Origin of the sequence: Sphingomonas sp. 4RDLI-65, from assembly GCF_049472435.1 — a bacterium.
Lineage (GTDB): Bacteria > Pseudomonadota > Alphaproteobacteria > Sphingomonadales > Sphingomonadaceae > Sphingomonas.
Map to the genome: position 1 here is coordinate 1 of NZ_JBCEBT010000003.1, position 57,671 is coordinate 57,671.

The window sequence follows — 57,671 nt, forward strand, 5'->3', positions numbered from 1 at the left end:
CTCACACCATCAATGACAACACTGGGTTCGCCCAGTTAGCCAACGATAGTGCGGATGATTAAGACGACGCCAGATTGCCAATCCCCTCGCCGTCGAGGGATTGGTCGAATACACTACAAACCTTGCACGGTATCGATTTTAAAACCCTGTCTCAGCGAAAGCTCCGACGGGGTACCCAAAGCATTCCCCAACGTATCGTCGCACCGGCTCCATTGCCTGGTGGCTATAGCGTCGGTGTCCCACCCGATCCCATTCCGAACTCGGCCGTGAAACCCGACTGCGCCAATGGTACTATCGCTCAAGCGATGGAAGAGTAGGTCGTCGCCAGGCATTGAAGCCCGTGCGGCGGTACGTAACAGGAAAGCTAAAACCCATTCACCATGTCTCATACCCCCTTCGCTAACGCGAATGTCGCGGGGTGGAGCAGCCCGGTAGCTCGTCAGGCTCATAACCTGAAGGTCACAGGTTCAAATCCTGTCCCCGCAACCAATCCCAACGACACTCCTAGCCCCGTAGCGCAAGCCACGGGGCTGTCGTCGTTTCTGGCCTCTTTCCTCTCCCGCGCGCCCAGCCATTCGAGGATGGCGCCGAACTCGCCGTATAGTGTGACGTGGACCTCGCCGCGCTTTGCGCCGGGCGTCAGTGTCACGCGATCTATAAGCCCACGAATGGCGTCTGCGGCTTCGTCACGGTCTTCCGGGCGGTTCAGCGCCTCTGCCAGCCGCTCGACCTTCTTTGCGTAGATCCCGGCGATGTTGGGGTGAATGTCCGGTGTGTCGGCAGGGGCTTCCGCCATTGCCGCCTTCAGTACCTTCTCCTCGGCTTCGAAGTCTAGCAGGCGGTCCATGAGTGTCTCGCTGTAGCGGCCGTTCTCGATGGCATCGACGATGTCCGCCTTGCCTTTCTTGATCTTGGCCAGCTTGGATTCCGTTGCGGAGCGATCGGCACGCTCCGCGTGATTGAGCCGGTTGGTCTCTTCGACGAAGCTGCGGATGGCCTCATCGACCATGTCCGGCGCCATCAGCCGGTCCTTCAACCCGGCCAGCACGCGGTCCTCGAGACTGACGCGCGTGATGGTGCGGCTATTGTTGCAGGCACCGGTGTCGTTGTGCGTTGAGCACGCGAAACGGCCCTGACCGCGTAGAGAGCAGGGGCCACCACAGGTGCCGCAGTGAACGAGGCCGGACAGCAGCGATTTCGGGCGGACCGTGCCGCGCATGCCGATCGCCTTGCGGGTCGCTTCGATGGGACCTGCATACTGAATGGATAGGCTCGCCTGCCGTGCCTTGACCGCCTCCCAGAGAGAGTCATCGATGATGCGGAGGTCAGACACCTCTGTGATGATCCAGTCGCTTGGTGAGTTGATACGACTGACGCGCTTCCCGGTCCGCGGGTCCTTCACATAGCGCTGCCGGTTCCAGACAAGGCGACCGATATAGAGTTCGTTGTTGAGGAAGCCCGTGCCGCGCTTGGCGTGGCCGCGCAGCGTGCCATGTGCCCAGAGCTTATCCTCGGGTCCGGGAACGCCGTCGGCGTTGAGGCGCCGGGCAATGGTCTGCGGGCTGACGTCGTTGGCGAATTCGCGGAACACCCGGCGGATGACTTCGGCTTGCGCGACATTGATGGTGCGCTCGCCGCGGATCGGCTCGCCATCTGCATCGTACCGCTTCACGACGTCATAGCCGTAGCACAGCCCGCCGCCGGCTTTGCCCTTCTCGACCCGGCCGCGCATGCCGCGGTGCGTCTTCTTGGCGAGGTCCTTCAGGAACAGCGCGTTCATCGTGCCCTTCAGGCCAACATGGAGTTCGCTGATCTCGCCTTCGGCCAGCGTCACCAGCGTGATGCCGGCGAACTGAAGATGTTTGTAAAGCGTGGCGACGTCGGCCTGATCACGGCTGACCCGATCGAGCGCTTCGGCGAGGATGATGCTGAAGCGGCCTGCCTGCGCATCCTGGATCAGCTGCTGGATGCCGGGGCGCAGCGTTATGCTCGAGCCCGAGATCGCGGCGTCCTTGTAGGTGCCAATGATCTGCCAGCCCTCGCGCGCCGCCTGTTCGCGACAGATCCGGAACTGATCGTCGATGGACGACGCGCTCTGTTGATCGGAGGAATAGCGGGCGTATAGCGCAACGCGGGTCATGGCTCGTCTCCAAACACGGTTGCCTGAAGCCCCGGTTGTGAAGGCTAAGCGAGGCCTGTCCGCTTCCCAGTTTCGAACTTCATTTACCGGCTCTGATCGATTGCCTGAGACGCGGGGCGCTCGTGCTGAACGGCGACAAGTGGGACTAAGCGGTCTTTCCTGACAGCGAGGGTGAACGACAGCTTCCGCCGGCAGCAGACGTTCAGACGTTCTCCGACCACACTGATCCGAACGGCGAAAGTTGGGCCGGTTGCAAACTGGCAGCTTTGAACGATCAACTGGGAAAAGCGGACGAAAGGCGAATCGGAACTGCTTGAAGGTATCGCCCGATCGTCGTGTTTTGGTTATGTTCCAGAACATGCCGAAGCGACATCATTATGTGCCGGTCACCTATCTGCGAAATTTCGCGGATGCGTCGGGGCATCTGCAGGTCTTTCGCAAGGACGATCCGGCCCGGCCCTTCCGGCAGCGTCCGGAATCAACAGGGTTCGAGCGCTATTATTATTCTCAGTTCGACGATGACGGTGCTAGCGACGACGATCGGCTCGAGGCGATCTTCAGCGAAATCGAGACCGACTGGCCGGCGGTCGTCGCCGCGCTCGCCAACCGTGAAGCGATGTTCGCGGCGGCGCCGCATATCATCACCTTCCTCAGTCTGACGGGCGTGCGGGTCCCGGCGTTCCGCGATTCTGCCGAGCTGTATCTTGGCCATTCGGTGCAGAACAGGCGCTGCTCCTGCACGCGGCCGGGGAGCTGCCGCCGCTACCCGACGGCTTTCCGGACCTGATGGACAAGATCCAGGTCACGATCGATCCGCAAAAGTCGCTCGAGATGATGGCGCGGGCGCTGGATGACATGGGCAAGCTGTTCGCCACGCTGAGCTTCGATGTTCTTCACAACGCGACCGACCAGGCATTTCTGACCAGCGACAATCCGGTGATCTACTACGACCCGCGCGTCCCGCCGTTGGCGATGCGGCCTTACACCATCCCGCAGGACGCAAGCCGTATCGAGCTGCTGTTTCCGGTTTCCGCGACGATGGTGCTGTGGGGGCGCACTCGCCCGCGGCGCAGCGACATCGGTCATCGGACGATCAGCGATCGCCGGACCATTTTCCGGATCAACCGCCTAATCTGCCGCTTCGGCTATCGCACGATTTTCGCGACGGATACGCGCGAAGCCTTGCTGATCGCGAGCACCGCCACGCTGTCGCCGATGGCCCGGCTCGACCGCATGCCGGCGCAAGGCGGCTATTACTCCTTCGGTCAGTTTATCTTCGGGCCGCGTCCCGACAAGCCGAAATGGGATGGACCCCGCAAACGCCCGCGGATGTCGCCGGCCAGCGCGGAAGCCGCTGACGAACCGGAGATCGCACCATGACGATCTCGAAGCGGCACCACTACACGCCACGCTATTATCTCAAGCGGTTCGAGACCGAGGGGGGCGCATTGTGGCGGCTCGACAGCGAGACCGGCGCCGTGATCAAAGGCAATAATGAGCGGTTCGGCTTTAAGAAGCGCTGGAACAGCTTGCGCAATCCGCCGCCAGGCTACGCGCCCGATTGGGCTGAGAAGCAGATAGCGGTGATCGATGGCTTGGCCTCGAAGGTCATCACCGAGATTCTCGAGGGTCAGTTCCCGGCCGATATCCGCAAGCTCGCCATGGCGATTTCGTTCATGCACCACAATCAGCCGCGGCTGCGGCGCGAACTAGAGACCGTTCATCCCGATAAGGTCGGGCAATGGAGCGAGGACTATTGGCTGGTGGTGCGGCTGAAGACTGCCCTCGACAATTGGGAGAGCTATGTTCCGCTTTACTATGCGCTCAACGTGATCCCGCCCGGCAGCAACCAACGCTTCCTCACGTCGAGCAACCCGCTGATTGATTTCGCCAACAAACCGACGATGCTGCTGCCGCTGTCGAGCCGGCATTGTCTGTTCCTCTCGAACGATACCGTGCATCGCGACTTCGGGCCGGTGACCCGCACGCTGGGCCTGGAGGAGATTGCTGGCATCAACCGCATGACGATCAAGAACGCCTGGCAATATCTCTATTCCTGCACCGACAGTTTCGCAGAATAGCCGGTCATTCCTCGCCCAGATCGAACCCCTCGGGCGCAGGCTCGAGATAGACGTCGCGCGGCTGATCCTGACCGAACAGCTTGCCGTCGCGCTTCTTCTTCCAGGCCTCGATTCGGCGTTCGATCGGCCGGTTGAGCGAATGGCCGAAGCGTTCGAGCAAGCCGCCCTCCTCGGCCTTGCGGGTCCAAAGCAGCATGCGGGCGTCGGCGATCTTGCCGAGCAGGGTGCCATAGCGCCAGAATTCCACGCGGTCGGCGGTGTGCGCCAGACGCTGATACCAGGTGCGCGACCACAGGTTATGCTCATAGGCGAACCGCGCCGCTTCGGCAGCGCGCCCGACCATGCCGCCGTGATTGCTGAACCGCGCGATTGTAGCTCCAGCCCCGGCGCTCTCATCGGCAAAACCCAGAATGGTCAGCGCCCGTGCGGTCGCGACAGGATGTCCGGTCTCGATAGCTTCAACGGCATAGGCCTCGAGCCAGGGCTGATGCCCGGCATGGCAGGCGGCGAGCACCTCGCTCGCCAGCGCATGGTCGCTGTTGCAGCGCTCCAGCCGGTCGCGGCGCAGATTTGACATCGCGGCGGAATCCTCGCTGTGCCAGATATCCCAGGTCATCAACGGGACCGAACCGATCGATCGGGTGATGCGGACAAAGGCCTCATGACCGTTGCAACGACGAAACAACGCGACCGCGAGCTCCGGATCGGTAGCGGACAGCGCCCGGGCGACGCGCGAGGCGAGATTGGCGATACGCGGCAATTGCGCGGTCGGTACCGCGAGGAGCTGGCGGGCAATCGCCTGGAGCGAGGGCAGATTTGCATCAGCAATCGCGCGCATTGCTTCAGAGCCGATATCGCGCAGAATCAGTTCGGCGCCACTCTTGGTGAGTGCCTTCTCAAACTCCTGGAACCGGTCCCACCCGGCCTTCTGCCGCGCGGCGAAGGCTTCGTCGCTTTCGTTGATGCGCGCGAACCGCTGATCGAGCGACAGGTCGGCGTCGTCATCCTCGAGCGAGAACCGCGTGACATCGTCCCCACCGGCATCGTCACCAAGCGAAACTCGCGGCGGCCGGAACGGCATGACTGCTCCCAGTACGCGCGCGGTGGCCTGTCCGATCAGCGCCTGGAACGCCACCGATTTCTTCAAGCTCAGCACCGACATCGCCTACACCAAGGCGAAACGCGTCGACAACAGCAGCGGAACGCGTGCCGGCAACAACGGGAACACCACCGGCACGAGGCTCGATTTCGATACGTCGGGCGATCAGGTCTCGCTAGCGCTCTCGGGGTTCGACTTTGGCGATGTCAGCAAATATCGCTACCTCGAGTCCAGCGCGTCGCGCGAGCAGGCGACGACCGATGGCTTTGCCGGCCGTCTGGATGGCGAGTACGAGATTCCGAATTTCTTCGTAAAGTCGATCTCGATCGGCGGCCGCTACACGACGCGCGACGTGGAGCGCATGCAGGGGACCCGAAATCATTTTCCCGTGGCGCCTGCGGGCTCGCCCGCGATCACGTTCCCGGCGACGATATTCCCGCAAGGACTTGGCCCGATCGCCAACGCCGATGACTTCTTCCGGACGGGGAATGTCCCCAATCCGATCGGCGTCGTCTATGCCGTGCCGACGGCCATCCAGCGCAATCAAGCGCTGCTCTGCCAGGTGTTCGGCGATACCGTGTGTACGGTCAGCTACGCGCCGGCCAACACCTACTCCCAGAAGGAGGATACCTACGCGGTCTATGGTCAGATCAATCTGGATCTCGACGTGCTCGGCGTGCCGGTCGACGGGAACATCGGCGCCCGCTATCTGCGGACCAGTCTGTCCACGGTCGGCGTCATTCAACGGCCGAACGGGTCGACGTCGCCGATCGACCAGGACGCCAGCTACAACAACTTCCTGCCCAGCGCGAACCTGCGGTTTAAGGTCACGCCGGACCTGTTCCTGCGCTTGGCTGCCGCAAAGCAGCTCACCCGTCCGCAGTTCACGAACCTCAGTCCGACACTCAACATCTCGTCGCTGGCGGCGAACCAGATCCTGTCGATCAATGCCGGCAATCCGGACCTCAAGCCCCTGAGGTCGACGTCCTACGATGCCAGCCTCGAATATTATTATTCGCGCAGCGGTTACGTCTATCTTTCGGGGTTCCTGAAGAAGGTGAACGGCTTCATCCAGAACACGGTAACCCGCGAAACGGTCAGTCTTCCCGATTTTCCGACGGTGACGCAGGCCGACATCAATCGACCGCAGAACGGCGACAACGGCACGATCAAGGGCTTCGAGGTCGGAACGCAGACGTTCCTGGACTTCCTGCCGACGCCTCTGGACGGATTCGGCATCCAGGCGAACTACACGTTCGTGGACTCCAAGGCACCGAGCCCCATCGCCGGTCAGAGCGTGCCCTTGCAGGGCTTGTCGAAGAACAGCTACAATCTGGTCGGTTTCTACGAGAAGGGCGGGCTCCGCCTGCGTGCGGCCTACACTTGGCGTGACGATTACGTCGAAACGACGACTGGGCCCGGCTCCGGCTCTCTACCGATCTACGTCAAGCCCTTTGACCAGCTGGACGCCTCGATCGGTTACAGCATCAACGATCATTTCGACATTTCCTTCGATGCGTCGAACATTCTGAATGCTTTGAACCAGACGTACTTTGGCGAGAAGATCAGGCCCCGGTTTAATAACATCTATGACCGCCGGTTCGGTCTGGTTGTTCGCATCAAGAGTTAAAGCCCTCCATCCCCTGGAGCCTATGCCCGTGATGGTCCGCCGTCACGGGCACCTTTTTGAAACAGGGCCCGGGACGGTCACGTAAACGTTGGCGGAATTCTCCATGCCAGGCGGTCGGGACGATATCGACATGTTCTATTTTTTTATATGAAGTCTGGTTATCAAACCCATCTTGTCGGGATCTGAGATGCGCCGATTTTCACCGCTAATATACTGCCTGCTGCCTGTGTTGAGTGGTTGTGGACAATCGGAGCGTGCGCCCCAGTCGGCGGCGCCGAACGCCAAGCCGGTCAACTACGGCGCGACCAAGCCAACTCCCGTCAAGCCCTTCCGGACCAAGACGATCGCCACTTTCGATACGCCATGGGCTTTGGCGTTCCTGCCGGATCGCAGGATGCTCGTGACCGAGAAGCCCGGTCATCTGTGGATCGTGACACCCGATGGATCGAAGACCGAAGTCGGCGGCGTGCCCGCTGTTCATTTCGAAGGGCAGGGCGGGCTGCTTTTCGTCGCGACCTCGCCCACCTTCGGACGCGATCACCGCGTCTATCTCACCTATTCGGAGCCCGGCGCCAGCGGTGACGGACTGGCCCTGGCGATGGCTACCTTCGGGAGCCGGAATGGCAAACCCGCGCTGTTGGATCTGCGCGTTATCTGGCGCCAGCTGCCGCGCGGGAATGGCGGGCAATTTGGCGGGTACATCGCATTCTCGCCCGACGGCCAGCACCTGTTCCTGACCTCCGGCGACCGGCAGCGCTTCGATCCCGCGCAGGATCCCAATCAAGCGCTCGGTAAGATTCTGCGGCTGACGCTGGACGGCAAGCCCGCGGCGGGAAACCCGGGCACGGGAAAGACCGGCACGGCGACCGTGAACGTCATCGACTCCGCCAACGACAGCGATGCGCTTCTCAGATCGTCGGTGCGGCGGGAAAGCGTTCCCACCCCAAACCTGACGCCTGCAGAGACGTGGAGCACGGGCCACCGTAATTCATACGGGCTCGCCTTCGATGACGCGGGGCGTTTGTGGGAAACCGAGATGGGCCCTCGTGGCGGCGACGAACTGAACCTGATCGAGCCGGGCAAGAACTATGGCTGGCCGATTTCAACCTATGGCCGGAACTATGATGGTACACCGATCGCCAAGCCCGGAGATCATCCCGGACTCAAAAAGCCGGTGCTGTATTGGGACCCGGTGATCGCACCGGCCGGGTTCGCATTCTACCGGGGGAACATGTTCCCTCAGTGGCGTGGGTCCGCGTTCGTCGGCGGTCTCGCCGTGACTTCGCTGATCCGTATCGCGTTCGACGGCATCAACGCGCGTGAAGCGGAGCGTTGGGACATGGGCGCGCGCATCCGAGCAGTGATGGCAGGCCCGGATGGTGCCCTATGGTTGTTGGAGGATGATGGTGATGGAAAACTGGTCCGCCTGACGACCAATCGGGGCGGATAATCGCGGCAAAAATTGATGCGTTGGCGACGTGATACGCACGGTTTCGCAGATGGAAGTTCGCAAGAATCAAGGTCACCCAGGAAAAAATTCAATCGGTCAGTTGGCGGGCAATCCAAGCCAAAATGCAACGCCCGACAATCACCCTCGGAAGTCAGCGCCCGTAGGCGCGCGCCGCGGCGTCTTCCACCTAACGGTGCGCAATCGCGCCGAATATAGCGGGGTACGTATCGCCCGGCTTTCGAGGATCGTCCCGATTCTCGCCATCAATGCGGTCCCGTCGGCAACGATTTGCCTACATGGACCAACGGCCGAAGTTAGGGAACGACAAGCCGACCCCCAGCGTCTGACTAATGGGTCGGCTAGACACGCTGCTTTATCGAGCTCTGCCATCACCTCGCAACAACGGTGCCCGATGCGCGTGCAGGTTGTGGCACTTGGCTTGTCTCTGCGCCCAATCGCGCGTGTCGTGCATCCTGATCATACCGAGTGGACCTGCCATGCCGACCAGCGTGCCAAGATAGGCTAGCAGGCGCTCGAACCAGGGCGAGGCTTCGAGAACCGTAAGCGGATAATGCTGCTAAGACGCTGAATCTCATCTGGCCCGTGATGAGCAAGCGTTCCAAGTTGAGGAGGAAGGCTTCCTAAGTGTCCGCATCCGGGTCTCGCTGGTCGAAAAGCAGCTCGTCCGATCGTGCCCAATTAGGCGTGATTTCGGCGTAACTGCATGGCCTTACCTCTCAATCCTGTAGTCGCAGCCGACAACAACGCGTTCCGTTTGGCTGTCCCGGCGCTTGCGATGGCTTGCGCCGTCAGGAGCTTGCACTCGAACTTGAGATGCACACCGCGTTGGCCCTCCTCGATGGTCCACACGCAGACGACCAATATGTCGAATTTGGCCGTGTCTAAACGCTCAAAGACACTACGATCCCCCTTTCGACGTTAGCGAGTCTCGTAGCGCCGCGCATCGCATCTATCGCGTCTTCCCAGATCGACGTTGGACGTAGGTTGAGTACTAACTCAGGGCTTCGTAGGGTCTCGATTGCCAGGCTTCTGCAAGCTTAACGGATGACCGGTTTCGGGCCGTGCGCAGAGGCATGCAAATGACTGTGGGTCTTTCATTCGATTGAAGAGGCTCTCCCTTCAAATGTCGCTGCACTGATGCGGACGGTCAAAGCCAGTTCGTCGCGCGCCGTAAGGACTTTGCGGCGCACGTCGATTGGCAAACTGGGGTGTGCATCGAGAAACCGGTCAACCACTTGGAGTGCCGCAGGATCGCGCTGGCCGCCGATGAATGCGTCGATCCAGGCGGGGAGGAAGAAAATCCGCCGATTCTGACGGATCCACACCAGTCGGTCGAGCGCCGCGCGGAGGAAGGGCAGGGTGAGCGGTGCCTGCTCGATCGTGTTGAAGGCGCCGAGGCTTTCGCTCGCCCACGCCTCATTGAGCGCGGCATCGTCGAAGTAGCGGCTGAAGTAAGACGCCTTGACCGAGCGGTCGGGCGTGGCGGCGCGAGCGACGAACGCGTCCTTCACCGCCTCGCTCGATCGGTCGAGTCGCTGCTCGGCGGCGAAGATCATCGCGGCGTCGGGCGCGCCAACGGCGATCAGGCGGCGGACGATCGCCCAGCGCGTCGGCTGATGGATCGCGGTACCGACGAGCTTTGCACGGCTCGCGAGAAGGTCGCGCAACCGGGCGAGCGCGAGTGGCGTCCGCCCCGTCGCGATCAGGCGGTCGAGCGCATCCTTGCGCAGGCCGTAGCCGAGGGTGGGATCGTCGATGCGGGCAAGCAGCGCTTGTTCCCAGCGGGGCCGTAGCGGTGCGGACGCGTCGTCGGGCAGGTAGACGTCGAGCGCCGCCGCGCCGCGCGACAGGATGGTGCGCGAGATCTGCTCGTCGGTTTCGTCGGGCAGGTGATCGAGCAGCATGGAGATGTAGCGCACCGGCGCAAAGCGGACATCGCGGACCGTGTCCCATACCGCGCTCCACAGCATCGCGCGCAGCAGTGAGTCCTTCACCGTGCCGACGTTCTTGACGATCCAGGTGACGGTGCGCGCGTCCGGCAAAAACAGGCCGTAGCCCTGATCGTCGTCATTCGGCCAGACATAGTCCGGGACCAGCAACCCCGCCGCCCCCGCGACGATGGCTTTGCTGCCGTCGAATGCGGCGTCGAGCACGATGTCCGCCCGGTCACGATAGCCCAGCCGCACGCGCACCTTCATCGGCCATGCACCCCCGCGATCGCCGTCCAGCGACCGCACCGGTCGCTGGACGAGCGTCAGCGACCCGATCCGGCCGCCAACGATTTCGAGTTGGGTGTCGACGCGCGGAAGGCCGGCGCGCAGCATATACTGGCTGCCAAAGGCGGTCAGATCGACTCCTGATGCGCGACCGACCGCGTCAAGCAGGTCCTGCCAAGTCGCGTTGCCATAGGCATGGTCGGTCAGGAAGCGGTTGATGCCGCGGCGGAACCGCGTCTCGCCGACCAGGAAAGCGAGCTGCTTGATGACCGCTGGCGCCTTGTTGTAGACGAGCGGGCCGTAATTGCTCTTCGCGGCATCAAGATTGTCGAGCGGCTGCCACAGCGCTTGCGTGCCGCTGGTCGCATCGGCCCGATAGGCTGGTGTCTTGGTCGATAGCAGGAAGGTCGTCCAGGCGTTGCTGTCGGGCTGAAGCTCCGCCTGGATGCGCGCGGCCATGTATGTTGAGAAACCCTCCTTCAGCCACAGGTCGTCGAACCAGCGCATGGTGACATCGTCGCCGAACCATTGATGGCTGATCTCGTGATAGATGGTGGCGTCGCGGCCGACCCGCTGCGGTAGCGTCGGAGGCTCGCGGAAGATGAAGCGGTCTTCGTTGTAGAAGACCGCGCCCACATGCTCCATGCCACCGAACGGGAAGGCGGGCGCTAGCAGCAGGTCGAGCTTTGCGAAGGGAAAGGGGATGCCGAACCAGTCGCTGAGCCAGCGCACCGCGGCGCGGTTGGTCGCGATCTGCGCCTCGGCATCGACTTCGGCGCGACGCGAAGCTCGCGCGTAGAGGCTGATCGGCCGCTCCCCCGCCGGTGCCGACGTCCAGCGTGTCCAGGGCCCGGCGGCGAAGGCGGCGAGATAGGTGGAGATCGGCTCGGTTTCGGCAAAGCGCCAGCGCGTGCCGCCGGTCGCGGACTGCTGCGTGTCGAGCGGGCCGTTGGCGATCACCGTCCACGCCGGTGGAGCGGTCAGCGTCCAGCGAAACCGCGCCTTGAGGTCGGGCTGGTCGAAACAGGGGAACAGCAGGTTGGCGTCGGAGGGGACGAGCAACGTGTAGAGATAGGTCTGGCCGTCCTTGTCGTCGTGATGGCGGATGATCGCCGCCCCCGATGCCGCGATCGGCGTTTCGAACCGCGCAGCGACGACGTTGGCGCCGGTTTTTAAGAGGGCTGCGGGCAGGACAAGATGGCCGTCGAGCCGCGCCGCGGTGGACAGCGGGCGGCCGTTGACGGTCAGATCGGCCAGCACCGGCCCGCGGAAGTCGAGGACCAGATCACCGCCGTTCGGCACGCGGCCGAAGCGGATCATGACGGTGCCGGTCGCGGTGTCCGCCGCGGTCAGGTCGAGCGACAGGTCGTAGTGGATCGTCGAGATCTGCGCCGCGCGCCGCCGCGCGAGTTCGAGCGAAATGCCGCCTCCCGCCGCCACGCTGGTGGCAAACGCCCTTCCCGCGGCCCAAAGCCCCATCGGGGCGAGCATCGCCGAGCGTAAGAGTGTGCGCCGCGTGTCGTTGAAATGCAGGTCGGCCCCCTGTCGCGGTGGAGCGGCGATCCTAGGCCATGGAGTACAGCCTGTCGATTGATCGGACCGTCCCTTCCCAACCCCATCGCCGCCTCGCTATACCCTAACCGATGTCCGGTATTGGATGTGCCTTATCCGGCGCGAGTGGCCGATTTTGGGTCGCCCTCGCCGCACAGGTCACATCCAGAAAGCGTTAGCGTCGTGCCGTGGCAATGAGCGCCGTGGACGGTATCGGTAAGACGGCGCGGTCCGCGGCTAACGTCCACACCTCGGCGACGACAGCGGCCTTTTCCGCTTCGCTCAGACTGGTCCAGTCCGGCGACATGCCGAACACTGTGTCCGGTTCCGCCAGCGCGGCGGTCTCGAGTAAATACTCGTGTGTGACATGCTCGATGTGAGGATCCCGAAACCCCGCCATGACCAATTCGCGGGCAAAGTCGGCGGGATCGCTCAGCGCCTGCACCGCCATCGGCATGGTCATGCCCGCGCGCTCGGGAAACAGTTTGCGGCGGATCTGACCGAGCAGCAGAAAGGTAGCGGCGCCACGGTTCTGCCAGGTCGCGACCACGCCGTAACCGCCGGACCGTGTCACCCGTGCCATCTCGGACAGACCCTTGCGCCAGTCCGGGAACATGATGACGCCGAAGATCGAGAAGACGGCGTCAAAGCTACCATCGTCGAGCGCCATTGCCTGACCATCCATAACCTTCACCTCGACGTTGGTGAGGTTTGCGGCGGCGATACGTGCGACCATGGCAGGGGAAAAATCGGTCGCAAGCACCCGTGCACCCGTGCGAGCCGCAAGCAGCGCCAGTGCGCCGGTACCTGCGGCGACGTCGAGCACGCGGCTGTCCGGCGTCAGCACGACGCGCGCGAGCGCTGCCTCGGCAAAGCGGGCGGTGAAGGGGTGCGCGGTCTGCTCGTAATGTCGGGCGGCGGTATCCCAATGATCGGGGTTCTCATAATCGGACATCGTCGGCTCCACAAATCATGTAACATCATTAGTAGCGTGAAATGCCGTGCTTGCCAATCCCGCCGGGCCCGTCGAAGACCATGCCGTGCGTACCGACAGTCGACTTTCTCGAATGCTTCACGTGCTGCTCCACATGGTGCGGCACGAAGGACCGATGACATCCGAGGCGATCGCGCGCATGCTGGGCACCAACCCCGTCGTGATCCGCCGCACCATGGCAGGGCTGCGTGAGGCGGGGTATGTGCGATCCGAAAAGGGGCATGGCGGCGGCTGGGCAATTGCCGCCGATCTCAAGACCGTGTCGCTGCTCGATATCCATAATGCGGTGGGTGGGCCTCGGCTCTTCGCCATAGGCAACGAGCACGCGAACCCGGGCTGTGCGGTCGAGAAGGTCGTGAACGCGGCGGTGGAAGACGCGCTGCGTGAAGCCGAGCGCCTGCTGGTGGCACGGCTGGGCGCGGTCAGCCTTGCCGAGCTTTCCCGAGAGTTTGATGCCCACTGCGGCATTGTCGAATAGGCAGCGTCGTTTCCAAGTAAACGTTGCTTAGAGCGGCTTGACCTGCCCAATCAACCGACCTTCACAGCCTCAGCAGCGCGAGAAGTGCTGCATGAACGGGCGTCCACTTCAGGTCCGCGCAGATGAGGCTTTCAATGGCGGAAACTGGGTCATTTACGACAGGGCGCTCACATAGCCCGACGCACGGCCCGTCTCACTCGACGGCTGGCGTCCAGCTAGGCGTCTCCGATTGCCTGGATGATGCGATACGCGGCAACGACGTCGCGCTCGACGACGGCGGACGTGAAGCGTTCGATGATGGCGCGCAGGCGGTTGGTCGGCGCAGTCGCCGCATTCAGCAGCGGCCCATCAATGAGGCGACTGCCCCATTCCACGCCCAGGCGCTGCGCTTCGTCATCGGCGCCGACCACGATCGACGGGAAGGGCAGGCCGATCTTCGGCGCCGCGAAGTGACGCTGGTGCAGGCTCGTGCCCTCGGGGGCGACCAGCAAGGCGCCGACAACGTTCGCGGTATAGGCTTTCGGCGACAGTCGCGCCCACCATGCGGCCGCCGCGCAGGCGCTGCCCTGTGCCAGGAGCATGACGGCCCGATCGGACGCCGATACGGCGGCATCGATCCGCGCCGCCAGCGCCGTTCGCTCTGCGGCGGTACGGCTGCGAACAGCGATATGCTGCGCCTCGCCAAACCGTGGAAACTCCCGGAACCGTGCGAACATCGAGACAGCGTTGTCGGGGACGAGCGCGATGAGCGTCAGCCGATGGCTATCCAGGACAGCAACAGACACAATCCGGTCTCCCTTTCCGTGAACGCACAAGCTGCCTTCTTCTGCTTAACGGCGCAATGTGGCTGTTCGGATACGCGCCAGACCGTTCTATCCTGGGTCTCGGCCGAAATCAGGGCTATTAGATCTCACGCGATATGCCACCATGTCCTGCAAAGCAGTGCTTTCCCCATTTCGACTCAGCGAGGTCCCTCAGCCTGAAAAGGCCTTTCCGGGTGCATGAAGAACGACAGGCCAGCGCCGACCAGGAGTAGCGCCAGCGAGGCGCAGAACGGGATCGACCAGCTTCCGGTCAGGTCGACCGCCGCGCCGAACACTAGCGGAGACAGGATACCGGCGATGCCGAAGCCGAAGTTCATCATGCCGCTGGCGGTGCCGGCATATTGTGGTGCGATGTCCATCGGGACTGCCCAGATCGGCGCCACCACAAGCTCGGAGAAGAAGAACGCGAGTGACAGGCATATCGCGACCGTCGTCAGGTCGTGGGTGAGAACCACGGGCACGAGAAACACGAACGCGCCGACCATTCCGACGATGATCAGGTTTCGCCGCGCCGCCTGCAGGCTGCCGGTCTTGCGGTAGATATAATCGCTGGCTGCTCCACCGACCCAGTCGCCGATCACGCCGCCCAGCAGCACCCCACCCGAGAACAGCGCCGAGTGCTTCAGGTCGAGCCCGAAATTCTTGAAGAAGAACGAGGGGAGCCAGGTCAGGAACACCCACAATGTCCAGCCATAGCAGAAATCGACGGCGGTGACGGGCGCGATCCGCCGCGCGAGCCGCCACCACGGGACGGGAGGCCTGGTGGCAGCCTGTTGCGCGGCCGGGGCCAGTTCGGCGCGTTCCTCGTCGGACATGCCGGGATGTCGTTCCGGGTTCTCCCGCGCAACCACCAGCCACAGGATCACCCAGACCGCGCTCGCCAGGCCTAGTACCACGAATGCGCCTCGCCACGAGACCAGCGCCATCAACCCGACCAGCAGCGGCGGGGTTAGCGCATTGCCGAGCCGCGCAGCGGCATGCGTGATTCCTTGCGCAAAGCCCCAGCGCGCCGGTGGCAGCCATGTCGCCATGGCGCGCGTCGCAGCGGGGAAAGCGAATCCTTCGCCGATGCCGAGCGCGAGACGCAGTGCGAACAGCGATGCCATCCCGCCGACCAGCCCGGTCAGCACCGTCGCCACGCAGACGATCGCACCGCAGATCAGCAGCATGCGGCGTGGTCCGAAGCGGTCGATGACCCGACCGCCGAAGAGCTGGATCAGTGCATAGGGATAGGAGAAGGCCGAGATCGCCAGACCGAACTGGGTGTTGCTCATGCCCAGTTCGGCGGTCATCCGCGGGCCCACCGTCGCCAGGTTCACCCGGTCGATGTAAAGGACCAGATACATCAGGCAGAGCACCGCGAGGATGCGGTTCGGGATGCTCATCAACCGCGGAACGTGACGAGCGACCGCGTCTGACCGGCTCAGGCCATGGCCGGTCATGCAGGTCGACCCGTCCCCTTGATCTGCGTCCTGTGCATCACGCGCCGTGCGGCAGGATCGAACGCATCACGGCGGTGCATCGTGCAGCGATTGTCCCACAGCACCAGATCACCCCTGCGCCAATGATGGCTCCAGCCGAACCGATCGCCGTCGACATGATCCCAAAGCTCGTCGAGCAGCGCTTCGGACTCGGCCAGATCCAGACCATCGATATAGGCATTACGGCGGCGGCCGAGATACAGCGCGGGGCGCCCGGTTTCGGGATGGGTGTAGACCAACGGGTGCAGACTGCCCGGCGCTTCGCGCGGATCGTCGCTCGGCGTGACGCCCTGGCGCAGGAAACCACCGCTATTGTAGGTGCCGTCGTGCTTGACGCGGCGTCCGGCGATGCGCGCCTTCAAGTCATCGGGCAGCGCCTCGTACACGGCGTACATATCGATAAAGCTCGTATTGCCCCCAGTCGGTGGCACCTCCAGCGCATAGAGCGCGCTCGCTTGGGGCGGGACTTCGACATAGGACATGTCGGTGTGCCAGACCGCCTCGCCATTGCCGAGGCTGCCGATCGGGACGCCGCCCTCGACCACGTTCGAGACGACATAGAGTTCGGGCAGTCCCTCGACGAAACGGCGGCCGGTCTCCTGGATGGGCGCGAGATCGAGGTCGCCGAACCGGCGGCTGAAGGCGATCAGGTCCGCATCCGACAGCGATTGGTCGCGGACGAGCAGGACGAGATTGTCGAGCCAGGCCTGGTGGAGGTCGGCGAACTGCTGGTCATCGAGCGTCCGAAGATCGATGCCCCGAACCTCCGCGCCGACGCCCTGTCCCGTTTCGACCATTTCGAGGCCAACTCGGCTCGCCACAAGATCGCCCATCATCCGTACTCCATAATCGCACGTTCGCAGTCGACGAGGGTCGACTGCCGCATGACCGTTTTAACGATCGACCGCCGACGTGGGCCGCAAAGCATTTGTTTGGGCCGGTCAACCGGGGCATATTTGTGTGCAACAATTGCGCAAATCGGGCGCCGCGTGGATCGCCAAAGGCAGTAGAGGCATTCCCCCATTGGCCATGATCCCGGCCAACCTCACGCCGATTACCCGTCGTCCCGGATAGCGGTCGATACAAAGGAACCATGCATGGTGCGCATCACGCTTGAACTTGCCAGCAAGATTATCGCGGCGACGCTGCAGCGGAGAGTGGAGCTCGGTTTCAAGCCGCTCTGCGTGGCGGTGCTCGATCCCGGAGGGCACCTCGTCGCGCTGCACCGTGAAGACGGGGCCTCGACGCTGCGGCCCCAGATCGCGATGGCCAAGGCGGGTGGGGCGCTCGCGCTGGGCATATCGAGCCGCAAGATCGCGGAGATGGCGTCGGAGCGACCGACGTTCATCGCCTCGCTCGGGCCAATCTCTCCGCACGGCGTCGTGCCTGCGGCGGGCGGCGTGCTCATCGTCGATGTAGAGGGCCAGTTGATCGGAGCTGTCGGCGTGACCGGTGACACATCCGACAATGATGAGGCGTGTGCGCTTGCCGGCGTTGCTGCGGTCGGGCTTTCGGTCCTGGCGTGATCTGTGCAAGCGCCATGGCCATTTGCTGAGAAATTTTAGACTTTCACGATCATCGATCGGACGGCGTCGATGATGGCGTCCGCCTCGGTCCTCTTCATCCAGTCCGGCGTCACATCCGACCATGCAACAACACCTGCCTCGTTGATCACAAGGGCCGTTGGGAAAGGCAGTTCCCACGTGCCCGTGCCGGTGACCTCGCCCAAGGGTATTGTCGCGGCCTGCCGGGTTGCCGAGTTCGCTTCGAAGGTGATGCCGAGCCGGCGTGCGAGGTGGTTGTCGCGGTCGGTCGCTATGGTGAAGTCGAGCGCGTGGCGTTGCTGTATCTCTGAGAGTCTCGATGGAATCTGCGGGCTGATCGCGACGAGCGGCACGCCCAGTTCGCGCAGGGTGGGCCAGAGCGCGCGTTGATAGACCGGTAGTGCGACGTTGCACGCGGGGCAGCCGGCGAACCTGAAGAAGATCAGCACGGCAGGGCCCGTGGCGATCAGGCTGTCCAGTCGTATCGTCGTACCATCCACGGCTTCGAGCGAGAAGTTTGGCATCGGATCGCCGATCTTGATCGCGCGCGACTGATCGAAGCCGATGACGAGTTCGTGTCGCTGGCTGGCGTTCAGGTCCAGCTGTGCAGGCGTCCAGCTATGGTCACGCTCGCCTTGCAATGCACCAAGCGCGGCGCGGACGGATTCGGTCATGAACGGTCTCCTCACACGTGAAAGCTGTTTGCGGGGCGATCGAGTCCGAGATGGCCGCGCAACGTCGATGCCGCATAGTCGTGGCGGAAGACACCGCGTGACTGGAGCAACGGCACGACGTCGTGCAGCATCCGGTCGACGCCGGCCGGCATGAACGCAGGCATGACGACGAACCCGTCGCAGGCTTTTTCGACGAGCCAGCGTTCCATTTCGTCGGCGACGGTGCGGGGGCTGCCTACCATCTTGGCGAACGACAGGCTGGAGCCGTACCAGCGACCGAGGTCTGCGAACGTCCAGCCTTCCTCGATCGCCTTGCCGATGACGTAGTGGAAGCGGCCCTTGCTGCCCCGGATCAGGTCGCGGATGTCGGGCACGGGCTCGTCGATCTCGTGGTCGGCGAGGTCGTAGTTCATGCTCCCCGACATAAAGCTGAGCCCCGCCAGCGGTTCGACCAGCGCGTCGAGTTCGCCGAGCAGGTCGGCGGCGGCATCGTCGGTGTCGGCGACGATCGGTACCATGCCGGGCAGGATCCTGACCGCGTCCGGAGAGCGTCCGGCGGCGGCGACATCGTCCTTGAAACCGCGATATCCGGCCTTGGCGCGATCGATATCGGGATAGACCGCGAACACCACTTCGGCGTTGTGCGTCGCCAGATCCTGAAACGCACCGGATGCCCCGGCCTGGATCAGCACCGGGTGACCCTGCGGCGGACGCGGCAGCGACAAGGGGCCCTTCACGTCGAACCACTTGCCGGCATGATCGGCGTAATGGACCTTCGCCGGATCGCCATAGATGCCGGCCGCCTTGTCGGGCGCGATCGCGTCCTCCTCCCACGTATCCCAGAGCCGGCGGACGACATCGAGATATTCGGCGGCGCGGTCGTAGCGCGTGGCGTGGTCGTAATGCTCGGCGCGGCCGAAATTATGCGCTTCGGCGTCGCTGACCGAGGTCACCGCGTTCCATGCCGCGCGGCCGCCGCTGAGATGATCGATCGACGCGAACATCCGGGCGACGTGGTAGGGCTCGGTATAGCTGGTCGAGATCGTCCCGCCGAGGCCGATACGCTCGGTCGTGACCGCAAGCGCCGACAGCAGCGTGAGCGGCTCCGTCCCGCGCGACGCGCGGTAGCGGACCGTGGTCGCGAAGTGGTTCCCGTAGAGATCGTCGACCGCCAGCTTGTCGGCAACGAACAGCATGTCGAACTTGGCGGCTTCGGCCTGCGCGGCGAGCCGGCGGTAGAAACCGAAGCCCTGATCCGCGCTGCTTGCTTGCGGATGCCGCCAGCCGCCGTGGTGAATGCCGTCCGCGGTCACGAACAGCGCAAGGTGCATCTGGCGGCTCACAGCGACACGCCGACCCGCGCATAATAGGATCCACCGCTGAGCCCGAACGGGGCGAACCCGCCATAGGCACCGCTGCCATCGGCGGCGATCAGGCCGTTACGATCGGGATAGGTGTCGAACAGGTTGTTGGCGCCGACCGCGAGCGTGACGCGGTCGGTCAGGTCGTAGCCGATGTCGAGATCGGCGACCCATTTGCCACCGAACGTCCGGTCGCCGCTCGCGACGTTGCTCGACTCGGTGTAACGACCGTAGCGCGTTGCGCGGGCGAGCGCATGAACTCGGCCGAGCGACCAGTCGTTGGTCAGCACCAGCTTCGTACGCGGTAGCGCCGCCACCAGATCGCGCTGCGCCTGGCGGCCGAACAGCACGACGTTTAGCGAACTGAGTGCTGCGGGATTGTCGGCGATGCTGAGAATCTTCGTCTTGTTGTAGCTGTAGGCGGCGCTCAGCCGGAAAGCGCCGAGGCCGCTCGTGCGTAACGTGTATTCCGCGACCGCGTCGATGCCACGCGTGCGCGTGTCGATCGCGTTGGTGAAGAACTGCGCGCTGTCGACGCCGGTCACGCCGTTGGCGATCAGGATGTCGCGGATCGCGGTGCCGCCGTTCGACGCCGTGCCGAGGAACTCGGTCTTGACGATGCGGTCGTCGACGCGGATCTGATACGCATCGAGCGTGAGGTGCAGGGCACCGGCTTCGTAGGTGATGCCCGCGGTGTAGTTGAGCGACTTTTCCGGCTTCAGCGGTTGCGCGCCTAGCGCTATCGCCGCGGCACTGTTCACCGGCAGGAACTTGGCGATCGTCGAGACGGGCGTGTTGCCGATCACCGTCGTGGTGTTCTGCGTGGTCGAAAATCCGGTCTGCGCGAGCGACGGTGCGCGGAAGCCGGTGTTGACGCCGCCGCGGATGGCAAAGCCGGGCGCGAGTTCGTAGCGCGTCGAGACCTTGCCGCTGACCGTATTGCCGGCGCTGTCGTCGTAATGCTCGAACCGGCCGGCGACGCCGACGAACCACGCGTCGGTGACGTTGGTCGCAAGATCGACATAGCCGGCCAGGTTGTTGCGGCTGAGCGAGGCGGCGTCGGCGGGCGAGGTGCCGGTGAACGACACGAGCCCGGGCGACGGATAGCGACCGCCATAGAGTTGCCCGAACGGCGTGGCGTCGACCGGGATCTGGTAGCCGCCGTTGCGATAGCTGTCGGGCTCGCCCGCACGTGACTGGAAGCGTTCCCAGCGATGCTCCGCGCCGACCGAGATCGACAGCGGCTTGGCGAGGCCGATCGCGACGTCGCGGCTGAGGTCGAGATTGTTGACCCACAGATCCTGGATCTGCGTGCCCATGTAGAAGCTGGTCGGGCTGGTCGGCCCGATCGAAGGGTTCAACGTGTTCTCGGCACCCAGCCAGACGCGATCCCGGCCGAAGCTGGAACTCAGGTCCCATGTCCAGCCCGCCAGATCGCCCTTCGCGCCGCCGGTGACCTGGAAATCGGTTTCCTTGATCCGCCGATAGGCCTGGAAGCCGGTCGGGTAGAGCTGTGGCAAGACCGAGACACCGCTGGTGTTCGCCTGCCCGCCATAGCCCGTTGGGGAGGGGATATACGCGCCGCGCGCGTCGCGAATGTCGCGGTAGCTGAGCGTCGAGAAGCTATAGAGGCGCAGCGTATCGCCGACGGGTAGCTCGGTATTGTACGAGCCATTTACCATCTTGTCGCGGTTCGAGCGTCCGTATCCGCCGGCATAGACGTGATCGAGCTCGGCTTCGCGCGGGTCGGGTTGGCCGTTCACCAGCGGCAGGATCCGCGGCACGGCGTCGGCCGAGGAGTCCGCGCGATCATGGTATTTGGCTTCGACCGCAGCGCGGAAGAACCCGCCTTCGCCGAGTTGCGTACCGTAGCTGAGACCAGTCTGGAGCAGCGGCGCGCCCTTCGAATATTGCTGGCCGCCAGTGATCGAGAAACGCCCGCCCTTGGGGGCGTCGTCGAGGATGATGTTGATGACCCCGGACACCGCGTCCGAGCCGTATTGCGCGGCCGCACCGTCGCGGAGCACCTCGATACGGCCGACGGCGTTGGTCGGGATCAGGTCGATATCGACCGGGGTCGAGCCGCCCGAGATACGCGAGAGGTTGTTGATCAGCGAGGTGGTGTGGCGGCGTTTGCCGTTGACCAGCACGAGCAGGTAATCGCCCGAGAGTCCGCGGATCGCGATCGGCTTGACGCTCGCGGAGGTCCCGCCGCCACCGAGCGCAGGCATCGTCAGCGAGGGCACGATGTTGCCGAGGATTTCCTTCAACCCGGTGCGGCCGGTCGCCTGCAATTCGCGGCGGCTGATGACGTCGATCGGTACCGGGCTGTCGGCGACGGTCCGCGCCTGGCCGCCGCGAACGCCGGTGACGATGATGGTGTCGTCGGTGCCGCCGCCCGTATCCGGCGCGGTCAAGGTCGTGGCGGGGGCCGGCGGCGCGTCTTGCGCGAAGGCGGGTTGAGCGAGGGTCGCGAGGGCGACACCGGCGAGCAGGCGGGAGGTCGATGTCATGATGATGTCCGTGGGCTAGGCGCGCGTCTCCGATCCCGCCGAAGCGGGGACGCGCGAAGGTAAGAACGAGAGACGGTCGGGCGGCGCGGCCGCGGGCGGGTCAGGCCCGCATTCGAAGCTTAGCGTGCACCGGGCGCCCCCTGGTCGAGCGGGAGATACGCGTCGTCGAGCGGCCTATCGCCCGTCAGCGCGCCTGCCTTGCGGAACTGGGCGACGACATCGCGTTCCTCCGCCTTCACCGTGTCGTCGACGGGTACCCGCGCCATCGGCAGGTGCCTGGCATGGAACAGCGCGATCTTGAGCGGCAGACCGGTCTCCTTGGCGAGCACCTCGGCATAGTCTTCGGGATGCGCGCGGGCCCAATCGAGCGCGCGGGATTCGCGTTGCAGGTAATCGGTCAGGATCGCCTTCTTCGCGGTTGCCGCGCTCGCGTTCGCCGCGTCGAAGCCATAACCGCTGAGATAGTCCGCGCCGTCGGCGACGACGCGCGCCCCTTCGGCGAGTGCGGTCCCGCTATAAGGCGACCAGATCGACCAGGCATCGATCGAGCCCGTATCGAACGCCGCCTTGGCGTCACCCGGTGCGAGGAAGATCAGGCGGACGTCGGCGGGCTTGAGACCCTTCGCATCGAGCGCACGCAGAAGGAGGTAGTGGCCGACCGAGCCGCGTGTCGTCGCGATCCGCTTGCCGCGCAGACCGCCTGCATCGACGATCCGCGACCGCGCCGGCACCAGGATCGCGAGGCTTTCTCGCGGTCGCGACGTCGCGGACTGCACCGCCACCGCCTTGATCGGGCTGCCGCTCTGGTAGGCGAACTGGAACGGCGCGTCGCCGACCATGCCGACGTCGACCGCACCCGCACCGATCGCCTCCAGCAGCGTCTGCGCGGCGGGGAATTCGGACCATTCGATGCGGTAGGGCGCGCCATCGAGCGCGCCCGACGCGAGCATCAGCGCCTTGGTGCCGCCGCGCTGGCTGCCGACGTGCAGCACGTCGCCACTCGGACCGCCGCGTCCCAGCCACGCATACAGGCCTGCCGCGAGCACGACCGCCAACAGCAATGGCCACCAGCGCTTCAGGCCTTCCGCTGGAGGGGGCGGCGTCGCTGCCCCCCCCTCATCATCCGTCCAGTCCGGCATCAGCCCACCGCCCGCTTCGGTTCGAGATCGCGCTCTGCATCGCGCGCAGCGATCAGGTCGTGGACGACCGGCAGCAGGTCGCGTCCGTAGTCGATCGCGTCCTGCAACGGCTCGAACCCGCGGATCAGGAAATGGTCGATGCCGAGGTCATAGTAATCGAGCATCGCGTCCGCGACCTGTTCGGGCGTGCCGACCAGTCCGGTCGAATTGCCCTGCGCGCCGCCTAGTGCCGCAACACCCGTCCACAGACGCTTGTCGACGCGGTAGCCCTGGTTGGCGGTATCGAGAAGCCGCTGTGAGCCGGCGTTCGGTGGTGCGTGGCCGCTGGTTGCAACGCCTGCCGTCTCGCGCAGGTCGCGCACCTTCTCGACGATCTGGTCGGCCTTTTTCCATGCCGCTTCTTCGGTATCGGCGATCACTGGCCGCAGCGACAGCGAGAAACCGGGGTTGCGACCATAGCGCGCGGCGGCGTGGCGGATCGTGCCGACCGCCTCGCGGACCTGCGCCTGCGTCTCGCCCCACAGCGCATAGACGTCCGCGTGGCGGCCGGCGACGTCGATCGCGGCGGGGGACGATCCACCGAAGAACACGGGCAGATTGGTCGGCTTGATCTGGCTGAATGCCTGGCGGACGTTGTAGAAACGGCCGTCATGATCGAACGGCGTGGCGGACGACCATTCCTGTTTCAGGATCTGGAGATATTCGTCGGTGCGTGCGTAGCGATCGTCCTTCACCGAGTGATCGCCGTCGCGCGCCATCTCGCTGTCCGCACCGCCGGTGATGATGTGGACTGCGACGCGACCGCCTGAGAGCTGGTCGAGTGTCGCCAGCTGGCGTGCAGCGAGCGTCGGCTGGGTAAAGCCGGGGCGGTGCGCGATCAGGAAGCCGAGCTTGGTCGTGATCGCGGCGGCGTGTGCTGCGACGATCTGGCTTTCCGGGCTGTCGGAGCCGAACGGGATCAGGACACGGTCGAAGCCACCCTTTTCCTGCGCGATCGCGGCGGCCTCGACATAGGCCTTGTCGAGCCCGCGTGCCTTGCCGACGCCGTGGATTTCCGAGGCGTCGTTGAAACCGATATAGCCGATGAACTTGACGGGCATGACGTGTCTCCTGGGGTGTTAGATGACGTAGAAGCCGTGCGTGCCGTCGCGCGCGAGCTGGTCGACCAGGCCGTATTCCCAGTCGAGATAGGCCTGCATCGCGGCGGCGGCGTTGTCGGTGCCTTCGTAGGGGCGCTTGTACCGGTGCGCGGGATCGCCCGGTGGGATCGTCGGGCCGGGGCCGGTTTCGAGCAGACCGTCGAAGCCGCCGTCGACGACGAACACGTCCCACCCCATTTGCGCGAGCCACGACGCGGTCATGTCGGCTCGGGGCCCGATATCGTCGGCGAGGACGATCCGCGCGCCACGAACGGGCGCGGCGATGTCGGTTTCCTGCACCAGCTGGCCGCCGGGATAGGAGCGGAAGCCTGCGATGTGGCCGGCGACATATTCGTCCGGGCGGCGTACGTCGAAGCGGTAAAGGGTGCGGGAAGTGTCGCGTTCGAGCACAGTCAGCTCGGCAGGCGTCAGGTGCTTTACCCCCGCGCGGTAGGCCACGGCGCGAGCCGTCGGCGCGGCTTCGTCGATCTGTCGAACTTCCGGCGCGGGACGGTCGCTGCCATGCGCCAGTGACTGGCCCGCCAACGTCCAGCCGATCGTGCCGTTGCGCAACGCGACGACGCGGTTGGGGATTCCGGCGTTGATCAGCGACTGCGTGCCGATGATGCTGCGCGTCCGGCCGGCGCAGTTGACGATGATCGTCGTGTCGGGATCGGGCACTGCCTCGGCCACGCGCAACACGAGTTCCGCACCCGGCACACTGGTCGAACCGGGGATGTTCATCGTCGCATATTCCTCGAACCGGCGCGCATCGAGGATCGCGATGTCGGCCTTCTCCTCGATCAGCGCGGCGACGTCCTCGGCAGCGAGCCACGGCGTGTGGCGGCGCGCCTCGACCAGTTCGCCGAACGCCTTCGAGTAGGAGTTCACGTCCTCGAACACTTCAAAGCCCGCCGCGCGCCAGGCTGCGAGACTGCCCTCAAGTGCGTCGACGTCGGTGTAGCCGAGCGCGGTCAGCGCTTTGGCGGCGGCGGAGACATAGCCTTCGCCGTCATCGTACAGGACGATCGGTACGTCCTTGCGTGGGAGGCGGATCGTTGCTTCCAGTTCGACGCGATCGAAGGCGAGGTGGGCGGCGAACAACGGATGGCCAGTCGCGAATGCCGCCTCATGACGGACGTCGAGCAACGCGACCTCATGTCCGAGCAGGAGCGCGGTGCGGATGTCGTTTGGGGTAGTCATACAGTGGCTCCCGAGCGGTCCCAGAGGTTCGGCAGCACGGCGTTGGCATAGCCCGACACGAACCGCTTCGGCGTGCCCGCCGCGTCATAGGTCGCGCGCTCGACTGCGCCGATGTTGCTGCCGTAGAGGTGGATGCTGATCGACACGCGGTCGTCGAACGCGTTTGATACGCGGTGGATATCGCCGACCGAGGGCGAGACGGCTTCGACTTCGCCGGCCTCGAGCCGCTCGATCGCGCCGACTGCGTGGAGTCCGCCATCCGGGTACCGGGCGAACCGTTCGGACAGTTCGGCGCCGCGCAATACGCCGACAAGGCCCCAGACACGGTGGTCGTGGATCGGCGTGGCCTGTCCCGGTCCCCAGACGAAGCTGACGACGGAAAAGCGTTCGCGGCTGTCGCAGTGTAGGAGATATTGGCGATAGCGAACGGGGTCGGGCGCGGCATAGGTATCGGGCAGCCAGTCGTCGTGCGCGACGAGTTTGCCGAGCGCTGCGCTGCCTTCCTCCAGCAGTGAACGCTCGTCGCCGGTACGATCCATCAACGCGCCGATGCCAGTGACGAAGTCGCGCAGACGGTCGAGCCGCGGGCGATCCTGAACCAGACTCGCCATCATTCGGCCTTCACGAAGGGCAGGGGCTCCTCCCGTTCGACACCGAGCGATCCCAGCAACCGATCGCGCAACGCCGTCGCGATCCCCGTCCGCTGTCCGCGCGGGACGGAGATGCGTTCCTCGACAACGATCCGCCCGGCATCGAGCACCAGCACGCGGTCGGCCAGCGCGATCGCCTCGTCGACGTCGTGCGTCACCAGCAGCACGGCGGGCTTGTGCGCACGCCACAGCGCCATCACGAGGCCGTGCATCTTGACACGGGTGAGCGCGTCGAGTGCTGCGAACGGTTCGTCCAACAACAGCAATTTGGGCTCACGGACCAGCGCGCGGGCGAGTGCCACCCGCTGCGCTTCCCCACCCGATAGCGTCAGGGGCCACGCATCGAGCCGGTGGCCAAGCCCGACTTCGCGCAACGCCGCCTCCGCGCGGTCGCGGACGTCTGCGCCTTTCAGCCCGAGCCCGACATTGCGCCACACCCGCTTCCACGGCAGCAACCGCGCATCCTGGAACACGACCGCACGAGCGGTCGGGATCGTCACGTCCTGCGCATCGGCGGTATCGAGCCCGGCCAGCGTCCGCAGCAACGTGGTCTTGCCCGAGCCCGAACGTCCCAGCAGCGCGACGAACTCACCCTGGGCGATTTCGAGATGGAGATTGTCGAGGACGGTGTTGGTGCCGAAGCTGCGCGAGAACCGGTTGAGCTTGACGACGGGGCGGATCGGTTGCGGCATCGGAATGATGTGAGAAATCATGTTCATTTCAGGCCTCCACGAGCTTGGGGCGCCACGCGAGCGCACGGTCTTCGATCAGGCGCACGGACTGGTCGGCGGCGAGGCCGAGCCCGGCGTACACGAGCAGGCAGACGACGATGATGTCGGTCCGCATGAAATCGCGCGCGTTGTTGATCAGGAAGCCGAGACCCGCCGACGCGTTGATCTGTTCAGCAACCACCAGGATCAGCACCGCGACCGAGAAGGCGTACCGCAGACCGACCAGCAATTGCGGCAGTGCCGCGGGCAGGACGATGTCGGTGACGATCTGCGCGCGCGACAGGCCGAAGCTGCGCCCCGCGTCGATCAGCCGGACGTCGACGCCGCGAATCCCGTTATAGAGATTGAGATATACCGGAAACAGCGTCGCAAACGCGATCAGCGCGATCTTGGGTGTCTCGCCGATCCCGAACCAGACGATGAACAGCGGCGACAGCGCGAGTGCGGGTAAGGTCCGGAGCATCTGCACGGGCGAGTCGACGGCCGCTTCGCCCTCCCGGGTGAGGCCGGCGATCAGTGCGAGGACGATGCCCAGGCTGACCCCGATCACCAGCCCGGCGGTGGCGCGGCCGAGCGACACGGCGAGGTTTGCGGGCAATTCGCCCGACACAATCATCGACCACAGCGTCCCCAACACCTGCGAAGGCGCCGCCAGCGTGCGGGTTGGGATCAGGCCGATTCGGGACGCCGCTTCCCATGCCAGCATCAGGACGATCGGCGATACCCAGCGACTACGCTGGAGCTTACTCTGCCATGATCGGCTGGGGGATCGTTGGGACGTCTTCGTCATGGACAGCCTTTCGGACGCTCGTTTGCCGGAGCGCCTTCAATGCGTCTTCAATTCCCATCGCTTCAATAGAGAATGACTTGCAAGCCTTATGAGCGTTGCAAATACGGGGCTAAAAAATCACCAATCTCAACGTGTTGGTTGACCGGGAAAGAAAGCCTTTGCCGACGCGAAGAGCGTCAATCGGCGCTGGCGGATTCGACGATCGAACGGAGGACGACGTCGTGGAGCCGGTCGAGTACCGGATGTCGCGTGTCGTTGACGCGCAACACATAGGCGACGCGGGGCAGCGCGGGCAGCCCGTCGTGAATTTCCGGATCGAGCCCCATCAAGGCGTCGGTCCGACAGGTTATGCCGATCCCTCCGCTCACCGCCGCGCGAAGCGCCGACAGGCTCGGCGTTTCCAGGACGATCCGGTAGGGCCTGCCCGCCGCCTCAAGTGCGGCAATCGCGGCATCGCGGAACCGGCATGGCTTCTGCAGCACCGCCAAGGGCAGGATGGCGGCGGAGGTCAGACGTGGATCGCCGAGCCAGTGCATGTCGGCGGTGGCGACGGCGGCCTTGTCGGTGTCCTCGCCGATGCACAGGACGATATCGAGGCGGTCGGTCGCGAGCAGATCGAGCAGCTCGGCCGATCCCGCGACGCGCACGTCGAGCGAGGCGTCGGGGTTGCTCGACGCGAACACCGACAAGACGCCGGACAACAGCGTCTCCGCGAAATCCTGCACGAAGCCGATCCGCGCGGGGCCGGCCAGGCTGCCGTCGCCAAGCGCCGCCAACGCACGGTCGTTGACGCTCAGCAGTTCGCGCGCATGCGGCAGGAACCGCTCCCCCTGCACCGACAGGACCAGCCGGCGCCCTTCGCGCCGGAACAGCGCGACCTGAAGCAGGTCTTCCAGCCGCTTCATCTGCAGGCTGAGCGCGGACTGGCTGACGAACACGCGATCCGCGGCGCGCAACATCGAGCCCGCATCGACGATCGCGACGAAGCTGCGGACGACGTCGGTGGGGATATTGACGGCCATCGGTGTTCCTAGAAGCCACGCTCATATGCGTTAGCAGACAATCTACATTGATCTAGTGGGAAATGACGTGCTCCTTGCTGCGGGAAGGAGCACAATGTTGGTACATCCCGATACCCGACCCGGATCGCAGGACAGCAGGCGCACATCGTGCTCGGTCGATTGTCTCGCCGTGAGATCTGTCTACGGCCTGATCGGCTTGGATCGGCGATGAGTGCACAACTGCTTTCGATTGCGCCGCATGCCCCGGCCCTAGATCTGGACGCGATCCTGCCCGGCGTAACGGCCGCGTTCGCTGCAACCGCGGCGCAGCATGACCGCGCGGGTACGCTGCCGGTCGAGAACTTCGCGCTGCTACAGCGTCACGGCCTGCTCGCGCTGACCGCGCCACGCCGGCTTGGCGGTGGTGGCGGGGATCTGGCGGAGGCTCGACGCGTCGTCGCAGCGGTCGCTCGCGGCGAACCGGCGACCGCGCTCGTCCTGACGATGCAGTATCTGTTTCATGCCGGTCTCGATGACCGATCGGGCTTTTCGGAGGCTCTGAAGGTCCGCGTGATCGATGAGGCTCTGCGCGACGGTGCCCTGATCAATGCGCTGCGGGTGGAGCCCGATCTCGGCACGCCGGCGCGGGGCGGCCTTCCCGGCACGGTCGCGCGCCGCGCGCCCGAGGGCTGGCGCCTCGATGGGCGGAAGACCTTCTCGACCGGCTCGACCGCGCTGACCTGGATGGTCGTCTGGGCGCGTTCGGACGATGCGGAGCCGCTGGTCGGCGGCTGGCTGGTACGCGCCCATACGCCGGGCATCCGGATCGAGGAGAGCTGGGATCATCTCGGACTGCGCGCGAGTGCCAGTCACGACGTCGTGTTGGAGGATGTGCTGGTGCCGTTCGATCAGGCGCTCGACCCCAAGCCGGTTGGCCAGCAACCGCCCTATTCCGCCGCGTTCGCCAACTGGTCGGCGGTACTGACATCGGCGATCTATGACGCCGTGGCCCGGAATGCGCGCGACTGGCTGGTCGGCTGGCTGATCGAACGCAAGCCGACCAACCTCGGCGCGTCGTTGTCGACCTTGCCGCGGTTCCAGGAGATCGTCGGAGCGATCGACGGGTTGCTGTTACAGAACCGGTTGCTGCTCGATGCCGGTACGTCGGGTGCGACGAGCGGGTTGGAGGCGGGGCTGGTCAAGCACCTCGTCACCGAGAACGCGATCGCCGCGGTCGAGAAGGCGATCGCAGTGGCTGGCAATGCAGGGCTTACGCGACACAACCCGCTGGAGCGGCATCTGCGCGATGTGTTGTGCGGCCGCATCCATACGCCACAGGGCGATGTCGTGCTCGGCAGCACCGGCCGCGCGGCGTTTGCGGAGCGTGGCGCGTGACGCGTGTGCAGGTCGCCAGCCAGCTACCGGCGCTCTTCAACGACGCCTTTGCAGCCTCGACGCAGGCGGCGGAGATCGTCAGCGTCGCGCCTGGATCGGCAGGGCTTGCGCATGGCCCCGAAGTGCTGATCGCCGCGCCGTTTCGTCGGCCCGGCGATGCGTTCCCGGCGCAACCCAGGGGCTGGCCGTTCGATCTGCGCTGGATCCAGCTCGTCTCGGTCGGCATCGATTTCTATCCGGACTGGATGTTCGAAGGGCCGGTCGTCACGACCGCGCGTGGTGCGTCGGCGATCGCGCTGGCGGAGTTCGCGCTTGCCGCGATCCTGGCCGAGGCGAAACACCTACCCAACATCTGGATCCGCGACCGCAAGGACTGGGTGGCCAAGCCGCTCGCGACGGTCGCCGGCACGACGCTGGGCCTGATCGGGTTCGGGGCGATCGGCGAGGCGCTGGCGCCGCGTGCGCAGGCACTCGGCATGCGGGTGATCGCCACACGCCGCTCCGACCTGCCGCTCGCGCCGAGTGTCGAGCGTGCCGACCCCGCGACGATCTTTGCGCAGGCCGACCACGTCGTCCTCGCCGCGCCCGCGACTGCACAGACCGAGCGGATGGTCGACGCGAAACTCCTGTCGCTCGCCAAGCCCAACCTCCACCTGATCAACATCGCACGCGGCATCCTAATCGACGACGATGCATTGCTCGCCGCGCTCGACGAAGGGCGGATCGCGCGCGCGACGCTCGACGTCACATACCCGGAGCCGCTGACCGCCGGGCATCGCTTCTACACGCATCCCCGCGTCCGCCTGTCGCCGCATACCAGCGTCCACACGACCGAGACGCGGCGCAATCTTTCGCTGAGTTTCGCCGCCAATCTCGATCGCTTCCGCCGCGGGCAGCCGCTCGACGGCGTGGTCGATCATGCGCGCGGGTATTGAGGAGACAGACGATGACCAACCCGCTTCCCCTGCGGCGCAAGGAGCCGGACGACACGGTAATCGTGGAGACGCTGCTGCCCGAGTTCGGGTCGTCGGTGATCCCGGTCCATGCCGATCCAGCAGTCGAGCGGCTGTATCGCAAACAGCGTCTCGCCGCCGCGTACCGCCTGTTCGGGCGCAACGGCTACGACATGGGCGGGGCGGGGCACATCACCGTGCGCGATCCCGAATGGCCTGATCATTTCTGGGTCAACCCGTTCGGCGTGCATTTCGGCCGGATCAAGGTGTCGCACCTGATGCTGGTCAGCCACACCGGCGAGATCGTCGAGCCACCTAAGCGCGTGCCTCCGCGGCTCAACCGCGCGGCGTTCGCGATCCATTCCGAACTGCACAAGGCCCGGCCCGACGTGATCGCGGCGGCGCATTCTCACTCGCTGTACGGCAAGGCCTGGTCGTCGCTCGGTCGCCTGCTCGATCCGCTGACGCAAGATTCCGCAGCCTTCTACGACGATCACGCGCTGTTCGAGGAATATAGCGGCGTCGTGCTAGATGCGAGCGAGGGCGAGAAGATCGCGCAGACGCTGGGCCATCGCAAAGCGGTGATCCTTCAGAACCACGGCATCCTGACGGTCGGTCATTCGGTCGAAGCGGCGGTGTGGCGGTATCTCGCGATGGAGAATGCGTGCCAGGCGCAGCTGCTCGCCGAGGCCGCGGGTACGACCAGGCCGATGAGCGATGCGGTCGCGCGGCACACCGCGTCGCAGGTCGGGACCGAGGTCGGTGCGCTGTGGGCGTTCCAGCCCTATTGGGACGTGATTGTCTCGCAAGAACCGGACCTGCTCGATTGAGCCCGCTGGTTTCCCGCCGCACCGTGATCGGTGGTGCGCTAGCCCTCTCGGCGTGCGGGCGCGGCGGCACCGCGCCGGCCGCGCTAAAGGACGTCACGCTGCGTGTGGCGACATACAAGGGCCAGGTCGACTCGTTCTTCGCGCAAGCCGGGGAGGCGCCGCCACCTTACAAGGTGAGCAAGGCGCTGTTCGCGGGCGGCAACCAGATCGTCGAGGCGATCAACGCCGGCGCGATCGACTTCGGCGGCATGAGCGAGATCCCGCCGATCTTCGCGGCCGCCGCGGACCCGCTGTTCCGGCTGATCGCCGTGCAGCAATACGACGTGAACAACCAACTCGTGCTGGTGCCGGCCGGCTCGATCATCCGCGATGCGGCCGGGCTTCGCGGCAAGCGGATCGGCTATGTCCGCGCGACCACCTCGCATTACATCCTGCTCCGCCTGCTCGACGAGGTCGGGCTGACGTTCGCGGATGTGACGCCGATCGCGCTGTCGCCGTCTGACGGGCTGACCGCGTTCCAGCAGGGTCGGCTCGATGCATGGGTGATCTACGGCGTGCAGGGCAGCCTCGCGCGGTCGAGCGGCGCGCGCGTGCTCGCCACCGGCAAGGGGAGGTTGTCGGGCAATTACGTCGTCGCGGCGTCAACCGCAGCGCTTGCGGACCCGCTCCGCGTCGAAGCCATCGGCGACTATCTCGGCAAGATTGCGCGGACCTTCGCATGGTCGGTGGCCAACCCCGCGGCCTGGGCGACAGCGCTCGCCAAGGATACCGGGGTGCCCGAAGCGATCTGGCTCCAGCAGTTTCGAGAGCGCAGTTCCGATCCGCGCATATTGCCCGTCACCGATGCGGCGATCGCCTCGCAGCAACAGGTTGCCGACCGGTTCGCGACGGCAAGGGTCATTCCGGCGAAGGTGGATGTCCGTCCGCTCTGGTCGACCGCACTCAATGCACGGATCGGGGAATTTTACTGAAGATCAGGCAATGATACATATGTGTATCGACGAACAATCGGTAGTTTGAGACCGGATACATAAAGCAACTCGTACGAATACCAGATCGACTCCATAGTTTAGCGACATAATAAGGGGTCGCATTGATGGGTTGTATTACACGGCGTTTGCTGAAGATATCCGTTGCAACCATCGCTTTTGGATTGGCATGTTCCGCGAACGCGCAGACGAAGGGCGGTCCGTCGATCACGGATCCGGTCGATACGTCCGACAAGGCCGAAACGTCTGATCGCGGCGAGATCATCGTTACGGCCGAACGCCGCTCGACCGATCTGCAGAAGACGCCGATCGCGATCTCCGTGTTCGGCGGGCAACTCGCGCAGGATCGCGACATCCGCGACGTGCGTGATCTGGCAGGGCAGGTCCCCAATCTGTTCGTGCCCCGCACCTCCATCAGCCACACCACGCAGACCTTCTCGTTGCGCGGCGTCGGCGAAAGCGACCCGATCCAGGAGCCGGTGCTCGCGGTCTATGTGGACGACGTCTACATCCCGCGGCAGATCGGCTCGATGGTGGAGTTCAACGATCTCGAACGGATCGAACTTTTGCGGGGGCCCCAAGGCACGCTCTACGGTCGCAATTCGAGTGCGGGCGCGCTGCGGATCATAACCCGCGATCCGGACCGGGAAACGCACCTCAAGGCCGCGATCGGCTATGGCAGCAAGAACGAGGTCGATGCGCGCGCGCTGGTCAGCGGCCCGCTGAGCGATACGTTGGCCGCCAGCTTCTCGTATATCCATCACAGTCGCGACGGTGTGACCGAGGATCCGACGCTCGGCCACGACGTCAACCGGATCGACGTCGATTCGTTCAGGGGCAAGCTCCGCTGGACTCCGAATGCCGCTCTCGACGTGTTGCTGACCGCCAACGTAGTCCGCGACCGCTCCGACTCGCGTAGCTACATTCCGGTCAACCAGCCGGGTGTCGTGTTCGACAAGCGTACCTCCTATTCCGAGGTCGAGCCGCTCCAAGATCTCGACGGCCGCTCGGGGTCGCTACGCGTCAAATACGCGCTCGGCGAGCATCTCAGCCTGAAGTCGATCACTGTGGTCGGCGGGTTCAATCTCGATCCGGTGTCGTACGACAATGACGGCCAGTCCGCACTGATCCAGAAGAATTTGATCCACTATAACGATCGCTACGTGACGCAGGAGGTGCAGCTGAACGGCGATTACGGCGCACTGACCTTTACCGGCGGGCTGTTCTATCTGCATGAGCGCTTCTTCGTCGAACGCGATGGGTTCACCCGCCTCGGCACGTCGCCGACCGCCGCGATTTCCGGCCTGCGTGCGCATAACGTCACCACCACCGATGCCTATGCGATCTTCGGCGAGGCGACCTATCGCCTCGGGTCGGTGTTCAGCGTCACCGGCGGCCTGCGCGGCACGATCGAGCACAAGGATTTCGTGTTCGACAACAAGGTCATCAACCTCGCGCGCGTGCCCACCGCGCAATCGATCGCGGGGCAGGCGGACGAGACATGGCGCGCGCTGACGCCGAAGGCCTCGCTCCAGGCGCAATGGAACCCGCAGCTGCTGCAATATGCCAGCTATTCGCAGGGGTTCAAATCTGGCGGGTACGACAATCGTGCCACCCGGCTCGATCTCGCGACTTTGCCATTCGCGCCAGAAAAGGTGAGCACCTACGAAACCGGGCTGAAGGCAACGCTGTTCGATCGGGCGCTGCGCTCGAACATCGCGGTGTTCTACAATGATTACCAGGACCTGCAGGTGTCGTTCTTCGATCCGGTCTATCAGGGATCGCGCCGCGGCAACGCGGGCAAGGCAAACAGCTGGGGCGTCGAGATCGAGAACAGCGTCACCCTCACCGACCGGTTCAGCGTGCAGCTCGCCGGTGGCTATCTCCATGCGACGTTCGACGACTACAAGGGTGCTGGCGGGGCAGGGGTGAATGCCGATGGCAACCGCCTGACCAATGCGCCGAAATGGACCGTCACGGGTGGCGCGAGCTACGAACTGCCCTTGGTGGCCGCGGGTTCGTTGCGGCTGGCGGCGGACGCCAATTACCAGTCCTCCTATTACGTCTCCGCGCTGAACCGCCCGCAAGATCGCTCGCCTGGTCAGGTTTACGTGAACAGCGCGATCACTTGGAAGACGCCGAATCCCCAAATCGACGTGGCGGTGTCGGTCCGCAACGTCCTGAACACGAGCAAACAAGTTGCGTCAGTCTACAACCCGTCAATTGGTGCTTGGTATGAAAACTATCCCGATCCGCGAACTGCGCTTTTAACGCTGCGGTTTAGCCGGTAGATCGCGTCACGTGGAGGCCAAAATCAATCAACAGGTCTCAGATCAGCTTCAGGATAGGATATCTCTGTCGCCGCCTGCTTGAAAGCAAGTTAGCGCGTTTCTTTCAACCGGGTAAATTCAGGGCAGAGATTGGGGGTTTATGCGATGCTATTGCGGAGATGAGCGAACGGTAGAAGTTGAGGGTCGGCGCAGGGCCCGTGGATGTCTACTTGTGTGTCAAGCTACAGCAATGCTGATATCTTCCGATCTACAATCAATCTTTTAACACAGGGGCCAATCGTAAACTGAAACGAACGGGAGCTATTGGGATACGGTACTTGGGCAATGGACGGCCTTGTGCGTTCCAGGTAGTATCGCCGCCCAATCCCGATTGCAGCGCATCGACCAAGAGGGTGACATGGCTGTGGGGTACGATATCCGTGCTCTTACGCGTTCCGGGCGAGCGGCGCGCGAGATCTTCATAAGGAAATGCGAGCGCATTCATCGACAGTGGATGGTCGCCAGCCAGCTTGAGCCCGGTCTGGCCATCGCCGTCCAGCGTCATCGAGCGGACATCGCTTTTGGTGCCGGTTTCCTGCGGGCGCATATAATTGTGGTTCTGATCGGCGATGGCGCCGCGCCACAGGCCGATCGCCGCGCTGGTCTTACGATCGGCATAGTTTTCGTGCGGGCCGCGGCCATACCATTCCACGGTCTTGAACCGGCTCGGGGCGGCGAACTGGAAGCCGATCCGGAGTGGGTCCGACAGGTCCGTCTTCAACGGCGTGAACTCGCCGGCGATATCGACGCTGCCGTCGCCGCGCATCGTGTAGCGAGTGGTGAAGCGGACCGCATCGTCGCCCATGACATAGCGCACGATGACCGCCGCCGCACCCGAAGCGATGCGCTCGGTCTTGACGGACTCGACCGTGCGCGCGGCAGACATCGCCAGCCAAGGCGCGTTCGCGGCCTCGCCCCGCGTGCCGATATCATTGTCGGTCAGCGCCCGCGCGAAATTCGGCGCGCCGCCGCTCAGCAACTCGTCGCGCCCGACCCGATAGCTGGCGATCAGGCCGGTCCTTCGGTCGATCGTCAGGCTGGCGTTACCCGCAGTCAACGCGATCATCCCGCCGGTTTCCTGCGAGGTCGTGCGACCGCGCGGTATCGTAATGCGCGCCGGGATCGGGGCCACCAGCGCGAACTGGTCCCAGCCGACGACGTGGCCCGCCGGCACCAGCGGGATCGTGCCGGTCTTCGCGCGAGCGCGGATCGTGACCAGATACTCCGCGCCTGGTTTGGGCGGCAGTTTCGGCAAGGGCAGCGTGAACGGCTCGGTCGAATGCGCGGCGGTATGCAACGTCGGTACGGCGCCTTGCGCGATGGGAACGCCGTTCTCGTTCACCGACCAGTCGAAATCGAAGCCGGACAAATCACGGAAATCGTCGCGGTTGGTGACGGTGAACCGCCCCGCGACCGCATCGACCGCGGTGAACTGGACTGGAGCGTACACCTTCTGGACCTCGAACAGCTGTGGATGCGGGGTGCGATCGGGGTTTAGCAGGCCGTCGCCGAACTCGATCTCACCGCCGGGGTTGGGGCCGTATTCGCCGCCATCACCCCAATAACGCCGCCCGTCCTTGGTATAGCGGTACATCGACTGATCGACCCAGTCCCAGATGAAGCCGCCCTGCAACCGGTCGGGCCGCGCATAGATCGCGTCCCAATATTCCTTGAAATTACCGCCCGAATTGCCCTGCATATGGGCGTACTCCGACTGGATCATCGGCTGCTTGAATTCGGGATGCTGCGCATAGTCGAGCATCCTGGCGGGGCTGTCGTACATCGGCGCATAGATGTCGGCGTACGCATTCGGCTTGAAATCGTTGATCTGGCTGTAGCCGAGATACGAGATCAACCGGGTCGGATCGATCGCGCGCGCGGCGGCGGCGGCCTTTTCGAAGCTGGGACCGGTGCCGGCCTCGTTGCCGAGCGACCAGAAGATGATCGAGGGATGGTTCTTGTCGCGTTCGACCATGTTGACGACGCGGCTGACATGCGCGGCTTCCCAGGCGGGGTCGTAACCGATCTGAATGCTCTCCGGCGTGCGGCCGCCGCGGTTGGCGGCGGACATATAGGCGTGGCTCTCGATATTGGCCTCGTCCATCACGTAGAGGCCGTATTCGTCGGCGAGGTCGTAGAGGCGTTCGTCGTTAGGGTAATGCGAGGTACGTAGTGCGTTGACGTTGTTGAGTTTCATCAACTCGATGTCGCGGCGCATCGACGCGAGCGAGATGACGTGGAAGGTCTCGGGATCGTGCTCGTGGCGATTGACGCCGCGGATCGTGATCGGCTTGCCGTTGACCGTGACGAGGCCGTTCCTGATCGCCACGCTGCGGAAACCGATGCGACGCGCGGTCGCCTGCACGGTGTTGCCCCTGCGGTCGAGCAGTTCGACGAGCAGCGTGTAGAGGTTGGGCGTTTCCGCGGTCCAGGGGCGGATGCCGGGGATGGTGCTGGTGAGCGACAGCTTTGCGTTGGCGGCGGGCGCGGCCTTCGTCAGCAGCGTGCGGTCGCCGTCGATCACGGTCGCGCGGACGGTGTGGCCACGCGCTGCTTTCGCCAGGTCGAGCGCGACGTCGAGCGTGCCGTCGCGGTAGTCGCCGCTGAGACCCGCCTTGACGAACGTGTCCGCGATCCGGGCTTTGGGTGCCGCCATCAGATAGACCGAGCGCTCGATGCCCGAGACGCGCCAGAAATCCTGATCCTCGAGATAGCTCCCGTCGGACCAGCGATAGACCTGGATCGCGACGCTGTTGCGGCCAGGCTTGATCCAGCGGGTGACGTCGAACTCCGACGGCAGCTTGCTGTCTTCCGAATAACCGACCTTGTGGCCGTTGACCCAGACGTAATAGGCCGAGCCCGCCGCGCCGATGTGGAGGATGACGTCGCTTTGCCTCCAGTCGCGCGGCACCTCGACATCGCGGCGGTACGAGCCGACCGGGTTGGTCGCGTGCGGGATCAGCGGACGGTTGGCGGGGAAGGGGGAGGTGACGTTGTTGAAGCGTGCCTGGTCATAGCCCTCGGCCTGCCAGTCGGCGGGGACCTTGATCTCCCTCCACTGCGACACGTCGTAGGCGGGGCTGGCGAAATCCTTCGGTGCCTTGTCGGCGTCGGGCGAAAAGGCGAACTTCCATTGGCCATCGAGCGTGACGAACCGGGTCGAGCGTTCCATCGTGCCATCGAGCGCGGCGGCGCGCGTTTCGAACGGGAACCCGGTGGCGCGCGCGCGCTCCTTGCCGATCGCGAAGACCGCGGGGTTCTCCCAGTCGGGCCGGTCGGCGGAGACCTGCGGCTGGATCGGGACGGCGACTGGCGCGCGCTGCGCGGCGACCGGCGAGGCGGTCGCCAGCAGGGCGACAAGGAGAGGGCGGTAGGTCATCGGGTCGGCGAATTCCATTCGAGGATGTCGGCGCCCTGCGGGAAGACGAGCCGGACGAAGCGGGTCTTGGGGATGGCAGGCAGGGCGATCGGCGAACCGCTGGTCGCGCGTTCGGCTGCGACTTCGCGCCAGACCTTTCCGTTGAGCGACGCTTCGACGCTGAACCGGACCGTCGCGGTTGGGTAGGCCGTGCGGATCGTCGTCGCGCCAATGGCCTTCACCGTGCCAAGATCAGCCTGCAACCACGCCGCGCCGGGGTTGGAGCGCCAACCGGTCGCGTAATTGTCGTCGCCCGCGGCTGTCGCGGGATGCGCGGCGTCAGCCGAGCCCGACGCGGTCAGTCGGCCAGGCCTCGCTCCTGATCGCCGCGTGGCGGTGCCAGGAACATCTGCGCCGCGATGCGTGGGAACTATCGCGAGCCGGTCGCCCGAGACGGTCAGCCGATCGACCGCGACCTGGCGCAGCACCATGTCGCCGGCTGGCGTGAACGGTAGCGCTTGGCGGTGATAGAGCACGAAAGCCTCGCCGCCCGCACTGAAGATCGCGTGATGGCCGGGACTGATGATCTGCTTCTTCGCATTGGTGGCGAGCAGCGGCTGGTCCGACACTTCGCGGAACGGCCCCATCGGCGAGCTGCCGACCGCATAGCGCAGCTGGTACGTATCCTTGGTCGTGTTGCCGAGGGAATAGGTGAGGAAATACCGCCCGCCACGCTTCAGCATGAACGGCGCTTCGAAATAATGCGGCGGGGTGACGTCGCGGGGTTCGCCGTCGAACGTCACCATGTCGGGCTTGAGCTTCACCACGAAGCAATGGCCGTTGACCCAGTTCAGCCCCGATCCCCAGTAGAGATAGGCCTGGCCGTCATCGTCGATGAACGCCTCGGCATCGATCATGTGCAGGCCGGGGCGGAAGTTGCGCGGGATCAGCGGCTTGCCGCCATTGGCATCGCGCCACGGTCCGGCGGGATGATCCGCGCTGCCGACCCAGATTTCGTTGCCGATCGACACATACATCCAGAACTTGCCGTCGCGACCCTTCACGACCGACGGTGCCCAGACCTTGCTCTTGCCCGACGTCGGGCTGGTCGCGGCGGCCTTGGTCGGCCAGTTCGGCGTCTCGAAGGTCCAGTCGCGGAAGTTGCGCGAGCGCCACAGGCCGAGCGTGTCGGCGCCCCACGGATCGATCGTCGCGAAGATGAACCACTCGTCGCCGTCGCGGACTATCGACGGGTCGGCGAAATAGCCCGGCAATAGCGGATTGCGCATGCCCGAATCGAGCGCGCCGTCTCGGCCTAATGCAGGCGCGGCTGCCAGCGCCAGCAGGCCGGCGATCAGCAGCCGCGCACGGCTCATAATGCGGTCTCGATCGCTTCGAGCGAGCGGCGCTTGGTCTCGGGGAAGAACGCGAGGACCACCGCGAACTGGAGCGCCATCATCGCCGCGAACAGGATGAACGGTGCGCCGCGCGAATAGGCGGCGACCAGCGGGAACGCCATCGCGATGATCGCGTCCATGAACCAGTGCGTCGACGAGCCCAGGCTCTGCCCGCGCGACCGGACGTCGGTCGGGAAGATCTCGCTGATATACACCCAGATCACTGCGCCCTGCGAGAAGGCGAAGAAGGCGATGAAGCCGATCAACAGCCACAACAGCATGTCCTGATGCTGGCCGCTGAGGAACACGTATGCGACGCCCGAGAGCATGACGGTAAGCCCCGCCGCGCCGATCAGCAGCAGCGTCTTGCGGCCGATCCTGTCGATCACGGTCAGCGCGAGCGCGGTGAAGAACAGGTTGCACGCGCCGATCACGATCGCCTGGCGGTCTGCCGAGACGCTGTCGAACCCGGCGGCGGCGAAGATGTCGTTGAGATAATAGAGGATCGCGTTGATGCCGGAGAGCTGGTTGAACGAGGCGATCGCGAAGGCGAGCAGGATCGGGCGACGATGACGTGCCCAGCTGAGACGTGGCTTCCGTGCCGCAGCGGTGACGTTCGACTGCCGATAGCTGGCGATGTCGGCGGCGGGATCCGCCACGCCGAGCGAACGCAGGACGGCTTCCGCTTCGGCCTCGCGCCCACGTGCGGCGAGCCAGCGCGGACTGTCGGGGATCGTGAACATCATCACCAGCAGAAGCAAAGCGGGTAGCGCGGTGACGCCGAACTTCACGTGCCAGTCGAGCGCGCCCAGTTCCATGCCGGTCACGATCGCGTTGCTGAGATAGGCGACGAGGATGCCGAGCACGATGTTGAGCTGGAACGCGCCGACCATCATCCCGCGCTTCTCGGCGGGCGCGATCTCGGCGATGTAGACCGGGGCGAGCACGGACGATGCGCCCACTGCGAACCCGGCCAGCACGCGAAAGGCGAGCAGCGAACCCCAGTTCCACGCGGCAAAACAGCCGATGCCGGAGATCAGGTAGATCAGCGCGATGACCTTCAACGAGGTCCGCGCGCCGTAACGGTCACCCGGCACGCCCGCGAGCAGCGCGCCGGCAAGCGTACCCCAGAGGGCGCTGGAGACGGTGATGCCGACCCCCGCCGCATCGAGGCCGAACGCGGTGCGGATGCCTTCGGTCGTGCCGGCGATCACCGCGGTGTCGAACCCGAACAACAGGCCTGCGAGCGCTCCGACCAGAACGCCGCGGAACAGGGTTGCATTCATTCGTCTTCGCTCCTCTGGCCGGCGTGCGGTTACGCTGGTCGCTATCGTGATGTATTCGGGCACGCGTAGGACGGATGGACCGACAGTTGAAGTCGGTTGGCCCAGCCATGTCTTCCGTCATGCCGGGCTCGTTCCGGCATCCACCGTTCCGCGTAATCGAGAGACATAAGTTTGCGGAACCGTGGGCCCCGGAACCAGTCCGGGGTGACGGGGTGGCTTTGGTATTCGCTACAAACCACAACTCCGACCGCCCTCCGATCAGAACGTGAACCGAACGCCGGCGCGGAAGGTGCGGCCGATCGAGTCGAAGTCCTGGACGCCCGAAGGGCCGTTCGAGACATACGGGTTAATCAGCTGGTTGAAGACGTTGGTGACGCTCAGATACGTCTCGACGTCGCCACCCATCGGCAGCTTGTAGCCGATCCGCGTGTCGACCAGCAGCTGGCCGTTGAAGTGACGCTGCGCGAGATCGGTCGGCACGGTCGCCTTGTCGTACGCGCCGCCGCCGATGAAGCGCCCTTGCGTGAAGACGCTGAACGGCTTGGCGTCGAGCTGGACCTGCCCGGTCATCCGCCAGTGCGGTGCGGTGCCGATCTGCCCGGCGCGGTCGACCGCGACGACGTTCGGCGTACGCTGAATATAGCGATCGACATAATTGCCGAGCAACCGCAGCGACAGGTTCGCGTCGGTCGCGATGCGCGACTTGTAGCTCATCTCGAAATCGATCCCGCGAGTGTCGAACGCGGCGAGGTTCTGCGTCACCAGGTCGATCTGGATCAGCTGGCCCGCATCGTTGCGGCGGACGAAAGCGCAGCTTGCCGAACTGCCGTTGAAGCAGTCATCGAGCGTCTGCTGGAACGACAGCGAGGCGATCGCGTCCTTGATCCGGATGTCGTAGAAATCGATCGAGGCGTTGAAGCCGCGCAGGAACGACGGCGAATACACCGCGCCGAACGTCGTCGTCTTCGCGACTTCGGGCGTCAAATTGAGGTTGCCGAGCACGACCGAGCGCACGTTGGTGGCGGTGCTGTTGGTCGCGCGGTCGAACACCTGCGGCTGGAAGCTGGTCGTGCCGCGCTGGAACAGCTCGTACAGGCTCGGCGCGCGGATATCGCGCGAGCGCGTGCCGCGGAAGCGCAGTTCATCGTTGATCGCCCAGGTCAGCCCGGCCTTCCACGTCGTCACCGAACCGCTGGTGGTGTAATGCGTACGCCGCACCGCGCCGTTGAAGTCGAGCGCCTTGAACAGATTGACGTCGCGAAGCAGCGGCACGTCGACTTCGAGGAAGCCCTCGGTCACCTCATATTCGCCGCTCTGCGCCTTGGCGTTGCCGACGCGGTACGCACCCTCGGCGTTGGTGACCGGGTTGAACGCCTCCGACAGCGCGTCGACGGTCTGGTTGAAGCTCTGCTTGCGGTATTCGAGGCCTGCCGCGAAGCCGACATCGCCCGCCCAATTCTGGAACGCGGAGCCGGCGATCGAGCCCGCCGCGACGAATTCCTTGAAACGCTGGTCGGCGGTGTTGGTGCCGGTGACATAGTCCGCGGCGGCGTCGGTCGGTACGTGGAAGCCGAACACGTTGACGGGGACGCAGCCATTGCCGGGCGCGGTCAGCGTCGAGCGACAGACGATCTGGCCGTTCGCCGGGTTCACCACCGCATCGGCGGCGTTGACGTAGTTCTGCTGGATGAGATCGTTCGTCAGCGCGAGATGGCGGTCGTTGCGTGCCGCCTCGACATAGGTGTTCCACTTCAACCCGCCGAAAACGGTGCCCTCGAGGCCGAGCACGCCGCGGATCGTCTCGTTGTCGGCGTTGACCTGCGTACGCGGCAGATCGTCGTCGTAACGGCCCATCGTCAGCGTCTGCGTGCCGAGCGCGGTCATGCGATCGCGGATGCTGGTCGGCAGATAGGCGTTGTCGCGACGGATCACGAGTGCGGTAGTGCCGATCTGGTTGCTGTACGAGCCGACCTGATAGTCGTTGTGCGTCTTGCCGTAATTGCCCTCCGCGAACACCGTGACCGCGTCGCTCAGCTCATAGCTCGCTCGCGTATAGGCGATGTGCTTCTCCAGCTCGGAGATCAGCGGCGCGAACTGCGGACGCGGGCCGCTGCCGCCGATCATCGTCGAGTTGGTCAGGCTGGTGCCGTAGAGGAACGGGATCGGCTGGCCGCTCGCGTCGAAGGTCGTGCCACGGAATGCGGTCGGCCCGGTGATGAGTCCACCGAAGGTCGCGTTGGCGACGCGCACGTCACAGGCGAATTCGCGCGAGGTGGCGGAACCGGCGGGAAGCGCGATCGGCTGGCAGCTCTTGCGCGAATAGCTGCGGCTCAGGCGATCCTCGACGCCTTCGTTGCGGAAGAATTCGCCGCTGACCAGGAAATGACCGCGCCCGCCGGCGAACGGCGTGCCGTAGGCGAGCTCGTATTTCTGCTCGGCATTGTCGCCGTATGTGGTGACGCCACCCTGGATCGTGCCGGTCAGCCCGGTGAACTTCTTGTTGACGATGAAGTTGACGACGCCGCCGACCGCGTCGGAGCCGTACGCCGCCGAGGCGCCGCCGGTGACCACCTCGACGCGCTCGACCAGCGCCTGTGGGAACAAATTGGTGTCGACCTGGCCGCTGCCGTCGTTCGGAATGAAGCGGCGACCGTCGAACAGTGTCAGCGTGCGCGTCGGGCCGAGATTGCGCAGGTTGAGATACGCGCCGCCCTGGCCGCTCGACGTCTGCGCACCGCGCGGACCGACCGAGGAGGAGAGCGCGGGGAGCTGCTTCAGAGCCTCGCCAAGCGTGGTCGGCACCGCGGCGTTGAGCTGCGTCGCGCTGGCGACGGTCACGGGCGTTGGCGCGCCGAAACCGTTGGCGGGGATGCGGCTGCCGGTAACAACGATGTCCGCATCGGCGGTCTCGCTGGGGGCGGGGCCTGCCGAGCTGATCTGCGCCGCGCCGGTATCGGCGGCGGGCGACGTGCCATCGGCAGCGACGCTGGCCGATGGCGACGCAGCGGGAACGGCCGGCTGTGGCTGCGGCTGGACTTGCGCGGCTGCGGTGCCGGCGATCATCATGGCGAGCGCCGAGGCGCCGCAGAATGCGGTCTTGCGGTTGATCATGTCTTTCCTCCCCTGAGTGACGGGCTTCGGCCCGCCGTTATGTATGTGAAGGCCTTCAGGCCGATCGTTGCGCGGACTGCAGCAGCCCGCGGATGTAGCCGTAACAAAAGGCGAAATTCTCGGCCCGCGGCGTCCAGACGGGCTTGCCGTCGACGACCAGCGGATCGTCCATCCCCGGTACGTGATCGGGCATGATCATCCCGTCATAGCCGACCTCGGCATAGGTGCGCAGCGCGCGGACCATGTCGATGTCGCCCTCGTCCGGGAACGTCTCGTTGAACCTGTTGCGCGCGCCGTGGATGTTGCGGAAATGGACGTTGAAGATCTTCTTCCGCTCGCCGAACCAGCGGATCACGTCGAAGATCTGGTTGGAAGGGTCGGTGAGGTTCTCGCAAACCGAGCCCTGGCAGAAATTGAGGCCGTGATACGGGCTCTCGTTGATCAGCACGAAGCGCTTGAGCCCCTCGATCGTGCCGAGCACGTTGTCGATCCCCTGATAGCCGCCCGGCGGCGTGCCAGGATCCTGCGGATGGCACGCGATGCGGACCTTGGTCTCGTTCGCGACCGGCACGATCCGGTCGAGGAAATAGGTGATGCGCTTCCAGAATTCGGTCGCGTCGACTCGTCCGGCGCGGGTGAGCGGGGTCAGCGGCTTGGCCTTCGCCAGGTCCCAGCCGAAATATTTCGAGCCGCCACGACCCTCGACGGGCGCGGTGCGCAGCACACCGAGCAGGCTCATGTTATATTTGACGCACGGGATGCCGACCGCGGCGCAGTTGCGCAGCGTGGTCGCGAACGCCGCGATCTCGCGCTCGCGGTCGGGCTCCTGGCCGAGCATGATGCCGGGGTGCTTCTCGCGGTCGATATGCGTGGAATTGAGGATCTCGGGCTCAAGCATGTCGAGGCTGAGCCCATGACGCTGCGCCATCTGCTTCAGCGTCGTGAGCTCGGCGACGGTCGGGTACATCCGCCCGTCGGCAACCGTGGCACGCGCGGAAATGTTGCGGACGCCGTAGCGCGCGAACACCTCGAAATGCGCGTCGGTGGATGGCATGCTCTGGCAGCCGAGCTTCATCCGGTACTGGCTCGGGGCGGCCTGCGTAGCGCGACGGCGCGATTGCGTCTGCGCCTCGGCTTCACCGATCACCGACAGCGACGCGGCGGCACCAGTGCCAAGCATGAACGTGCGACGATGCATCCAGTCCTCCCCTCGGTATGTCGGCGGCAGATGTTTCCGTCCGTCCGGTCCGGGGCATCTGTGTCCCGGACGATGCCTATTGCATCCGGACTGGACCCAATTCCATTGCCAATCCTGGATCGTTCGATGCAATTCGGGACCAGACGAATGTTCATTCCGTCGAATATCTTACTAGGTAAAGCTGTTTACGTGTCGTCCCAGTAAGTGTGCGCGCGATCATGCCAACCTCGGCATCGATCGATTGCGCCTTTGGAATGGACCGCGTGATACCGCTGCCATAGACCCCATGACCAGTGATCCAGCGCCGGCGGACAAAGGTTCGGCGCGGCAGGGGAGGCAACATAGAATGGCATTTGGTCCTACAGACGTGGCGAAGACGATCGGCGGCGGGTTGCTGTCGTTCCCGGTCACGCATTTCGACGCAGCGGGCGCGTTTCTCGAAGATCCCTACCGCGCGCATTGCGCCTGGATGCTCGACCATGATCTTGCCGGGCTGTTCGCAGCCGGCGGCACTGGCGAGTTCTTCTCGCTGACCCCGACCGAAGTCGTCGACGTCGTCGCCGCAGCCGTCGCCGAGGCCAAGGGCAAGCTGCCGGTCATCTCGGGCTGCGGCTATGGCACCGCGATCGCCTGCGAGATCGCGCGCGGCGCCGAGCGCGTCGGCGCGGACGGGCTGCTGCTGCTGCCGCCCTATCTGACCACGTCGAACCAAGAAGGCCTCGGCGCGCATATCGACGCGGTGTGTCAGTCGACCGGGCTGGCCGTGATCGTCTACAACCGCGACAACGCGATCGTCGACGACGATACGCTGGCACGCGCCTGCGAGCGCAATCCCAATCTGGTCGGCTACAAGGATGGCGTCGGCGATATCGAACTGATGGCGCGGATCTATTCGCGGATGGGCGACCGGCTCACCTATATCGGGGGCCTGCCGACCGCGGAGACGTTCGCGACCCCGTATCTTACGATGGGCGTCACGACCTATTCGTCGGCGATCTTCAACTTCATGCCCGAATGGGCGCTCGACTTCTACAAGGCGGTCCGCGCGGGCGATCATGCCAAGGTGCAGGCCGAGCTGCGCGATTTCGTGCTGCCCTATATCGCGATCCGCAACCGCAGCCGCGGCTATGCGGTGTCGATCGTCAAGGCGGGCATGCGCATCGTCGGCCGCGATGCGGGGCCAGTGCGGACACCGCTGACCGACCTGACCGCGGACGAGGAGCGCGATCTCGCCGTGCTGATCGCCAAGGCGACGCCGGACGCGGTCAAGCGCGCGGCGTGACATTCTAGTGGCCGGCACTCTATAGATGTCGGCCATGTTCGACCTCAGCCAGCTCCGCTGTTTCGTCGCGGCGGCCGAGGAACTGCATTTCGGTCGCGCGGCACAGCGCCTCAACATGACGCAGTCGCCGCTCAGCCGGCAGATCCAGCTGCTCGAACGTATCCTCGACGTGATGCTGCTCGAACGGACCAGTCGCCAGGTGCGGCTGACTCCGGCGGGAAGCGCGTTCCTGATCGAAGCACGGCGTATCCTGCGGCTTGCCGAGAGCGCGGCACTGTCCGCCCGCCGGGTCGCACGCGGCGATGCCGGCCGCGTCGTGATCGGCTTCACCGCGGTATCGGGCTACGACCTGATGCCGCGGATCGTCGCGCAGGCGATCGCGCGCCTGCCCAACATCGCGCTCGAACTACGCGAGATGGTCACGTCGGAGCAGGTCGATGCTCTGGTGACGGGGCTGATCGACGTCGCGTTCGTCCGCCCCCCGATCGACCGCCACGAGTTCGAGTCGGTCTGCGTCCTGCGCGAACCACTGATCGCGGCGCTACCCGCGGGCGATCCGCGGCAGGCGAGGGGCGTGCTCGTCCCCGCCGATTTCGACGGCCTGCCGCTGATCATGTACGCGCGGCAGGGCGCCGGCTATTTCCACGAGATGCTGCTGAAACTGTTTGCGGATGCGGGTGCCGAGCCCGACTACGTCCAGCACGTCACGCAGATCCATTCGATGCTCGGGCTGGTCCGCGCCGGCCTCGCCGCGGCGATCGTGCCGCAGGCGGCGACCAGCCTACACATGACCGACGTCCAGTTCCGCACGATCCAGACCGAGCCGGAAAACCCGGTCGAGCTGGTCATGGCCTGGCGCCGCGACAATTCGAACCCGGCACTCGCGCCGATGCGCCAGCTCTGCCTCGATACGCTTGGCTGACGCGCCTTCCTACCGTTCGTGCTGAGCGTAGTCGAAGCACCCTCGCTTGGGGCATGCCCTTCGACTTCGCTCAGGGCGAACGGCAAAAAGCGCCCTACGCCTTCAGCTCGACCCGCTTGATCGGACCCACCACCACCAGGAACGCGAAGATCGTCAGCAGGCAGTGCAGCCCGACGAACACCAGCGCACCGTCGAACGATCCGGTCCCCGCGACGATGAAGCCGATCACGATCGGCGTGACGATGCCCGCCACGTTGCCGAACATGTTGAAGATCCCGCTCGCCACGCCAGACAGTTCGCGCGGTGCGACGTCGGACATCACCGCCCAGCCGAGCGATGCGACGCCCTTGCCGAAGAACGCGACCGCCATCAGCGTGATGACCAGCCATTCAGCCTCGACGAACACGCACGCGATGATCAGCGTCGCGAGCAGCATGCCGATCACCAGCGGCGTCTTCCGCGCGATGTCGAGCGAACCGGTCCTGCGCAGCAGCGTGTCCGAGAGATAGCCGCCGACTAGGCCTCCGACGAACCCGCAGAGTGCCGGCGCAGCGGCGGCGATGCCTGCCTCCATGATGTTCAGCCCGCGTTCCTTGACGAGGTAGATCGGGAACCACGTCACGAAGAAATAGGTCAGCACGTTGATGCAATATTGGCCGAGATAGATGCCGAGCAGCATCCGGTTGGCGAGCAGCTGGCGGACATTGTGCCAGCTGAACACCTGCTTCACGCCGGCGCCTTCCTCCATGTGGATCAGTCCGCCGCCCGCCTCGATCAGCGCGAGTTCGGCGGCGTTGATGCGGGGGTGGCGCACCGGACTGCGAATAAACAGCCAGAACACCGCGGTCGCGACCAGCCCGAGCGCGCCCATCACCCAGAACACGCTGCGCCAGCCATGCTCGTGGACCAGCCAGCCCATCAGCGGCGCGAACACCACCAGCGAGAAATACTGCGCGGAGTTGAACACGGCCGATGCTGTGCCGCGCTCGCTGCCAGGAAACCACGCCGCGACGAGCCGCGCATTGCCCGGAAACGACGGCGCCTCGGCCACCCCGACCATGAAGCGCAACGCGAACAGCATCGCCAGGACTGGCAGCGCGACGAGGCCCGCCAACCCCTGCATCGCCGTCAGCAACGACCAGATCGCGATCGCCCCCGCATACACGCGCCGCGTGCCGAACCGGTCGAGCAGCAACCCGCCCGGAATCTGCGCGAGCACATAGGCCCAGGCGAAGGCCGACAGGATGAAGCCGGTCTGCACGGTCGAGATGCCGAGGTCGTGCGATGCCGCACTGCCGGCGATCGAAAAGGTCGAACGATCCGCATAGTTGAGCGACGTGATGATGAAGATCAGCGCGATGATGCCGTACCGAACCCTGGTCGGCTTGCCACCGAGCGGCTTCGCGTCATGCTCGTAAATCGCCACGTCCACTCTCTCCCGAACGCCATTTTTGTGCATGGCTATTCGCCAACATACGGGCAGTAGGACGAGCAGTCCAAGCTGGTTAGCAACTCGATCCAGTCATGGATTGGCTCGATCGGGCATCGCTGCGCCGACAGAGAAAACCGAACGTTGAACGGGCGTGCGCAGCTAGTGGGGTGTGTAACCAAAGAGTACCGTTCCGCCTAATCGAAGGCGTCATCGTTCGCGATGAACGAATGACCGAAGTTGGGCAGGCTGTTGGACACGCTGAGCGTCCGCTTCTGGGTCGGGTCAGGCCCCCGTCCGCTCTCACAGTTCCAACGCGTCTTCGACATCGACGCCCAGGTAGCGGACGGTGCTCTCAATCTTCGCATGACCAAGCAGGATTTGCACCGCGCGTAGATTCTCCGTCGCCTTGTAGATGATCGATGCCTTAATGCGTCGAAGCGAGTGAGTGCCGTAATCCGCGATAAAGCCGCTTGCGGCGCTTGCGCGGTTACCGGCCCCACCCCGTGAACAGGTGTCCACTTCCAGACAGCGGACATTCCCATTTGGACAACCGCTTCCGGGTCAAAGCCGCTCCCGGGGGGCCGCGTCTCCGCCCCTGGTGATGATCCCGAACGCTGGCTTGAGCCTCACTCAGAAGTGCGTTGAAGGTTTACGCCCGACTTTATATTGGCACCGGATCGGTGACTTCGGTCGCCTTGTGCTCGGCGCCCATGCCCAGCAGCACGTATGAAGGTCGACGGTCAGGATATTGAATCGCAATGAATTATCGCCATTCCTTCCATGCGGGCAATAGTGCCGATGTCGTAAAGCATAGCCTGCTGATCGCCCTCGTGCGTGCCTTGCAACAAAAACAGGGTGCACTGACCCTGATCGACACGCATGCCGGCTGCGGGCTGTACGACCTTGGCGGCGAGGATGCCCAGCGCACCGGCGAGTCCACGCAGGGCGTACTGCGGGCCTTTGCCGACCCGAACCCCTTGCTGAACGACTACCGTGCCGTCGTGCAGGCGGTGAATGCCGGGGCCGAGCCGCACTTCTACCCCGGCTCGCCGCGGATACTAGCGCAGCTTCTGCGCCCGCAAGATTTCCTGATCCTAAACGAAAAGCATCCCGATGACGCCTATACTCTACGCGGCGTGATGCGCGACACATCCGCTGCCGTGCATGAGCGCGACGCCTACGAGCTTTGGCTGGCGATGCTGCCGCCTCGAACCGCGCGGGGTGTGGTGGTCGTCGACCCGCCGTACGAGCAGCCCGATGACCGCGCCCGCATCACAGCCACGCTCGCGGCTGCTTACCGTAAATGGGCGCATGGCGTGACGGTGATCTGGTTTCCGCTGAAAGACCGCGCCACGCATTGGCGGTGGAAGGAGCAGGTACGCAAGCTCGGCATCCCGAAGCTGTTGGAGGTGGGGCACTGGTTGTACGATGACGATCAGCCCGGCATCTATAATGGCGCAGGCCTTTATATCGTCAACCCGCCCTACGCTTTCATGCAGGCGCTGCCGCCTCTGCTGGAAGCCCTGCGCGCTGTGCTGGCGCCGGAGGGGCATAGCGGCGAGATCATAGCCGATTGGTTGGAGGGTTAAGGTAAAACCTGCATCGCTCCTTCTCCCAGGGAGGAATTGCCGCGCTGCAGGTTTCAAGCAGAGCATCTCACCAGAACCGCTCGGTGTTGGAGATTGTCTGGTGGCCATCGCTGCCTATGCTCCGCGTTTACCGGGGAGGGCGCCGGTGGTTCTGCTTTGTCCGGAAAACAGTCGATTGGCGAAGGCGTTGGTTCCGGCAATTAAGTCCCACTTCTTGCCTTTCAAACGCCGCTGGTCGACGCGTAGAGCCGACCTGAGCGGATGTCTGAAGTCGGTAGGCGAGAAGCCACGGCTGAACGTTCGGAACTGGGTCTTCTGCCGCGGGGCATTGCCGCGGCTCGCTCGCGAAGTGTGTGCGTTAACGATCGAGCAGTGCTCAGCGTAGCGGCAGGAAAAGGTCTGTCACCGCTTCATGCGCGGGCACGAGCGGGCAGAACTTTACGCGCTGGCAGTAGAGAGGAACGTCGTGCAACTCCTCTCCGCTGGTTGGTAGCCAGTCTCGATAGAGAACAAGCGCCGCGGGCTCGCGATCTTCGCCGGCGGTGCCGACCACGCGCAACGTCGCTACTCGGCCACCAAGGATCAACCCGGCTTCCACTCCGTCGTCATTGAACGCGATCGGCTGATCGTTCCCAATGCAGATCTGCATGCAAAAATTGCCCCGATCTCTAATTCGTCGTGGAGATCGATGGCGAGCAGCGGGCTGATGGTGGAGTTCGGCGACCTGAAGGTCGGTGCCGCTCCACAACTGCTTCGACGTGATCATGGGCAACCTAGCCTGATCGCCGGTCTTCGTGGGATGAGCAACGAGGCCGACCGGCATCCGCGCTCACAGTTCGTCCTCGGGCTGGATCGCGGCGATCAATGCCGCGATCGTCGGGCCTTCGCGGAACCGCTGGGCTTCGGCATGGTCGGCGTACAGCAAGCCGATCGTGCGGGTCCAGTCGAAGCCGTCGAGGCGCACGCGGGCGATCCCAGCTTCACGAAAACCGTCCGGCATCACCGTGACGCCCAGCCCGGCGCGCACGTAACTGAGCGCCCGGTCGTCGCTGGTGGTGCGGGCGGGGAAAAACGGCCGGATTCCGTGCGCGGTGAAGAACCGGCTGGTTTCGGGCAGGAGTTCGCAGTGGCGTCGCAGGATCATCGCATCGCTGACGAGTTCGTCGATACGCACATCATGGCGTGCGGCCAAGGGATGCGCGGTGCTCAGCGCGAGCGAGTAGCCTTCGGAAAAGAGGGGCTGGCCGGACTTGCGGTCGTCGTCGTCGCGAAGGATCGTGAGTGCGACGTCGATCCGCCCGCGCGAAAGCCGGCTGTGCAAATCCCGCTCCTTGCCCTCGACGATCTCGACGCGGTCGCCGCCCGGCAGCGCTCGCTGGCCCGCGAGGAAGTGCTCGATCCATCGTCGCGGGGTCGTCGCGAGCACGCCCAGCCGCAGCGTGCGGACGGCGGCGGCATCGGCGACGTCGCGCTCTGCTGCGGCGAACCCGCCCTCGATCATCCGGGCGTGCGACAACAGGCGCGTACCGGCATCGGTCAGTTCGACGCGGCGATTGGTTCGGTTGAACAGGGTCCTGCCGAGCGATTTTTCCAGCTTGGCGATGCCGACCGAGAGGGTCGGTTGCGACACGTTGCACGCCGTCGCCGCGCGCGAGAAATTGCCCGTGTCGATGACCGCCAAAAAATACCGCAGATGATACCGATCGATCATAGACAGCCTCTATGCCTTTCTTCCGCTTCTTTCAATTTTGCGGTCGTTGCCAAGCGGTCTAGAAAAGGCGCAAACGATAATAGGAGAGTGTGATGGCTGAGCTGAATTTCGCGCTGGGCGAGATGGCGGACATGATCCGCGATACGACACGCCGATTTGCGCTCGACCGGATCGAGCCGATCGCGGCGCGCGTCGATGCCGAGGACAGCTTTCCGCGTGAGCTCTGGCCGGAGATGGGGGCGCTAGGCCTGCACGGGATCACCGTCGAAGAGGCGGATGGCGGGCTTGGCCTCGGCTATCTCGAGCATCTGATCGCATGCGAGGAGATCAGCCGGTCGTCCGCGTCAATCGGTCTCAGCTACGGCGCGCATTCCAATTTGTGCGTCAACCAGATCCGCCGCTGGGGGACGCCTGAGCAGAAGGCGAAATACCTGCCCAAGCTGATCTCGGGCGAGCATGTCGGTAGCCTTGCCATGTCGGAAGCGGGCGCGGGGTCGGACGTCGTGTCGATGAAGTTGCGCGCCGACAAGGTCGACGGCGGGTACCGGCTGAACGGCACCAAGTTCTGGATCACCAACGCGACCTATGCCGACACGCTGGTCGTGTACGCCAAGACGATCCCCGACGCGGGATCGAAGGGCATCACCGCGTTCCTGATCGAGAAGGATTTCGCTGGCTTCTCGATCGGACAGAAGATCGACAAGGTCGGGATGCGCGGATCGCCGACCGCGGAGCTCGTGTTCGACGATTGCTTCGTGGCGGACGAGCAGGTGATGGGGCCGCTGAACGGCGGCGTTGGTGTGCTGATGTCGGGACTCGACTACGAGCGCGTCGTGCTGTCGGGCATCCAGCTCGGGATCATGCAGGCGTGTCTCGACGTCGTGCTGCCCTATGTCCGCGAGCGCAAGCAGTTCGGGCGGCCGATCGGCGAGTTCCAGCTGATGCAGGCTAAGATCGCGGACATGTACGTCGCACTCAATTCTTCGCGTGCGTATGTCTATGCGGTCGCCAAGGCGTGCGACGCGGGCCAGACGACGCGGTTCGATGCGGCGGGGTGCATCCTGCTGGCGTCGGAGAATGCGGTGAAGGTTGCGAACGAGGCGATCCAGGCGCTGGGCGGGGCGGGCTATACCAAGGACTGGCCGGTCGAGCGCTACTGGCGCGACGCCAAGCTGCTCGATATCGGCGCGGGCACCAACGAGGTGCGGCGGATGCTGATCGGGCGCGAACTGATCGGCCACGACGCGCCAAAGGCCCAGTAATGCCGACGCTCACGACACAGGTCGATGCGACGTCCGAGGCGTTCCAAGCCAACGCCGCGCATAACCGGACGCTGGCGGAGACGTTGCGCGCGACCATCGCGAAGACCGCGCTCGGTGGATCCGAACAGCATCGTGCGCGGCATGTGTCGCGCGGGAAGCTGCTGCCACGCGACCGGGTTGAACGCCTGCTCGACCCGGGATCGCCGTTCCTGGAGGTCGGTGCGCTGGCATCGAACGGCATGTACGACGACGGCGCGCCCGGTGCGGGGATGATCGCCGGGATCGGCCGCGTGTCGGGACGCGAGTGCATGATCGTCGCGAACGACGCCACGGTGAAGGGCGGCGCCTATTACCCTGTGACCGTGAAGAAGCATTTGCGCGCGCAGGAGATCGCGCAGCAGAACCGCTTGCCGTGCATCTATCTGGTCGACAGCGGGGGCGCGAACCTGCCGCATCAGGCGGAGGTGTTTCCCGATCGCGATCACTTCGGGCGGATCTTCTTCAACCAGGCGCAGATGTCGGCGGAAGGCATTCCCCAGATCGCCTGCGTGATGGGCAGTTGCACGGCTGGCGGCGCCTATGTGCCGGCCATGTCGGACGAGAGCGTGATCGTCCGCGGGCAAGGCACGATCTTCCTCGCCGGCCCCCCGCTGGTGAAGGCGGCGACCGGCGAGGTCATCTCGGCCGAGGAACTGGGCGGCGCGGACACGCATGGCCGCAAGTCCGGCGTGGTCGACCATGTCGCCGAGAATGACGAGCACGCGCTGCTGATCGTCCGCGATATCGTCGCGACGCTCAACCGGCCCAAGTCGGTCGATATCGAGATCACCGCGCCGCGCCCGCCGAAGCTCGCGTCCGAGGAGCTGTATGGCATCATCCCGAGCGACGTGCGTGCGCCCTATGACGTGCATGAGGTGATCGCGCGGATCGTCGACGGATCGGAGTTTCACGAGTTCAAGGCGCTGTACGGCACCACCCTGGTGTGCGGTTTCGCGCGGATATGGGGCATGCCGGTCGCGATTCTCGCCAATAACGGCGTTTTGTTTTCCGAGTCCGCGCTCAAGGGCGCGCATTTCATCGAACTCGCCTGCCAGCGCCGCGTGCCGTTGCTGTTCCTGCAGAACATCTCTGGCTTCATGGTCGGCGGCAAATACGAGGCGGAGGGCATCGCCAAGAACGGCGCGAAGCTGGTCACGGCCGTCGCCACCGCGAGCGTGCCCAAGATCACCGTGCTGATCGGCGGCAGCTTCGGCGCGGGCAATTACGGGATGTGCGGGCGTGCGTTTGCCCCGCGCTTCCTGTTCACTTGGCCCAATGCGCGGATCTCGGTGATGGGCGGCGAGCAGGCGGCGAGCGTGCTGGCGACCGTCCACCGCGACGCCGAGAAATGGACGCCAGAGGACGCCGAGGCGTTCAAGGCTCCCGTTCGCCAGAAATACGAGGACGAGGGCAATCCCTATTACGCCACTGCGCGGCTGTGGGACGACGGCGTCATCGACCCGGCGCAGACCCGCGACGTGCTCGGCCTAGCTCTCTCCGCCACGCTGAACGCGCCGATCCCCGAGCGCGCGCAGTTCGGCCTGTTCCGGATGTGATGGGCATGGACCTGACCATCGACGGTGCCTCGATCGCCGACGAAGCCGCCTTCCATGCGTTGATCCGCGAGGCATCGGGCGTTGAGTGGTATGGCGGCAGTCTCGACGCACTGTTCGACCTGCTCGTAGCAGTCGTCGCGCCGCCGATCCGCCTGCACATCGTCAACGCCGCAGCGGCACGCGCGACGATCGGCGCGCGGTTCGACCGTATCGTCACCGTCATCATGGACGCGGTCGCCGAACGTGGCACCGACGCCGTCGCCCTGCGACTGGAGAGCTAAGCATGATCCAGAGTCTTCTCATCGCCAATCGTGGCGAGATCGCCCGCCGCATCATCCGCACCGCGCGGCGGCTCGGCATCCGTACGATCGCGGTGCATTCCGACGTCGACGCTGGCATGCCGTTCGTCCGCGAGGCCGACGAGGCGGTGTGCATCGGCGCCGCGGCGGCGACCGACAGCTATCTGCGGCAGGACCGCCTGCTGGAGGCGGCACGCGCGACCGGCGCGGAAGCGATCCACCCCGGCTACGGCTTCCTGTCGGAAAATGCTGAGTTCGCCGAGAGCGTGATCGCCGCCGGTCTCGTCTGGGTCGGCGCGCCGCCCGCGGCGATCCGCGCGATGGGGCTGAAGGATGCCGCCAAGGAGCGGATGATCGCCGCGGGTGTACCGGTGACGCCGGGCTATCTCGGCGCGGACCAGTCGCCCGAGCGATTGCAGGCGGAGGCCGACGCGATCGGCTATCCGGTGCTCATCAAGGCGGTGGCGGGCGGCGGTGGCAAGGGCATGCGCAAGGTCGATGCCGCGACCGACTTCGCCGAGATGCTGGAGAGCTGCAAGCGCGAGGCCGCGGCGTCGTTCGGCAACACGCAGGTGCTGATCGAGAAATACATCCTCTCGCCGCGCCATATCGAGGTGCAGGTGTTCGGCGACATGCACGGGCAGGCGGTCCATCTGTTCGAGCGCGACTGTTCGCTGCAACGCCGCCACCAGAAGGTGATCGAGGAAGCGCCCGCACCCGGCATGGACGATGCGACGCGTGCGGCGGTGTGCGAGGCGGCGGTGAAGGCGGCGCGTGCGGTCGACTATGTCGGCGCGGGAACGATCGAGTTCATCGCCGACGGATCGGACGGCCTGCACGCCGACCGGATCTGGTTCATGGAGATGAACACCCGGCTCCAGGTCGAGCACCCGGTGACCGAGGCGATCACCGGGCAGGACCTGGTCGAGTGGCAGCTGCGCGTCGCGAGCGGAGAGCTATTGCCGAAGCGGCAGGACGAGCTGTCGATCACCGGCTGGGCGATGGAAGCGCGGCTCTATGCCGAGAACCCGAGCACGGGGTTCCTGCCGTCGACCGGGCCGCTCGACCGGCTGCGTTTCCCCGCCGGTGTCCGTATCGACAGCGGTGTCGAGGAAGGCGGCGAGGTTACGCCCTATTATGATCCGATGATCGCCAAGCTGATCGTCCACGGTGCGACGCGGGGCGAGGCAGCGGCCAAGCTGGCGGCGGCGGCGCGTGGCACGGAGGTCTGGCCGGTCAGGACCAACGCCGCCTTCCTCGCGCGTTCGGCGGCGCATCCCGATTTCGTCGCGGGACGGGTCGATACCGGGTTCATCGAGCGGCATGCCGAGCAGTTGATCCCGCCGGCCGAGCCTTCGCCCACGGTGCTCGCGGCGGCGGCGGCGGCGATCCTGCCGGTCGCAACGGGCGATCCATGGAAGACATTGCGCGGTTTTCGCGCCAACGCCGATCCGTCGCCGCGGATCGAAGTGGAGGTCGCGGGCAAGCCGTATCTCGTCACCGACGCGACGGCGAACGGCGCGGTCGTCGCCGATGGCGTGCTGTTCCTCGATGGCGAGGCATGGCCGTTCGGCCCACGCCGTGCCGACCATATCGGCGGGGCGGGCGAGGGCGACGGCGCGATCCTGTCGCCGATGCCGGGCCGCGTGATCGCCGTGCTGGTCGCCACCGGACAGGCGGTGACGAAGGGCGAGCGGCTGCTGGTGCTCGAAGCGATGAAGATGGAACAGGCGCTGCTGGCGCCATTCGACGGCGTCGTCGCCGAACTGAAGGTCAGCGAGGGCGCGCAGGTGCCCGAGGGCACGATGCTGGTGCGTATCGACAAGGAGGAAAGCTGATGGCCGGGCGCTTCTATGACGACTGGACGGTCGGCGACACGATCGTCCACGATATCCGCCGCACCGTGACCGAGACGGACAATCTTCTCTTCACGGTCATGACCCACAATCCGCAGCCGCTGCATCTTGACGCGGAGGCGGCAAAAGCCAGCGAGTTCGGTCAGATCCTCGTCAACGGCACCTT

The 57,671-nt window shown here is 64.9% G+C and carries 46 protein-coding genes, 1 tRNA gene and 1 rRNA gene (1 of these 48 running past the window's edge); 22 read left to right on the forward strand and 26 right to left on the reverse strand.

Going from position 1 to position 57,671, the window contains the following annotated elements:
* The first annotated feature begins 215 nt into the window (after positions 1-215).
* Together rrf and VH567_RS08430 are read left to right on the forward strand one after the other, a co-directional pair.
* Positions 216-330 (forward strand): 5S ribosomal RNA (rrf, locus tag VH567_RS08425).
* An 82-nt stretch (positions 331-412) separates the two neighbouring features.
* Positions 413-489: transfer RNA gene (locus VH567_RS08430), tRNA-Met, on the forward strand.
* Here VH567_RS08430 and VH567_RS08435 read toward each other — a convergent pair.
* Positions 446-2,500, reverse strand: coding sequence for a recombinase family protein (locus tag VH567_RS08435; RefSeq protein WP_423325862.1), 2,055 nt, complete (start codon positions 2,498-2,500; stop codon positions 446-448). The genes VH567_RS08430 and VH567_RS08435 overlap by 44 nt on opposite strands.
* Here VH567_RS08435 and VH567_RS08440 point away from each other — a divergent pair.
* Genes VH567_RS08440 through VH567_RS08450 form a run of 3 tightly spaced genes read left to right on the forward strand, consistent with a single transcriptional unit; the run spans position 2,499 to position 4,221 of the window.
* Positions 2,499-2,927, forward strand: a complete 429-nt coding sequence (locus tag VH567_RS08440) for a DUF4238 domain-containing protein (RefSeq protein WP_423325039.1) — start codon at positions 2,499-2,501, stop codon at positions 2,925-2,927. The genes VH567_RS08435 and VH567_RS08440 overlap by 2 nt on opposite strands.
* Positions 2,927-3,520 (forward strand): DUF4238 domain-containing protein, encoded by a 594-nt coding sequence (locus VH567_RS08445; RefSeq protein ID WP_423325041.1) that lies wholly within the window; start codon positions 2,927-2,929, stop codon positions 3,518-3,520. The genes VH567_RS08440 and VH567_RS08445 overlap by 1 nt, the downstream gene beginning before the upstream one ends.
* A complete protein-coding gene (locus tag VH567_RS08450) occupies positions 3,517-4,221 on the forward strand; it encodes a DUF4238 domain-containing protein (protein WP_423325043.1) in 705 nt (234 codons plus the stop codon). Before VH567_RS08445 ends, VH567_RS08450 begins: the two co-directional genes overlap by 4 nt.
* 4 nt (positions 4,222-4,225) lie before the next feature.
* Here the strand turns inward: VH567_RS08450 and VH567_RS08455 are convergent, their stop codons facing one another.
* Positions 4,226-5,302: a hypothetical protein gene (locus VH567_RS08455; RefSeq protein WP_423325045.1), complete on the reverse strand. Its 1,077-nt coding sequence runs from the start codon at positions 5,300-5,302 to the stop codon at positions 4,226-4,228.
* On the opposite strand from VH567_RS08455, the gene VH567_RS08460 reads away from it, so the two are divergent.
* Both VH567_RS08460 and VH567_RS08465 read left to right on the forward strand, forming a co-directional pair.
* Entirely contained in the window at positions 5,301-6,950 is a 1,650-nt protein-coding gene (locus VH567_RS08460) for a TonB-dependent receptor (protein ID WP_423325047.1), read from the forward strand. The two genes, VH567_RS08455 and VH567_RS08460, sit on opposite strands and share 2 nt — an antisense overlap.
* Before the next feature lie 187 nt (positions 6,951-7,137).
* Complete coding sequence (locus tag VH567_RS08465; RefSeq protein WP_423325049.1) at positions 7,138-8,400, forward strand: PQQ-dependent sugar dehydrogenase; 1,263 nt, start codon at positions 7,138-7,140, stop codon at positions 8,398-8,400.
* 1,115 nt (positions 8,401-9,515) lie between these two features.
* On the opposite strand, the gene VH567_RS08470 is transcribed toward VH567_RS08465, so the two are convergent.
* Both VH567_RS08470 and VH567_RS08475 read right to left on the reverse strand, forming a co-directional pair.
* The gene (locus tag VH567_RS08470) at positions 9,516-12,128 is read right to left on the reverse strand and encodes a M1 family metallopeptidase (protein WP_423325051.1); all 2,613 of its coding nucleotides are present in this window, start codon (positions 12,126-12,128) and stop codon (positions 9,516-9,518) included.
* A gap of 235 nt (positions 12,129-12,363) precedes the next feature.
* A complete protein-coding gene (locus tag VH567_RS08475) occupies positions 12,364-13,143 on the reverse strand; it encodes a class I SAM-dependent methyltransferase (protein WP_423325053.1) in 780 nt (259 codons plus the stop codon).
* Between the two features lie 85 nt (positions 13,144-13,228).
* Between VH567_RS08475 and VH567_RS08480 the strand changes: the two genes are divergently transcribed.
* On the forward strand, positions 13,229-13,660 hold the full coding sequence (locus VH567_RS08480; RefSeq protein ID WP_423325864.1) for an Rrf2 family transcriptional regulator: 432 nt from the start codon (positions 13,229-13,231) through the stop codon (positions 13,658-13,660).
* Positions 13,661-13,875: 215 nt separating this feature from the next.
* Here the strand turns inward: VH567_RS08480 and VH567_RS08485 are convergent, their stop codons facing one another.
* The 3 genes from VH567_RS08485 to VH567_RS08495 all read right to left on the reverse strand — a co-directional run bounded on the left by VH567_RS08485 (position 13,876) and on the right by VH567_RS08495 (position 16,801).
* Positions 13,876-14,445 (reverse strand): alpha/beta hydrolase, encoded by a 570-nt coding sequence (locus VH567_RS08485; RefSeq protein ID WP_423325055.1) that lies wholly within the window; start codon positions 14,443-14,445, stop codon positions 13,876-13,878.
* A 176-nt stretch (positions 14,446-14,621) separates the two neighbouring features.
* Positions 14,622-15,926, reverse strand: coding sequence for an MFS transporter (locus VH567_RS08490; RefSeq protein ID WP_423325057.1), 1,305 nt, complete (start codon positions 15,924-15,926; stop codon positions 14,622-14,624).
* The gene (locus tag VH567_RS08495; RefSeq protein ID WP_423325059.1) at positions 15,923-16,801 is read right to left on the reverse strand and encodes a TauD/TfdA dioxygenase family protein; all 879 of its coding nucleotides are present in this window, start codon (positions 16,799-16,801) and stop codon (positions 15,923-15,925) included. The genes VH567_RS08490 and VH567_RS08495 overlap by 4 nt, the downstream gene beginning before the upstream one ends.
* A gap of 261 nt (positions 16,802-17,062) precedes the next feature.
* Here VH567_RS08495 and VH567_RS08500 point away from each other — a divergent pair, with 261 nt between their 5' ends.
* Positions 17,063-17,491: a GlcG/HbpS family heme-binding protein gene (locus tag VH567_RS08500; RefSeq protein WP_423325061.1), complete on the forward strand. Its 429-nt coding sequence runs from the start codon at positions 17,063-17,065 to the stop codon at positions 17,489-17,491.
* Between the two features lie 35 nt (positions 17,492-17,526).
* On the opposite strand, the gene VH567_RS08505 is transcribed toward VH567_RS08500, so the two are convergent.
* From VH567_RS08505 to VH567_RS08550, 10 genes are all read right to left on the reverse strand, one after another.
* The gene (locus VH567_RS08505; protein ID WP_423325063.1) at positions 17,527-18,183 is read right to left on the reverse strand and encodes a peroxiredoxin-like family protein; all 657 of its coding nucleotides are present in this window, start codon (positions 18,181-18,183) and stop codon (positions 17,527-17,529) included.
* Positions 18,184-18,194: 11 nt separating this feature from the next.
* Positions 18,195-19,526, reverse strand: coding sequence for an LLM class flavin-dependent oxidoreductase (locus VH567_RS08510; RefSeq protein WP_423325065.1), 1,332 nt, complete (start codon positions 19,524-19,526; stop codon positions 18,195-18,197).
* On the reverse strand, positions 19,523-22,057 hold the full coding sequence (locus VH567_RS08515; protein ID WP_423325068.1) for a TonB-dependent receptor plug domain-containing protein: 2,535 nt from the start codon (positions 22,055-22,057) through the stop codon (positions 19,523-19,525). The genes VH567_RS08510 and VH567_RS08515 overlap by 4 nt, the downstream gene beginning before the upstream one ends.
* Positions 22,058-22,176: 119 nt before the next feature.
* Positions 22,177-23,196, reverse strand: a complete 1,020-nt coding sequence (locus tag VH567_RS08520) for an ABC transporter substrate-binding protein (protein WP_423325070.1) — start codon at positions 23,194-23,196, stop codon at positions 22,177-22,179.
* The gene (locus tag VH567_RS08525) at positions 23,196-24,296 is read right to left on the reverse strand and encodes an LLM class flavin-dependent oxidoreductase (RefSeq protein WP_423325072.1); all 1,101 of its coding nucleotides are present in this window, start codon (positions 24,294-24,296) and stop codon (positions 23,196-23,198) included. Before VH567_RS08525 ends, VH567_RS08520 begins: the two co-directional genes overlap by 1 nt.
* A gap of 18 nt (positions 24,297-24,314) precedes the next feature.
* Entirely contained in the window at positions 24,315-25,538 is a 1,224-nt protein-coding gene (locus VH567_RS08530; protein WP_423325074.1) for a rhodanese-like domain-containing protein, read from the reverse strand.
* Positions 25,535-26,149: a cysteine dioxygenase gene (locus VH567_RS08535; RefSeq protein WP_423325076.1), complete on the reverse strand. Its 615-nt coding sequence runs from the start codon at positions 26,147-26,149 to the stop codon at positions 25,535-25,537. Before VH567_RS08535 ends, VH567_RS08530 begins: the two co-directional genes overlap by 4 nt.
* Positions 26,149-26,907: an ABC transporter ATP-binding protein gene (locus VH567_RS08540; RefSeq protein ID WP_423325078.1), complete on the reverse strand. Its 759-nt coding sequence runs from the start codon at positions 26,905-26,907 to the stop codon at positions 26,149-26,151. The genes VH567_RS08535 and VH567_RS08540 overlap by 1 nt, the downstream gene beginning before the upstream one ends.
* Before the next feature lies 1 nt (position 26,908).
* Positions 26,909-27,709: an ABC transporter permease gene (locus VH567_RS08545; protein WP_423325080.1), complete on the reverse strand. Its 801-nt coding sequence runs from the start codon at positions 27,707-27,709 to the stop codon at positions 26,909-26,911.
* 176 nt (positions 27,710-27,885) lie between these two features.
* Positions 27,886-28,731 (reverse strand): LysR substrate-binding domain-containing protein, encoded by an 846-nt coding sequence (locus VH567_RS08550; protein ID WP_423325082.1) that lies wholly within the window; start codon positions 28,729-28,731, stop codon positions 27,886-27,888.
* Between the two features lie 207 nt (positions 28,732-28,938).
* Here VH567_RS08550 and VH567_RS08555 point away from each other — a divergent pair, with 207 nt between their 5' ends.
* From VH567_RS08555 to VH567_RS08575, 5 genes are all read left to right on the forward strand, one after another.
* Complete coding sequence (locus VH567_RS08555) at positions 28,939-30,105, forward strand: acyl-CoA dehydrogenase family protein (RefSeq protein WP_423325084.1); 1,167 nt, start codon at positions 28,939-28,941, stop codon at positions 30,103-30,105.
* A complete protein-coding gene (locus tag VH567_RS08560) occupies positions 30,102-31,040 on the forward strand; it encodes an NAD(P)-dependent oxidoreductase (RefSeq protein ID WP_423325086.1) in 939 nt (312 codons plus the stop codon). Before VH567_RS08555 ends, VH567_RS08560 begins: the two co-directional genes overlap by 4 nt.
* 11 nt (positions 31,041-31,051) lie before the next feature.
* Complete coding sequence (locus VH567_RS08565) at positions 31,052-31,888, forward strand: class II aldolase/adducin family protein (RefSeq protein WP_423325088.1); 837 nt, start codon at positions 31,052-31,054, stop codon at positions 31,886-31,888.
* Complete coding sequence (locus tag VH567_RS08570) at positions 31,885-32,859, forward strand: ABC transporter substrate-binding protein (RefSeq protein WP_423325090.1); 975 nt, start codon at positions 31,885-31,887, stop codon at positions 32,857-32,859. Before VH567_RS08565 ends, VH567_RS08570 begins: the two co-directional genes overlap by 4 nt.
* Positions 32,860-33,041: 182 nt before the next feature.
* Positions 33,042-35,168 carry a TonB-dependent receptor gene (locus VH567_RS08575; protein ID WP_423325092.1) on the forward strand — a complete coding sequence of 709 codons (2,127 nt, stop codon included), beginning with the start codon at positions 33,042-33,044 and terminating at the stop codon, positions 35,166-35,168.
* Positions 35,169-35,421: 253 nt separating this feature from the next.
* On the opposite strand, the gene VH567_RS08580 is transcribed toward VH567_RS08575, so the two are convergent.
* From VH567_RS08580 to VH567_RS08600, 5 genes are all read right to left on the reverse strand, one after another.
* Entirely contained in the window at positions 35,422-38,586 is a 3,165-nt protein-coding gene (locus VH567_RS08580) for a glycoside hydrolase family 2 TIM barrel-domain containing protein (protein ID WP_423325093.1), read from the reverse strand.
* Positions 38,583-39,941 carry a family 43 glycosylhydrolase gene (locus VH567_RS08585; RefSeq protein ID WP_423325095.1) on the reverse strand — a complete coding sequence of 453 codons (1,359 nt, stop codon included), beginning with the start codon at positions 39,939-39,941 and terminating at the stop codon, positions 38,583-38,585. The genes VH567_RS08580 and VH567_RS08585 overlap by 4 nt, the downstream gene beginning before the upstream one ends.
* Positions 39,938-41,311, reverse strand: a complete 1,374-nt coding sequence (locus VH567_RS08590; RefSeq protein ID WP_423325097.1) for a sugar porter family MFS transporter — start codon at positions 41,309-41,311, stop codon at positions 39,938-39,940. Before VH567_RS08590 ends, VH567_RS08585 begins: the two co-directional genes overlap by 4 nt.
* Positions 41,312-41,506: 195 nt before the next feature.
* Positions 41,507-44,359, reverse strand: coding sequence for a TonB-dependent receptor domain-containing protein (locus VH567_RS08595; protein WP_423325099.1), 2,853 nt, complete (start codon positions 44,357-44,359; stop codon positions 41,507-41,509).
* Between the two features lie 55 nt (positions 44,360-44,414).
* Positions 44,415-45,557, reverse strand: a complete 1,143-nt coding sequence (locus VH567_RS08600; protein WP_423325101.1) for a mannonate dehydratase — start codon at positions 45,555-45,557, stop codon at positions 44,415-44,417.
* Between the two features lie 346 nt (positions 45,558-45,903).
* Here VH567_RS08600 and kdgD point away from each other — a divergent pair, with 346 nt between their 5' ends.
* Both kdgD and VH567_RS08610 read left to right on the forward strand, forming a co-directional pair.
* Positions 45,904-46,839: a 5-dehydro-4-deoxyglucarate dehydratase gene (gene kdgD / locus VH567_RS08605; RefSeq protein ID WP_423325103.1), complete on the forward strand. Its 936-nt coding sequence runs from the start codon at positions 45,904-45,906 to the stop codon at positions 46,837-46,839.
* Between the two features lie 34 nt (positions 46,840-46,873).
* Positions 46,874-47,761, forward strand: a complete 888-nt coding sequence (locus VH567_RS08610; RefSeq protein ID WP_107959558.1) for a LysR substrate-binding domain-containing protein — start codon at positions 46,874-46,876, stop codon at positions 47,759-47,761.
* Positions 47,762-47,855: 94 nt separating this feature from the next.
* Here the strand turns inward: VH567_RS08610 and VH567_RS08615 are convergent, their stop codons facing one another.
* Positions 47,856-49,187 (reverse strand): MFS transporter, encoded by a 1,332-nt coding sequence (locus tag VH567_RS08615; RefSeq protein WP_342366511.1) that lies wholly within the window; start codon positions 49,185-49,187, stop codon positions 47,856-47,858.
* A 306-nt stretch (positions 49,188-49,493) separates the two neighbouring features.
* Complete coding sequence (locus VH567_RS08620) at positions 49,494-49,712, reverse strand: tyrosine-type recombinase/integrase (RefSeq protein WP_423325106.1); 219 nt, start codon at positions 49,710-49,712, stop codon at positions 49,494-49,496.
* A gap of 239 nt (positions 49,713-49,951) precedes the next feature.
* On the opposite strand from VH567_RS08620, the gene VH567_RS08625 reads away from it, so the two are divergent.
* On the forward strand, positions 49,952-50,782 hold the full coding sequence (locus tag VH567_RS08625; protein WP_423325108.1) for a 23S rRNA (adenine(2030)-N(6))-methyltransferase RlmJ: 831 nt from the start codon (positions 49,952-49,954) through the stop codon (positions 50,780-50,782).
* A 376-nt stretch (positions 50,783-51,158) separates the two neighbouring features.
* On the opposite strand, the gene VH567_RS08630 is transcribed toward VH567_RS08625, so the two are convergent.
* Positions 51,159-51,548: a GyrI-like domain-containing protein gene (locus tag VH567_RS08630; RefSeq protein ID WP_423325110.1), complete on the reverse strand. Its 390-nt coding sequence runs from the start codon at positions 51,546-51,548 to the stop codon at positions 51,159-51,161.
* Between the two features lie 63 nt (positions 51,549-51,611).
* Positions 51,612-52,493: a LysR family transcriptional regulator gene (locus VH567_RS08635; RefSeq protein WP_423325112.1), complete on the reverse strand. Its 882-nt coding sequence runs from the start codon at positions 52,491-52,493 to the stop codon at positions 51,612-51,614.
* A gap of 92 nt (positions 52,494-52,585) precedes the next feature.
* On the opposite strand from VH567_RS08635, the gene VH567_RS08640 reads away from it, so the two are divergent.
* The 5 genes in view from VH567_RS08640 to VH567_RS08660 are tightly spaced (at most 5 nt apart) and all read left to right on the forward strand, a layout consistent with a single transcriptional unit that may run on beyond the window.
* Complete coding sequence (locus tag VH567_RS08640) at positions 52,586-53,755, forward strand: isovaleryl-CoA dehydrogenase (RefSeq protein ID WP_423325114.1); 1,170 nt, start codon at positions 52,586-52,588, stop codon at positions 53,753-53,755.
* Positions 53,755-55,350, forward strand: a complete 1,596-nt coding sequence (locus tag VH567_RS08645; RefSeq protein WP_423325116.1) for a carboxyl transferase domain-containing protein — start codon at positions 53,755-53,757, stop codon at positions 55,348-55,350. Before VH567_RS08640 ends, VH567_RS08645 begins: the two co-directional genes overlap by 1 nt.
* 5 nt (positions 55,351-55,355) lie before the next feature.
* Entirely contained in the window at positions 55,356-55,631 is a 276-nt protein-coding gene (locus VH567_RS08650) for a barstar family protein (RefSeq protein ID WP_423325118.1), read from the forward strand.
* A gap of 2 nt (positions 55,632-55,633) precedes the next feature.
* Entirely contained in the window at positions 55,634-57,487 is a 1,854-nt protein-coding gene (locus VH567_RS08655; RefSeq protein ID WP_423325120.1) for an acetyl/propionyl/methylcrotonyl-CoA carboxylase subunit alpha, read from the forward strand.
* Positions 57,487-57,671 carry the beginning of a MaoC family dehydratase gene (locus VH567_RS08660; protein WP_423325122.1) on the forward strand. The gene runs 268 nt beyond the window's last position, so only the first 185 of its 453 coding nucleotides appear in the window; its start codon is at positions 57,487-57,489; its stop codon lies beyond the right edge, outside the window. Before VH567_RS08655 ends, VH567_RS08660 begins: the two co-directional genes overlap by 1 nt.

Excerpts from the sequence above, each read along its gene's own strand:
- VH567_RS08440 (WP_423325039.1), top strand. The coding sequence starts at position 2,499 with ATGCCGAAGCGACATCATTATGTGCCGGTCACCTATCTGCGAAATTTC.
- VH567_RS08435 (WP_423325862.1), bottom strand. The coding sequence starts at position 2,500 with ATGTTCTGGAACATAACCAAAACACGACGATCGGGCGATACCTTCAAG.
- VH567_RS08445 (WP_423325041.1), top strand. The coding sequence starts at position 2,927 with ATGGACAAGATCCAGGTCACGATCGATCCGCAAAAGTCGCTCGAGATG.
- VH567_RS08450 (WP_423325043.1), top strand. The coding sequence starts at position 3,517 with ATGACGATCTCGAAGCGGCACCACTACACGCCACGCTATTATCTCAAG.
- VH567_RS08460 (WP_423325047.1), top strand. The coding sequence starts at position 5,301 with ATGACTGCTCCCAGTACGCGCGCGGTGGCCTGTCCGATCAGCGCCTGG.
- VH567_RS08455 (WP_423325045.1), bottom strand. The coding sequence starts at position 5,302 with ATGCCGTTCCGGCCGCCGCGAGTTTCGCTTGGTGACGATGCCGGTGGG.
- VH567_RS08465 (WP_423325049.1), top strand. The coding sequence starts at position 7,138 with ATGCGCCGATTTTCACCGCTAATATACTGCCTGCTGCCTGTGTTGAGT.
- VH567_RS08470 (WP_423325051.1), bottom strand. The coding sequence starts at position 12,128 with ATGCTCGCCCCGATGGGGCTTTGGGCCGCGGGAAGGGCGTTTGCCACC.
- VH567_RS08475 (WP_423325053.1), bottom strand. The coding sequence starts at position 13,143 with ATGTCCGATTATGAGAACCCCGATCATTGGGATACCGCCGCCCGACAT.
- VH567_RS08490 (WP_423325057.1), bottom strand. The coding sequence starts at position 15,926 with ATGACCGGCCATGGCCTGAGCCGGTCAGACGCGGTCGCTCGTCACGTT.
- VH567_RS08495 (WP_423325059.1), bottom strand. The coding sequence starts at position 16,801 with ATGATGGGCGATCTTGTGGCGAGCCGAGTTGGCCTCGAAATGGTCGAA.
- VH567_RS08500 (WP_423325061.1), top strand. The coding sequence starts at position 17,063 with ATGGTGCGCATCACGCTTGAACTTGCCAGCAAGATTATCGCGGCGACG.
- VH567_RS08505 (WP_423325063.1), bottom strand. The coding sequence starts at position 18,183 with ATGACCGAATCCGTCCGCGCCGCGCTTGGTGCATTGCAAGGCGAGCGT.
- VH567_RS08515 (WP_423325068.1), bottom strand. The coding sequence starts at position 22,057 with ATGACATCGACCTCCCGCCTGCTCGCCGGTGTCGCCCTCGCGACCCTC.
- VH567_RS08520 (WP_423325070.1), bottom strand. The coding sequence starts at position 23,196 with ATGCCGGACTGGACGGATGATGAGGGGGGGGCAGCGACGCCGCCCCCT.
- VH567_RS08525 (WP_423325072.1), bottom strand. The coding sequence starts at position 24,296 with ATGCCCGTCAAGTTCATCGGCTATATCGGTTTCAACGACGCCTCGGAA.
- VH567_RS08530 (WP_423325074.1), bottom strand. The coding sequence starts at position 25,538 with ATGACTACCCCAAACGACATCCGCACCGCGCTCCTGCTCGGACATGAG.
- VH567_RS08535 (WP_423325076.1), bottom strand. The coding sequence starts at position 26,149 with ATGGCGAGTCTGGTTCAGGATCGCCCGCGGCTCGACCGTCTGCGCGAC.
- VH567_RS08540 (WP_423325078.1), bottom strand. The coding sequence starts at position 26,907 with ATGAACATGATTTCTCACATCATTCCGATGCCGCAACCGATCCGCCCC.
- VH567_RS08545 (WP_423325080.1), bottom strand. The coding sequence starts at position 27,709 with ATGACGAAGACGTCCCAACGATCCCCCAGCCGATCATGGCAGAGTAAG.
- VH567_RS08550 (WP_423325082.1), bottom strand. The coding sequence starts at position 28,731 with ATGGCCGTCAATATCCCCACCGACGTCGTCCGCAGCTTCGTCGCGATC.
- VH567_RS08555 (WP_423325084.1), top strand. The coding sequence starts at position 28,939 with ATGAGTGCACAACTGCTTTCGATTGCGCCGCATGCCCCGGCCCTAGAT.
- VH567_RS08565 (WP_423325088.1), top strand. The coding sequence starts at position 31,052 with ATGACCAACCCGCTTCCCCTGCGGCGCAAGGAGCCGGACGACACGGTA.
- VH567_RS08580 (WP_423325093.1), bottom strand. The coding sequence starts at position 38,586 with ATGACCTACCGCCCTCTCCTTGTCGCCCTGCTGGCGACCGCCTCGCCG.
- VH567_RS08585 (WP_423325095.1), bottom strand. The coding sequence starts at position 39,941 with ATGAGCCGTGCGCGGCTGCTGATCGCCGGCCTGCTGGCGCTGGCAGCC.
- VH567_RS08595 (WP_423325099.1), bottom strand. The coding sequence starts at position 44,359 with ATGATCAACCGCAAGACCGCATTCTGCGGCGCCTCGGCGCTCGCCATG.
- VH567_RS08600 (WP_423325101.1), bottom strand. The coding sequence starts at position 45,557 with ATGCATCGTCGCACGTTCATGCTTGGCACTGGTGCCGCCGCGTCGCTG.
- kdgD (WP_423325103.1), top strand. The coding sequence starts at position 45,904 with ATGGCATTTGGTCCTACAGACGTGGCGAAGACGATCGGCGGCGGGTTG.
- VH567_RS08610 (WP_107959558.1), top strand. The coding sequence starts at position 46,874 with ATGTTCGACCTCAGCCAGCTCCGCTGTTTCGTCGCGGCGGCCGAGGAA.
- VH567_RS08625 (WP_423325108.1), top strand. The coding sequence starts at position 49,952 with ATGAATTATCGCCATTCCTTCCATGCGGGCAATAGTGCCGATGTCGTA.
- VH567_RS08630 (WP_423325110.1), bottom strand. The coding sequence starts at position 51,548 with ATGATCACGTCGAAGCAGTTGTGGAGCGGCACCGACCTTCAGGTCGCC.
- VH567_RS08635 (WP_423325112.1), bottom strand. The coding sequence starts at position 52,493 with ATGATCGATCGGTATCATCTGCGGTATTTTTTGGCGGTCATCGACACG.
- VH567_RS08640 (WP_423325114.1), top strand. The coding sequence starts at position 52,586 with ATGGCTGAGCTGAATTTCGCGCTGGGCGAGATGGCGGACATGATCCGC.
- VH567_RS08645 (WP_423325116.1), top strand. The coding sequence starts at position 53,755 with ATGCCGACGCTCACGACACAGGTCGATGCGACGTCCGAGGCGTTCCAA.
- VH567_RS08650 (WP_423325118.1), top strand. The coding sequence starts at position 55,356 with ATGGACCTGACCATCGACGGTGCCTCGATCGCCGACGAAGCCGCCTTC.
- VH567_RS08655 (WP_423325120.1), top strand. The coding sequence starts at position 55,634 with ATGATCCAGAGTCTTCTCATCGCCAATCGTGGCGAGATCGCCCGCCGC.